Annotated in this window: 57 protein-coding genes (1 of these 57 cut by a window edge); 20 read left to right on the top strand and 37 right to left on the bottom strand. The window is 60.0% G+C overall.

Annotation, left to right across the window (positions count from 1 at the left end):
* Positions 1-216: 216 nt before the first annotated feature.
* The 5 genes from SOP97_RS14325 to SOP97_RS14305 all read right to left on the bottom strand — a co-directional run bounded on the left by SOP97_RS14325 (position 217) and on the right by SOP97_RS14305 (position 4,008).
* Complete coding sequence (locus SOP97_RS14325) at positions 217-1,128, bottom strand: SDR family oxidoreductase (RefSeq protein ID WP_322949742.1); 912 nt, start codon at positions 1,126-1,128, stop codon at positions 217-219.
* Positions 1,129-1,304: 176 nt separating this feature from the next.
* A complete protein-coding gene (locus SOP97_RS14320; protein WP_322949741.1) occupies positions 1,305-2,195 on the bottom strand; it encodes an alpha/beta fold hydrolase in 891 nt (296 codons plus the stop codon).
* Positions 2,192-2,974, bottom strand: a complete 783-nt coding sequence (locus tag SOP97_RS14315; RefSeq protein ID WP_322949739.1) for a class II aldolase/adducin family protein — start codon at positions 2,972-2,974, stop codon at positions 2,192-2,194. Before SOP97_RS14315 ends, SOP97_RS14320 begins: the two co-directional genes overlap by 4 nt.
* Positions 2,975-3,088: 114 nt before the next feature.
* Positions 3,089-3,556: a cupin domain-containing protein gene (locus SOP97_RS14310; RefSeq protein WP_322949737.1), complete on the bottom strand. Its 468-nt coding sequence runs from the start codon at positions 3,554-3,556 to the stop codon at positions 3,089-3,091.
* On the bottom strand, positions 3,556-4,008 hold the full coding sequence (locus tag SOP97_RS14305) for a flavodoxin (RefSeq protein WP_322949736.1): 453 nt from the start codon (positions 4,006-4,008) through the stop codon (positions 3,556-3,558). The genes SOP97_RS14310 and SOP97_RS14305 overlap by 1 nt, the downstream gene beginning before the upstream one ends.
* A gap of 112 nt (positions 4,009-4,120) precedes the next feature.
* Here SOP97_RS14305 and SOP97_RS14300 point away from each other — a divergent pair, with 112 nt between their 5' ends.
* The gene (locus SOP97_RS14300) at positions 4,121-4,582 is read left to right on the top strand and encodes a PAS domain-containing protein (protein WP_274088785.1); all 462 of its coding nucleotides are present in this window, start codon (positions 4,121-4,123) and stop codon (positions 4,580-4,582) included.
* A gap of 51 nt (positions 4,583-4,633) precedes the next feature.
* Positions 4,634-5,245, top strand: a complete 612-nt coding sequence (locus SOP97_RS14295; protein WP_322949735.1) for a hypothetical protein — start codon at positions 4,634-4,636, stop codon at positions 5,243-5,245.
* 146 nt (positions 5,246-5,391) lie between these two features.
* On the opposite strand, the gene SOP97_RS14290 is transcribed toward SOP97_RS14295, so the two are convergent.
* Both SOP97_RS14290 and SOP97_RS14285 read right to left on the bottom strand, forming a co-directional pair.
* Positions 5,392-7,170, bottom strand: a complete 1,779-nt coding sequence (locus SOP97_RS14290; protein ID WP_322949733.1) for an acyl-CoA dehydrogenase C-terminal domain-containing protein — start codon at positions 7,168-7,170, stop codon at positions 5,392-5,394.
* Between the two features lie 206 nt (positions 7,171-7,376).
* Entirely contained in the window at positions 7,377-8,330 is a 954-nt protein-coding gene (locus SOP97_RS14285) for a MerR family transcriptional regulator (protein WP_322949731.1), read from the bottom strand.
* Positions 8,331-8,418: 88 nt separating this feature from the next.
* Between SOP97_RS14285 and SOP97_RS14280 the strand changes: the two genes are divergently transcribed.
* A complete protein-coding gene (locus tag SOP97_RS14280) occupies positions 8,419-8,841 on the top strand; it encodes a thiol-disulfide oxidoreductase DCC family protein (RefSeq protein ID WP_411912069.1) in 423 nt (140 codons plus the stop codon).
* 5 nt (positions 8,842-8,846) lie between these two features.
* On the opposite strand, the gene SOP97_RS14275 is transcribed toward SOP97_RS14280, so the two are convergent.
* Positions 8,847-9,143, bottom strand: a complete 297-nt coding sequence (locus SOP97_RS14275) for a hypothetical protein (protein WP_322949728.1) — start codon at positions 9,141-9,143, stop codon at positions 8,847-8,849.
* 262 nt (positions 9,144-9,405) lie between these two features.
* On the opposite strand from SOP97_RS14275, the gene folM reads away from it, so the two are divergent.
* From folM to SOP97_RS14245, 6 genes are all read left to right on the top strand, one after another.
* Positions 9,406-10,116, top strand: coding sequence for a dihydromonapterin reductase (gene folM / locus SOP97_RS14270; RefSeq protein ID WP_322949726.1), 711 nt, complete (start codon positions 9,406-9,408; stop codon positions 10,114-10,116).
* A gap of 23 nt (positions 10,117-10,139) precedes the next feature.
* Positions 10,140-10,700, top strand: coding sequence for a GTP cyclohydrolase I FolE (folE, locus tag SOP97_RS14265; RefSeq protein ID WP_274088792.1), 561 nt, complete (start codon positions 10,140-10,142; stop codon positions 10,698-10,700).
* Entirely contained in the window at positions 10,700-11,071 is a 372-nt protein-coding gene (folX, locus tag SOP97_RS14260) for a dihydroneopterin triphosphate 2'-epimerase (protein WP_322949724.1), read from the top strand. The genes folE and folX overlap by 1 nt, the downstream gene beginning before the upstream one ends.
* 122 nt (positions 11,072-11,193) lie before the next feature.
* Positions 11,194-11,487, top strand: a complete 294-nt coding sequence (locus tag SOP97_RS14255; RefSeq protein ID WP_322949722.1) for a DUF1244 domain-containing protein — start codon at positions 11,194-11,196, stop codon at positions 11,485-11,487.
* Positions 11,484-11,828, top strand: coding sequence for a HopJ type III effector protein (locus tag SOP97_RS14250; protein WP_322949720.1), 345 nt, complete (start codon positions 11,484-11,486; stop codon positions 11,826-11,828). The genes SOP97_RS14255 and SOP97_RS14250 overlap by 4 nt, the downstream gene beginning before the upstream one ends.
* A gap of 247 nt (positions 11,829-12,075) precedes the next feature.
* Entirely contained in the window at positions 12,076-12,663 is a 588-nt protein-coding gene (locus SOP97_RS14245; RefSeq protein WP_322949718.1) for a putative glycolipid-binding domain-containing protein, read from the top strand.
* Positions 12,664-12,800: 137 nt separating this feature from the next.
* On the opposite strand, the gene trxB is transcribed toward SOP97_RS14245, so the two are convergent.
* Complete coding sequence (trxB, locus tag SOP97_RS14240) at positions 12,801-13,748, bottom strand: thioredoxin-disulfide reductase (RefSeq protein ID WP_274088797.1); 948 nt, start codon at positions 13,746-13,748, stop codon at positions 12,801-12,803.
* Between the two features lie 262 nt (positions 13,749-14,010).
* Between trxB and cysZ the strand changes: the two genes are divergently transcribed.
* On the top strand, positions 14,011-14,739 hold the full coding sequence (gene cysZ / locus SOP97_RS14235; RefSeq protein ID WP_322949716.1) for a sulfate transporter CysZ: 729 nt from the start codon (positions 14,011-14,013) through the stop codon (positions 14,737-14,739).
* Positions 14,740-14,763: 24 nt separating this feature from the next.
* Here cysZ and sfsA read toward each other — a convergent pair whose 3' ends face one another.
* Both sfsA and SOP97_RS14225 read right to left on the bottom strand, forming a co-directional pair.
* The gene (gene sfsA, locus SOP97_RS14230) at positions 14,764-15,471 is read right to left on the bottom strand and encodes a DNA/RNA nuclease SfsA (RefSeq protein WP_322949713.1); all 708 of its coding nucleotides are present in this window, start codon (positions 15,469-15,471) and stop codon (positions 14,764-14,766) included.
* Entirely contained in the window at positions 15,461-16,642 is a 1,182-nt protein-coding gene (locus tag SOP97_RS14225; RefSeq protein WP_274088800.1) for a pyridoxal phosphate-dependent aminotransferase, read from the bottom strand. The genes sfsA and SOP97_RS14225 overlap by 11 nt, the downstream gene beginning before the upstream one ends.
* A 195-nt stretch (positions 16,643-16,837) precedes the next feature.
* On the opposite strand from SOP97_RS14225, the gene dksA reads away from it, so the two are divergent.
* Positions 16,838-17,281 (top strand): RNA polymerase-binding protein DksA, encoded by a 444-nt coding sequence (gene dksA / locus SOP97_RS14220; protein ID WP_274088801.1) that lies wholly within the window; start codon positions 16,838-16,840, stop codon positions 17,279-17,281.
* A 60-nt stretch (positions 17,282-17,341) separates the two neighbouring features.
* Positions 17,342-18,229: a tRNA glutamyl-Q(34) synthetase GluQRS gene (gluQRS, locus tag SOP97_RS14215; RefSeq protein WP_322949711.1), complete on the top strand. Its 888-nt coding sequence runs from the start codon at positions 17,342-17,344 to the stop codon at positions 18,227-18,229.
* A gap of 10 nt (positions 18,230-18,239) precedes the next feature.
* Here gluQRS and SOP97_RS14210 read toward each other — a convergent pair whose 3' ends face one another.
* Positions 18,240-18,599: a winged helix-turn-helix domain-containing protein gene (locus SOP97_RS14210; protein ID WP_322949709.1), complete on the bottom strand. Its 360-nt coding sequence runs from the start codon at positions 18,597-18,599 to the stop codon at positions 18,240-18,242.
* A 16-nt stretch (positions 18,600-18,615) separates the two neighbouring features.
* Positions 18,616-20,268 (bottom strand): phosphoglucomutase (alpha-D-glucose-1,6-bisphosphate-dependent), encoded by a 1,653-nt coding sequence (gene pgm / locus SOP97_RS14205; protein WP_322949707.1) that lies wholly within the window; start codon positions 20,266-20,268, stop codon positions 18,616-18,618.
* Positions 20,269-20,392: 124 nt separating this feature from the next.
* Here pgm and SOP97_RS14200 point away from each other — a divergent pair, with 124 nt between their 5' ends.
* A complete protein-coding gene (locus tag SOP97_RS14200) occupies positions 20,393-20,926 on the top strand; it encodes a hypothetical protein (protein WP_322949706.1) in 534 nt (177 codons plus the stop codon).
* Between the two features lie 21 nt (positions 20,927-20,947).
* On the opposite strand, the gene SOP97_RS14195 is transcribed toward SOP97_RS14200, so the two are convergent.
* The 3 genes from SOP97_RS14195 to SOP97_RS14185 all read right to left on the bottom strand — a co-directional run bounded on the left by SOP97_RS14195 (position 20,948) and on the right by SOP97_RS14185 (position 22,998).
* Positions 20,948-21,181, bottom strand: coding sequence for a zf-HC2 domain-containing protein (locus SOP97_RS14195; RefSeq protein ID WP_322949704.1), 234 nt, complete (start codon positions 21,179-21,181; stop codon positions 20,948-20,950).
* Complete coding sequence (locus SOP97_RS14190; RefSeq protein WP_322949768.1) at positions 21,175-21,783, bottom strand: RNA polymerase sigma factor; 609 nt, start codon at positions 21,781-21,783, stop codon at positions 21,175-21,177. The genes SOP97_RS14195 and SOP97_RS14190 overlap by 7 nt, the downstream gene beginning before the upstream one ends.
* Positions 21,784-21,876: 93 nt before the next feature.
* Positions 21,877-22,998, bottom strand: coding sequence for a beta-ketoacyl-ACP synthase III (locus tag SOP97_RS14185; RefSeq protein WP_322949766.1), 1,122 nt, complete (start codon positions 22,996-22,998; stop codon positions 21,877-21,879).
* 335 nt (positions 22,999-23,333) lie between these two features.
* On the opposite strand from SOP97_RS14185, the gene SOP97_RS14180 reads away from it, so the two are divergent.
* Together SOP97_RS14180 and SOP97_RS14175 are read left to right on the top strand one after the other, a co-directional pair.
* Positions 23,334-23,945, top strand: coding sequence for a LysE family translocator (locus SOP97_RS14180; RefSeq protein ID WP_322949703.1), 612 nt, complete (start codon positions 23,334-23,336; stop codon positions 23,943-23,945).
* Between the two features lie 32 nt (positions 23,946-23,977).
* Positions 23,978-24,706, top strand: a complete 729-nt coding sequence (locus tag SOP97_RS14175; RefSeq protein WP_322949702.1) for a substrate-binding periplasmic protein — start codon at positions 23,978-23,980, stop codon at positions 24,704-24,706.
* A 101-nt stretch (positions 24,707-24,807) separates the two neighbouring features.
* Here the strand turns inward: SOP97_RS14175 and SOP97_RS14170 are convergent, their stop codons facing one another.
* Both SOP97_RS14170 and SOP97_RS14165 read right to left on the bottom strand, forming a co-directional pair.
* Positions 24,808-25,233 (bottom strand): 3-isopropylmalate dehydratase, encoded by a 426-nt coding sequence (locus tag SOP97_RS14170; protein ID WP_322949701.1) that lies wholly within the window; start codon positions 25,231-25,233, stop codon positions 24,808-24,810.
* A 108-nt stretch (positions 25,234-25,341) separates the two neighbouring features.
* The gene (locus SOP97_RS14165) at positions 25,342-25,779 is read right to left on the bottom strand and encodes an HIT family protein (protein WP_322949699.1); all 438 of its coding nucleotides are present in this window, start codon (positions 25,777-25,779) and stop codon (positions 25,342-25,344) included.
* Between the two features lie 132 nt (positions 25,780-25,911).
* Here SOP97_RS14165 and SOP97_RS14160 point away from each other — a divergent pair, with 132 nt between their 5' ends.
* On the top strand, positions 25,912-26,616 hold the full coding sequence (locus SOP97_RS14160; protein WP_322949697.1) for a glutathione S-transferase N-terminal domain-containing protein: 705 nt from the start codon (positions 25,912-25,914) through the stop codon (positions 26,614-26,616).
* An 80-nt stretch (positions 26,617-26,696) separates the two neighbouring features.
* Positions 26,697-28,406, top strand: coding sequence for an amidase (locus tag SOP97_RS14155; protein WP_322949695.1), 1,710 nt, complete (start codon positions 26,697-26,699; stop codon positions 28,404-28,406).
* Positions 28,407-28,563: 157 nt separating this feature from the next.
* Here the strand turns inward: SOP97_RS14155 and SOP97_RS14150 are convergent, their stop codons facing one another.
* The 17 genes from SOP97_RS14150 to SOP97_RS14070 all read right to left on the bottom strand — a co-directional run bounded on the left by SOP97_RS14150 (position 28,564) and on the right by SOP97_RS14070 (position 50,216).
* Positions 28,564-29,817, bottom strand: coding sequence for a ferredoxin reductase family protein (locus SOP97_RS14150; protein ID WP_322949693.1), 1,254 nt, complete (start codon positions 29,815-29,817; stop codon positions 28,564-28,566).
* A 271-nt stretch (positions 29,818-30,088) separates the two neighbouring features.
* Positions 30,089-30,889: a substrate-binding periplasmic protein gene (locus SOP97_RS14145; protein ID WP_322949692.1), complete on the bottom strand. Its 801-nt coding sequence runs from the start codon at positions 30,887-30,889 to the stop codon at positions 30,089-30,091.
* 93 nt (positions 30,890-30,982) lie between these two features.
* Positions 30,983-35,056 carry an ATP-dependent RNA helicase HrpA gene (gene hrpA, locus SOP97_RS14140; RefSeq protein ID WP_322949691.1) on the bottom strand — a complete coding sequence of 1,358 codons (4,074 nt, stop codon included), beginning with the start codon at positions 35,054-35,056 and terminating at the stop codon, positions 30,983-30,985.
* Between the two features lie 152 nt (positions 35,057-35,208).
* Complete coding sequence (locus SOP97_RS14135; protein WP_322949689.1) at positions 35,209-35,397, bottom strand: 4-oxalocrotonate tautomerase; 189 nt, start codon at positions 35,395-35,397, stop codon at positions 35,209-35,211.
* A 146-nt stretch (positions 35,398-35,543) separates the two neighbouring features.
* Positions 35,544-37,379 (bottom strand): GldG family protein, encoded by a 1,836-nt coding sequence (locus SOP97_RS14130; RefSeq protein WP_322949687.1) that lies wholly within the window; start codon positions 37,377-37,379, stop codon positions 35,544-35,546.
* 8 nt (positions 37,380-37,387) lie between these two features.
* The gene (locus SOP97_RS14125; RefSeq protein ID WP_322949685.1) at positions 37,388-38,122 is read right to left on the bottom strand and encodes an ABC transporter permease subunit; all 735 of its coding nucleotides are present in this window, start codon (positions 38,120-38,122) and stop codon (positions 37,388-37,390) included.
* A complete protein-coding gene (locus SOP97_RS14120; RefSeq protein ID WP_322949683.1) occupies positions 38,119-39,042 on the bottom strand; it encodes an ABC transporter ATP-binding protein in 924 nt (307 codons plus the stop codon). Before SOP97_RS14120 ends, SOP97_RS14125 begins: the two co-directional genes overlap by 4 nt.
* A gap of 190 nt (positions 39,043-39,232) precedes the next feature.
* Positions 39,233-40,402 carry an iron-containing alcohol dehydrogenase gene (locus SOP97_RS14115; protein WP_322949681.1) on the bottom strand — a complete coding sequence of 390 codons (1,170 nt, stop codon included), beginning with the start codon at positions 40,400-40,402 and terminating at the stop codon, positions 39,233-39,235.
* Between the two features lie 7 nt (positions 40,403-40,409).
* Positions 40,410-41,798, bottom strand: coding sequence for an aldehyde dehydrogenase family protein (locus SOP97_RS14110; RefSeq protein WP_322949679.1), 1,389 nt, complete (start codon positions 41,796-41,798; stop codon positions 40,410-40,412).
* A gap of 37 nt (positions 41,799-41,835) precedes the next feature.
* A complete protein-coding gene (locus SOP97_RS14105) occupies positions 41,836-43,209 on the bottom strand; it encodes a glutamine synthetase family protein (protein ID WP_322949677.1) in 1,374 nt (457 codons plus the stop codon).
* A 303-nt stretch (positions 43,210-43,512) separates the two neighbouring features.
* Entirely contained in the window at positions 43,513-44,562 is a 1,050-nt protein-coding gene (locus SOP97_RS14100; RefSeq protein WP_274088822.1) for a TRAP transporter substrate-binding protein, read from the bottom strand.
* Between the two features lie 213 nt (positions 44,563-44,775).
* Positions 44,776-46,101, bottom strand: a complete 1,326-nt coding sequence (locus SOP97_RS14095) for a TRAP transporter large permease (protein WP_322949675.1) — start codon at positions 46,099-46,101, stop codon at positions 44,776-44,778.
* On the bottom strand, positions 46,101-46,607 hold the full coding sequence (locus SOP97_RS14090; RefSeq protein ID WP_322949673.1) for a TRAP transporter small permease subunit: 507 nt from the start codon (positions 46,605-46,607) through the stop codon (positions 46,101-46,103). Before SOP97_RS14090 ends, SOP97_RS14095 begins: the two co-directional genes overlap by 1 nt.
* 167 nt (positions 46,608-46,774) lie before the next feature.
* Complete coding sequence (locus SOP97_RS14085; RefSeq protein ID WP_322949672.1) at positions 46,775-47,722, bottom strand: alpha/beta fold hydrolase; 948 nt, start codon at positions 47,720-47,722, stop codon at positions 46,775-46,777.
* Between the two features lie 175 nt (positions 47,723-47,897).
* A complete protein-coding gene (locus tag SOP97_RS14080; RefSeq protein WP_322949670.1) occupies positions 47,898-49,007 on the bottom strand; it encodes an NADH:flavin oxidoreductase in 1,110 nt (369 codons plus the stop codon).
* Positions 49,008-49,063: 56 nt separating this feature from the next.
* Entirely contained in the window at positions 49,064-49,657 is a 594-nt protein-coding gene (locus SOP97_RS14075; RefSeq protein WP_322949668.1) for a TetR/AcrR family transcriptional regulator, read from the bottom strand.
* A gap of 271 nt (positions 49,658-49,928) precedes the next feature.
* Positions 49,929-50,216 (bottom strand): PA4642 family protein, encoded by a 288-nt coding sequence (locus tag SOP97_RS14070; RefSeq protein ID WP_322949666.1) that lies wholly within the window; start codon positions 50,214-50,216, stop codon positions 49,929-49,931.
* 196 nt (positions 50,217-50,412) lie between these two features.
* On the opposite strand from SOP97_RS14070, the gene dauA reads away from it, so the two are divergent.
* The gene (gene dauA, locus SOP97_RS14065) at positions 50,413-52,155 is read left to right on the top strand and encodes a C4-dicarboxylic acid transporter DauA (RefSeq protein ID WP_322949665.1); all 1,743 of its coding nucleotides are present in this window, start codon (positions 50,413-50,415) and stop codon (positions 52,153-52,155) included.
* Between the two features lie 114 nt (positions 52,156-52,269).
* Here the strand turns inward: dauA and SOP97_RS14060 are convergent, their stop codons facing one another.
* Positions 52,270-52,827, bottom strand: coding sequence for a hypoxanthine-guanine phosphoribosyltransferase (locus SOP97_RS14060; RefSeq protein ID WP_274088831.1), 558 nt, complete (start codon positions 52,825-52,827; stop codon positions 52,270-52,272).
* Positions 52,828-53,086: 259 nt separating this feature from the next.
* On the opposite strand from SOP97_RS14060, the gene upp reads away from it, so the two are divergent.
* Positions 53,087-53,725 (top strand): uracil phosphoribosyltransferase, encoded by a 639-nt coding sequence (gene upp / locus SOP97_RS14055; protein WP_322949662.1) that lies wholly within the window; start codon positions 53,087-53,089, stop codon positions 53,723-53,725.
* Positions 53,726-53,728: 3 nt separating this feature from the next.
* Entirely contained in the window at positions 53,729-54,997 is a 1,269-nt protein-coding gene (locus tag SOP97_RS14050) for a uracil-xanthine permease family protein (RefSeq protein ID WP_274088833.1), read from the top strand.
* A gap of 308 nt (positions 54,998-55,305) precedes the next feature.
* Here SOP97_RS14050 and SOP97_RS14045 read toward each other — a convergent pair whose 3' ends face one another.
* Positions 55,306-55,479 carry the 3' end of a spinster family MFS transporter gene (locus SOP97_RS14045; protein ID WP_322949660.1) on the bottom strand. It continues 1,158 nt past the right edge of the window, so only the last 174 of its 1,332 coding nucleotides appear in the window; its start codon lies off the right edge, out of view; the stop codon is at positions 55,306-55,308.

The following is a 55,479-nucleotide window of genomic DNA, read 5'->3' as shown; positions in this document are numbered from 1 at the left end:
CAGACCGGGCCCGCAAAATGGCGACAGACCATGATTAGTCATCAAAACACTTAGGGATTAGTGCAAAGCTGTATTTGGCCGCTGCAGCCATCAAATCATCACAACCGCAATGACCCATTCACTAAAAAGCCAAGGCCGGATAAATGCCGGCCTTGGCTTTAAACCTTGCAACAGTGGAGTCAGGCTACTGGCCAATCCTCCAGCAACGCGGCTGACTCAGAGGGCGAACTTCTGCAGGTTGGCCATCATCTCTTTCATCGCTTCGATATTGTCTTTCGGGTGGGCGGCACCTTCGAAGTCGCAGATCTGCGCAAAGTTGGCCGCGACGTCTTCCGGGCTATAGCCTTCACGCGGGTCGAAACCGGCGCCCAGGCTGCGCTCCCAACGCACTTTACCCATCCAACCGCCGCCAACTTCGAACAGGCCGGAGGTTTCTTCACAGGCATTGCTCGCCAGGTACACCACCAGCGGGCTGACCAGCTCAGGCTTGAGCTGTTCGAACACCTGCGGTGGAATCAGCCCTTCGGTCATGCGCGTACCGCCGGTGGGGGCGATGGCGTTGACCAGGATATTGTTCTTGCGCCCTTCAATCGCCAGGGTGCGCGTCAGGCCGTACAAACCAAGTTTGGCCATGCCGTAGTTAGACTGGCCGAAGTTGCCGTAGATGCCTGAAGTGGAGGCCGTGAAAATCACCCGGCCATAGCCCTGCTCGCGCATGTGCGGCCAGGCCGCGCGGGTGACCTTGTAGGCGCCTTCAACGTGGACCTTGTAGACCAGGTCCCAGTCGGCGTCTTCCATCTTGTGAAAGGTTTTGTCGCGCAGAATGCCGGCGTTGTTGACCACCACATCGATACGACCGAAGGTGTCCAGTGCACACTGCACGATTTTCTCGCCGTCGGTCACCGAGTCATGGTTGGCTATGGCGGTGCCGCCAGCCGCGCGGATTTCCTCAACCACCTTGTCGGCCGCCGAGGCGTTAGCGCCTTCGCCGTGGGTGCTGCCGCCGAGATCGTTAACCACCACTTTGGCGCCGTGTTTGGCGAAGAGCAGCGCATGGGCGCGACCCAGGCCACCACCTGCACCGGTGACGATTACAACCTGGTCTTGAAAACGGATGGCGTCGCTCATGCAGCATTCCTCAGCAGATTAACAATGCTCCGAGTGTCTAGCAGGCGCGCGCTGGTCACAATAGACACGAGCCGCGCTGAATGGTGCGCGATAAAGCAGCGGGATAATCACGCCGGGCGGCGCTGACAGCGCCGCATAACAGCTTCAGGCACTGCCACAGCGCTCGCGCCGTTTGACTACCCCACTGCCAAGGCCTGGCGAAAGGCCAAATAGTGCTGCAAAACCTGCTCGGGGGCCTCGATTTGCGGATAATGGCCAATGCCAGCAAGCAGCACCGTGTCGGCATCGGCGATCAACGCCCGATAACGCGCGACCATATGTGCGCCGGAAATCGGATCCGCCGCACCATCAATCACCCGCAGCGCCACCCCGCCTTTTTGCATGGCCGACACCCAACGCTCACGGTGCACGCGGCGCTCGGGCATGTAGCGAATCAAGCGATGCATCACTGCTGGGCCATGGTTTTCGGCGATCAGGCTCCAAAAGTCATCCAACTCGCTTTCACTCGGTTGAGTCTGCGGGCCGAAGATGCGGGCAAAACTGGCTGCCAGCTTCTGGCGACTGAACAGCCGGCCGACCAGCGGACCGATGGGGCTGAGCAGCAGCTTCTGCACCAACACCGGCCGGTGCGTTTCTGGGAACAAGCCACCATTGAGAAACACGCAGCTGGCCAGCTTGAAGCGCTGCTCGTGATGCCGGGCCAGTAACTCCTGGGCCACGCTGTCGCCATAGTCATGGGCCAGTACGTGCACCGGGCCGGTGATGTGCAGATGCTCAAGCAGCGCCTGCTGCAGGTCAGCTTGCTGCAGCAGGCTGTAAGCATGCCCGCGCGGCTTGGCCGAGTCGCCAAAGCCGAGCATGTCGCAGGCAATCAGCCGATAACGCGCGGCCAATGGCGCCCACAGGTAATGCCAATCCCAACTGGCGGTGGGAAACCCATGGATCAACAGCAGCGGCTCGGCGTGTTCATCACCCGCCACCCAGTAGCGCATGGCATGCCCCTGGAAGTTGAAGCCCAAACCCTGGGCGCGCCACGCCGCTAAAGCAATACCGGGCAAGGCACTCATGCGTCGTAACCTGGCATCTGCTGATCGAGCTTGCGCAGCAACGCTGGCCAGGCCAGCGAACCACCCATGCCTTGCGCGCTTTTCATCACGCCCGCGACCATAGCCTTGGCGCCGTTAAGAATCTGCTGCGGGATATGAATCAGCTCAGCGCCGCCACTTTGCGCCATGACTTGAATCTCGCAGGCGCGCTGCAGGGTGAACATCATCAGAAAGGTATCGGCAATGCTATTGGAGGCCGTGAGCAACCCATGGTTAGGCAGGATCATAAAATTCTTGTCGCCCAAATCGGCCTGCAGGCGCGCCTTCTCATCGTGATTCAGCGCCACGCCCTCATAGCCGTGATAGGCCAGGCTGGACAATACAAACAGCGATTGCTGCGACAACGGCAATAAGCCCTGCTTTTGCGCTGACACGGCAATCCCGGCAGCCGTGTGGATATGCACCACACAAGCGACATCGTGGCGCACTTCATGCACCGCGCTGTGGATGGTGTAACCGGCGGGGTTTATATCGAACGGGCTGTCCATCAGCTTATTACCGGCAAGATCAATCTTTACCAGGCTGGAGGCCGTGATCTCATGGAACATCAGGCCGAAGGGGTTGATCAAAAACTCTTCGCTGCCGGGAATCTTCGCCGAGATGTGGGTAAAGATCAGGTCATCCCAGCCATGCAGGGCAATCAAGCGGTAACACGCAGCCAGGTCAACGCGGGTCTGCCACTCGGCGGCAGAGACTTGATCCTTGAGGCTTACAGCAGGCAGGGCGTGGGCGACGGTCATGGCAGATTCCTCGGCAATTCTTGTTAGAAGTGCCAAGCAGTCTAGCGAGCGTAACGGGAAAGATAAGTCGCCCTGGCGGCCAGCCTGCTGACCTTAGAGGTCAGCCGTAGGCGTTCAAACGCATTCAGGATGCAGTTGGCGCAGCAACGGCCAGTCGCGTTGCGCTTGTTCATCATCGCTGAGCAAGCTAAACCCGGCGAAATCAAACGCCGGCGCCACCGTGCAACCGACCAGGGTGAAATCACCCAGGCTGCGCGCACTTTGCCAGGCGTGTGCCACCACCGCGCGCTGCGGCAATTGCTCGGCAGCCACCGGCCCCAGGCGCTCACGGCGAATCGCATCAGGCTGCTCAGCAATCAGCAGCTCAAGCGGCGCGCCTTCGTAGTAATGCCACAGCTCGTCGGCATCTACCCGATGCCAGCGGCTGATCACGCCTGCGGGCAATAGAAAAACAATCGCACTGCTGCACAAACGACCATCGGCGGCCTGCTGCGATGACTCGAACAGCCGGCGGTAATAGCCGCCCTCCGGGTGAGCCTGCAATTGCAACGTCTCGATCAACGCTTGTGCGCGCGGGTGCATCAGCCTTGCAACGCTGCAATAAAGTCCGCCAGCCACGGCTCGGCGTCGGTTTCCGGGGTCACGCTTTCGCTGCTGTCCAGGCGCAGCATCGGCTGCACCTCACGAATACCCAGCTCGGCATACAGCTCACACACCAGTTCACCGCCGCCACAGAAGGTGTCGCCATAACTGGAGTCGCCCAGGGCAATCACCCCACCCGGCAAGCCACTCCAGGCCGGCAAATGATCACGGATGGCGTAATACAAGGGCTGTAAGTTATCGGGCAGCTCGCCCATGCCAGTGGTCGAAGTCACCGCAAGAAACGCCTCGGGCGCAAAGGCTTGAACATCGGCCAGGGTGGCGCGCGGGTTATGCCAGGCCGTAAAACCGGCGGCGTTTAACAGGCGCTCAGCGTGGCGAGCAACTTCCTCTGCGGTGCCGTACACCGAGCCAGAAAGAATGGCGATCTTCATGCATAACTCCGAAACATACAGAACCAAGTCGATAAGACGGGCATTATGCCGCAAGTAGACAGCCCGCCCGGATGTTTTAGAATGCAGCGGACATAGACTGGGAAATCGCCTCATGATCAACGCCAAACTCCTACAACTGGTGGTCAACGCCTCCAACGACGGCATCGTGGTTGCCGAACAGGAAGGTGACGACAACATCCTGATCTATGCCAACCCTGCCTTTGAAAAGCTCACCGGCTATGCCAGTGACGACATCCTCTACCAGGACTGCCGCTTCCTGCAGGCCGGTGACCGCAACCAGGCCGGCCTGGATGCCATCCGTGAAGCGGTTAAGACGCACCGCCCGTGCCGGCAGATCATTCGCAACTACCGCAAAGACGGCAGCGTGTTCTGGAATGAGCTGTCGATCACCCCGGTGGTCAACGATGCCGACCAGCTGACCTATTACATCGGCATCCAGAAAAACGTCACCGAGCAGGTTCAAGCGCAGGAGCGGGTCAAAGAGCTGGAAGCCGAAATGCTTACGTTGAAAGCGGAATTGGCCCGTTTGCAGGCGACGACCGGCAGTAACTAATTCGACCAGGCGCGGTCACAGCGTTATTGCAATTTGATGTAGACCGCGACCATGCAAGAACAAGCACTCCTGACCCAAGCTGAGCTGGCGTTTATCCGCCAGCTGAATCAGCCAGAGACTTCTGAGCAGCGCCGGCAACCGCGCATGCAGGCCGATATTGGCGAGCAGCTCAGCGAGCTGCTCGCACACTGCGCAGTCAATGAGCCAATGAGCCTGCATGCGCACATCGCCAACCAGCGTTTGACCTTTGACCTGCACCTCAGCCAAAACGGCAGGCGCGCGCCGCAACTGCAACTCAGCGCACCGCAGATTTTCGACGAAGGTGAAATCAACCGTGCGTGGCGCTCGCCGCTCCCCGAGCCGCTGCCGCTGCATACCCGCAGCGCGCAACCCAGCGATCTGTGGGTTCATCAGTTGTCGATGAGTGGCGCACTGATTGAGTACCGCGCACAACGCAAAGCGCCTCAGCGGTTTGATCTGATCTTGCCGGTGAATGACCTTCCTCCAATTGCCGTGAGCGGAGCCTTCGTACGCAAGACCGATGACGGCCTGCTGGCTTACCACCTGCACGCGATGGACCCACAGAGCGACGAGCACCTGCGTGAGTTCATCTACCGGCAACACATCCAGCAAGAGCAACAGTTAGGCGCAAGCTCAGCCTAAGCAATCAAACGCTGGGCACATAAGCGCCAGACAAAAAAAGACCCGCAAATAAGGCGGGTCTAAGTGCAGGAAGATCCTGCGGCAGGGATAAAAAATCCGATAGCCGAAAGGGCGGTACACGCTGGCTATCGGATTGCGCAGTCGTTTTAGGCGGCAAACTCCTCTTCGCTAAACACCATCAGCGTGGCTTTACCGGCCTTTACCTCAGCCAATAGGCTGTCGGTTTCAGTCAAGATGCGCGCCATAAAGAAGTCTGCAGATTTCAACTTGGCGCCGTAGAAAAGGGTCTCAGTGCTGCCCGCCGCCAGCTTGGCCTTGGCCACTGCGGCCATCCGCGCCCACATCCAGGCCAGGCTGGTCAGCGCAAACAGTCGCAGGTAAGGCGTCGCAGCAGCGCCCGCTTGCTCGGGGTCTTTCATCCCTTCGCTGGCAATCCACAATGTTGCCTGCTGCAGTTGCTTGAGTGCTGCGCCTACCGCAGCGGCATGCTCGCTATCGGCATTGGCCTTGAGCCAGCCTTCGACCAGGGCAAAGTAGTTACGCACGGCGCGACCACCACCCAAACCCAACTTGCGGCCGACTAGATCAAGCGCCTGGATACCGTTGGTACCTTCATAAATCAGGGTAATCCGGGCATCGCGAACCAATTGTTCAATGCCCCAGTCTTCGGTGTAACCGGAGCCACCGAGCACTTGCAGCCCCGCATTGGCACAGTTGAAGCCTTCTTCCGTGAGGAAAGACTTCACCACCGGAGTCAGCAGCTGCACCAGATCATCGGCCTGCTCACGCACGGCAGCGTCTTCATGGTCGTGGGCTACGTCTTCATGCAGGCCGGTGAAATACGCCAGTGCACGGCAACCTTCGATCATCACCTTCTGGCGCAGCAAGTTACGCCGCACATCGGGATGCACAATGATCGGGTCAGCCGGTTTGTCAGCCGCTTTCGGGCCTGACAATGAACGGCTCTGCAGGCGCTCTTTGGCAAAACCCAAGCTCACCTGATAGGCGCTCTCAGCAATGCCTAGCCCCTGCATTCCGACCATCAGGCGCGCGGAGTTCATCATGGTGAACATGCACTTCAGGCCCTTGTTGGCTTCGCCAATCAACCAGCCTTGCGCACCTTCAAAATTCATCACACAGGTCGCAGATCCCTTGATGCCCATTTTGTGTTCCAAACCGCCACAGAAGGCTGGGTTACGGCTGCCGTCTTCAAGGAACTTGGGTACCAGGAACAATGAAATGCCTTTGACGCTATCGGGTGCATCCGGCAGTTTGGCCAGCACCAGGTGCAGAATATTGTCGACCAGGTCGTGCTCGCCACCAGTGATCCAGATCTTGGTCCCAGTAATGGCATAACTACCGTCGGCCTGCGGTACTGCGCGAGTGCGAATCAGGCTGAGGTCGGTGCCGCACTGGGGTTCGGTCAGGCACATGGTGCCCGTCCACTCACCACTGATTAGTTTCGGCAAATAACGCTCTTGCAGCTCGCGAGCGCCGTGGGCGGTGAGTGCATTAATCGCGCCGTGAGTCAGGCCCGGGTACATGCCGAGAGACAAGTTGGCCGAACAGACCATCTCCTCAACCATCATATTCAGCACGCTTGGCAAACCTTGGCCGCCAAACTCAGGCGTACAGGCCAAGGCAGTCCAGCCGCCTTCAGCAAACTGCTTATACGCCTGACGAAAACCGTCGGGCGCTTTCACCGATTTGGTTTCCGGGTCGTAATGGCAACCCTGCTTATCGCCTGACCCGTTGAGCGGTGCCAGTACGTTCTCCGCTAGCTTGGCGGCTTCTTCTAAAATGGCGCCACCGAGGTCGTCTCCGAACTCGCGCTGACTAGGCAGCGACTGCAAGGTGGCATAAGCGTCGAGCACCTCGTCAAAAATGAAACGCATATCTCGAAGGGGTGCGCGGTATTGGGTCATGTTGCTGAGTCCTCAAGCTGTACAAGTGGATACAAGCTATACACAAACTAACAATGTATAGCTTTTGTACAGCCAAAATTCGCAAGCAGCAAGCTATTTCTTGTACAAGCTGTACAAGCAAGCAAAACCGAGCAGGAACCGAAGACATGCGAAAACCCCACTGCGCGGACGCAGCAAGGCCATTCAGAGGGCGTTACACAGCGGAATTAGGTATCCAGATGCCCGGCAAGAAACTGCTGCAAGCGGCGTTGCATCAAGCGGCCTTCGTTGCCCAAACAGGCAATAGGCGAACCGCTGAGGCTTTCTTCGGCCAGGTCGGCACCGTCGCCGGCCATCACCAGCGGGCAATTCAATGCCAGCGCCAGGCGCGTGAGCACTTTCGGCAAATCGTCACTGGGCGGTTGATTGGAGAACAGCACGAGCGCCTGAGGCTGCATTTTTTCACAGATCAGGGTCAGCTCTTCGAGTGGCTGACCCAGCCCCAGCACACTGACGGCAGTATCGGCGCTGCTGAGCAGCAGCCCAGCCACCAGCAGCTCCAACTCACGGCAATGCCCCGACAAGGCGGCTAGCAGCACGCGTTCTTCAACCTGGGTGCGCAACACCTGCAAACGCTGCAGCGTGCGGGCACGTAGAAAGGTGTCGAGGAACAACCACTCGCTGGTCTGGCCGTACTCGTCCTGACGCAGCAGCAGCTCTTGCCACAGCGGCATCAGGATGTCCTGAAACACCACCGGCAGCGGATAGCTGGAGAAAATCTGCCCGTACAGGCGATCCAGGCGCACCTCATCGAAAGCACTGATGGCGCGGCGCAGCTGAGCTTGCCATTCGCCCCACTCACTGGCGCTAACCTCTTCATAGATAGGCGAGCTGGCCGATTTGATCGAGCTGCTTTTAGCAAGAATCTTACCGACCTTGCTCACCGCCACGCCGCGCTCGATCCACGCCAGGATGCTGCGCACCGCCTCAATATCGGCTTGGGAATACAGGCGATGGCCACTGTCGGTACGGGTTGGCTGGATCAGCCCGTAGCGCCGCTCCCAGGCCCGCAGGGTAACCGGGTTAACACCGGTCAGGCGCGCCACCTCACGAATAGGAAACAACTCTTCCTGCTTGAGGGCACTCGAAACCAGGGACGAAGCACCAACGAGATCAGACATGGGCAGCTATCACAGAAAAATAGTGCGCGCATTGTAACTCAGCTCTTTAGCGCATACTTTGTACAAAACCTATACAAATGTTGAGAGTGTGAATATGCAACCGCATTGGCCGCTGACCCTTTACTACGACGGTGATTGCCCACTGTGCGCGCGCGAGATTCTACTGCTGCGCAAGCGCGCCAGCAGCGAGCGCCTGAGCCTGGTTGATATCAGCCGCGAGGACTTTCAGGCTGAAACCACCGGCTACTCCAAGGAAACACTGCAAAACCGCCTGCACGCGCGTTTTGCCGACGGCGAATGGGTCACTGGCCTGGATGCGACACTGTGGAGCTGGCGCGCCGCGGGCCTTGATCGCTGGGCCGCACCACTGACGTGGCCAGCGCTGCGACCCGTGCTGGAGCTGGGCTATCGACTGTTCTGCCGGTTACGCCCACACCTCACGTGGTTGCCTCATCCGGATGCCGGCCAGCGCTGCACAGACAATCAGTGCAACAGCAAAGACCCGCGCTGAGCCAGCTACTTCAGCGCTAGCCACAACCCTGGGTCGGCCTCAAGCAGCTTAGGCCTGCCAATAATCTCGTCATGGCTTTCTGGCTGCAGTAACCGCGCCTGGCGCACGCCACAGCGGCGCAGGCGCGCTTTCAACAGCGCCAGCTCAGGCCAGAGCGGCTGCCCTGGCGCATATTCCAAGACCTGCACATTGCCTGCGCGGAAAACAATACGCGCGCAGTAACCACAACAGCGCAGCGCCACGACCTCGACGCGACTGACTCGCCCGCACAACATAGAAATGCTTAACCGCCAGGGCTTCATGACGCCATACCTGTACAAGAAAACCTATCTTGTACACGATAAGGACAATTTATTTCAGCCTGTATTTGCGAAAAATAACGATGCAGCTCAATGAAATAGGCGAATGACCCGCTGCAGAGCGAGTACACCCACAGCACGCATGGTTGTACAAAGAGCCACGCTGGTATAACTTTGATTCCGGTTCAGTCGAGGCCGTGTCGTACTGGTCAGGTATCCCGGCACAGCATCGCTGAACCCACCTTAATTATTCTGCGAGTCGAGCATGAGCGTCAGCGCCGCCCCCATTCTGATTACCGGAGCCAGCCAGCGCATCGGTTTGTATTGCGCCGAACGCCTGCTCGATGACGGCCACCCGTTGATTGTCACTTACCGCAGTGAGCGTGCAGGTATAGAGCGCCTCAAGCAGCGGGGTGCCCTCGCACTGCCAGCAGACTTTGCCAGCGAAGCGGGCATCCTGGCGTTTATCGAGCGACTCAAACAGCACACCGACAGCCTGCGCGCCATTGTCTACAACGCCTCTGACTGGTTGGAGGAAACTCCGGGCGAGGAAGCAGCGGTATTTACCCAACAGTTCAACGTGCACATGCTCGCGCCCTATCTAATCAACCTGAACTGCCAGGCGCTGCTTGAAAACTCAACGCCCGCCGACATCATCCACATCAGCGATGACGTAGCCCGCAAAGGCAGCGCCAAGCGTCCTGCCTATTGCGCGAGCAAAGCCGGGCTGGACAGCCTGACCCTCTCCTTTGCCGCCCGCTTTGCGCCACAGATCAAGGTCAATGGCATTGCACCCGCGCTAATCATGTTCAACACAGACGATGACGATACGTACCGCAGCAAAACCTTAAAAAAATCGGCGTTGGGCATCGAGCCTGGGCCACTGGTGATTTACCAGAGCTTACGTTACCTGCTGGATAACCCTTACATCACAGGCACCACACTGACTGTCAACGGCGGCCGCCACCTTAAATGAGCCCGGTCGCGAGGACCTTTGCAATGACTCTAGATATGAACAATCACTACCGCGAAATCATCCTCGGCGTCGGTGAAAACCCAGAACGCGAAGGCCTGTTGGACACACCCAAGCGCGCCGCCAAAGCCATGCAGTACCTCTGCAACGGCTACCACAAGAGCCTGGAAGAAGTGGTCAACGGCGCGTTGTTCGAATCGGATAACGACGAGATGGTGATCGTCCGCGACATCGAACTGTACTCGCTGTGCGAACACCACATGCTGCCCTTTATTGGTAAGGCCCACGTGGCCTACATCCCCACCGGCAAGGTGTTGGGCTTGTCCAAGGTCGCACGCATCGTCGATATGTTCGCGCGCCGCCTGCAGATCCAGGAAAACCTCACCAAGCAGATTGCCGACGCGATCCAGCAAGTCACTAACGCCGCCGGCGTGGCCGTGGTGATCGAAGCCAAACACATGTGCATGATGATGCGCGGCGTGGAGAAACAGAATTCGGTGATGACCTCCTCAGTGATGCTGGGAGCCTTCCGTGAATCCTGCAACACTCGCCATGAATTCCTGCAACTGATCGGACGGGGTAAATAATGCCGAGACTGGAACCTGGAATGGCGCGTATTCGCGTCAAAGACCTGCGCCTGCGCACCTACATCGGCATCAAGGAAGAGGAGATCAACAACAAGCAGGATGTGTTGATTAACCTGACCATCCTCTACCCCGTTGCCGATGCGGTGCGTGATAACGATATTGATCATGCATTGAACTACCGCACCATCACCAAGGCGGTGATTCGCCACGTCGAAGAAAATCGCTTCGCCCTGCTGGAGCGCATGACCCAAGAGATTCTTGACCTGGTCATGGTTAACGACGCAGTGCGTTACGCCGAAGTGGAAGTGGACAAGCTGCACGCCCTACGTTTTGCCGAGTCGGTGTCGATCACCCTCGCCGGCCACCGCTAGCCCTGCGTTAACCATCGATTCGCATACACCCGGCGCCCCTGCGCCGGGGCCGTTGCCGCACGGCAGGCATCCTTTTATCATCCCCGCCACGCCTCCCCTGCCTGCTTACAGAGAGCATCCTCATGAACGATCAACAACGCCTCGAACTTGAAGCCGCCGCTTTTCGCAGCCTGGTGCAACATCTGCGCTCGCGCCCGGATGTACAGAATATCGACCTGATGAACCTCAGCGGTTTCTGCCGCAACTGCCTGTCCAAGTGGTTCAAAGCGGCAGCCGATGACACAGGCGTCGACCTCACCATGGATCAAGCACGCGAAGAGATTTACGGCATGCCGTATGCCGAGTGGAAGAGCCAATACCAGAAAGAAGCCAGCGCCGAACAACAGGCCGCATTTAGTAAAGGAAAAGAGGCATGAGCGCCCTAGACGATTTTCGCGCACAACTGCGCAGCGAACACTTCACCTTCGCGCAGACGCTGGCGTTTATTGCCGAGTACTACCAGTACCAGCCCAGCGCTTTCCGCAATGGTGCAGTCGACAATGCTGCCGGCCAGAACGAAGGTTCATGCAAGACCCTCGGCCTTGCCCTACTTGAAGGCCTGAGCCTGGAAGAAACCCTGCAGTGCTTTGGCGAGCACTACCGCAGCGTGCTGGCCACCCCGAGCGGCAACGACCACGGCAATATCCGCGCACTGATGGACACCGGCCTGGCCGGCGTACGCTTCGAGCAGCCATCGCTGCAACGCAACAGTTTGTAGTCACTCGCGCAAAAAATAGCCGGGAGCCATTTTTAACGTCGCGCAGCGACGGCCCGCAGGGTGACCGCCAGAGATGGCAGGCCATAGAACCTTGCATAACTGTCGGCAACGGCTGACAGACATCGCAGCTTGATCGCCCTATGCTGCGCGCCATTACTCGAACGAGAACACCAGGGAAGGTGCTCCGAGCAGCGTCATTGCCGTTCCTCCCCGGTTTCTCCAACCTGACACGGCTTGGAGTCGCTAGATGCAGCAATCCTTGGTATGGAAACCATGGCACAACCCCGGCGTGGAGAATCTGCGCCTGAATATCGATGAACACGGCATCAACGCCACCAGCCATCTGATGCAAAGCCTGCAAGGCCATAGCATCGCCGCGACCTACGTGATTAACTGCGACCCGCGCTGGCGCTTTCGCCGCCTCTGGCTAAAGGTCGACAACCACGGCCAGCGCAGCCTCAACCTGAAACGTGACATCCGCGGCAACTGGCTCCACAACGGCGAGCCGCGCCCTGACCTCAGCGCCTGCCGGCAGGTCATGCTCTCCGAATCGCCCTTTACCCACACCCCACTCCTGCAACGCTGCGCCCTGGAAACCGGACAAAGCGAACTGATGCAGGTGGCTTACGTCGACCTGTTGACCCTCAAAGTCGAGGCGCGCAGCCAGCGCTACCAGCGCCTGCGCGAAGAACGCGGGCAAACCCTCTACCGCAGCGAATTACAGGGCCGGAAAAGCCGCGAACTGACCGTCGATGAACACGCGCTGCTGGTCAAAGCCAGTGACCAGTTCCTGCGTTTGAGTTCAAGGGACCTCAAGCTGAACACCTGGGTCTGAGCGCCGAGCAAACAACAAAAAGCCTCGATTCAATCGAGGCTTTATTCATTCTCTAGCGGGGGCTTACAACGGTAGCGTGCGAAGGCCAGGCATTTTTAACGCCGCCTGGCCGCGCGCAGTCGCTGGTAAGCAGCCGCCTACTGGCCGTCGAGATAACGCTCCACATCCAGCGCCGCCATGCAACCGGCACCCGCCGAGGTAATCGCCTGACGGTAGACATGGTCGGCCACATCGCCGGCAGCAAACACACCCGCGACGCTGGTAGCAGTGGCGTTGCCCTCGCGACCACCGCTGACCACTAGATAGCCGTCTTTGAGCGCCAGCTGGCCTTCAAACAACGAGGTGTTCGGCGTATGGCCGATGGCGACGAACAGGCCGTCAACGCTCAGCTCATCGAAGCTGCCATCGTTGTTCTTCAGCCGCACGCCGGTCACGCCCATGGTGTTGCCGAGCACCTCGTCTACCTCGGCATTGAGCTTAAGCACGATCTTGCCTTCGGCCACCCGCGCCTGCAGCTTGTCCTGCAAAATCTTTTCCGCGCGGAAGGTTTCGCGGCGGTGCACCAAGGTCACCTTGCTGGCGATATTGGCCAGGTACAGCGCCTCTTCCACCGCTGTGTTGCCGCCACCGACCACCGCGACCTCACGGTTGCGGTAGAAGAAACCATCGCACGTGGCACAGGCCGAAACGCCCTTACCCATAAAGCTTTCTTCGCTGGGCAAGCCCAGATAACGGGCGCTGGCTCCGGTGGCGATGATCAACGCATCACAGCTGTAGGTGCCGCTGTCGCCGACCAGGGTGAACGGCTTACCGGCTAGGTCAACGGCATTGATATGGTCATAGACGATCTCCGTCTCGAAGCGCTCGGCATGCTCCTGCATGCGCTGCATCAATGCAGGCCCAGTCAGGCCGTGTACATCGCCTGGCCAGTTATCCACCTCGGTGGTGGTGGTCAGTTGGCCACCGGCCTGCATACCGGTAATTAGCAACGGTTTTAGATTGGCCCGTGCGGCATAGACCGCCGCGCTATAACCAGCAGGGCCGGAACCCAGAATAATCACGCGAGCATGACGATCAGCAGACATCAGCAACTCCTCCGGCAACGCCGGCAGCAATAAACCGGGGCTTCCAGAAAACCCGGGGAAGGCCATACGTTCGGAAGCCCCATAAAGGGATGACGGGCAGCCTATGCCCGGCCACGATCAGGCGGAAATATGCTTTACCAATGCGGGGCATAGACGCGCGCTATGGCGAGCCAAACAATCGTGAGCGCACATTGCATGCGCTTTCCCCTGACCAGCAAAGCCGGTAAGGTCGGCGCGACTTCACTCCCATGGAAACACACCCATGTCTGCCCCCGTACTCACTGGCCCGCAATACCTGAGCGAAGGCCTGAAACTGGTCTTAAGCCCTGGCTTGCGACTGTTCGTGTTATTGCCCCTGAGCATCAACCTGCTGCTGTTTACCGCGCTGATCGGCGTCGCGGTGCAGCAGTTTGGCGGCTGGGTCGATACCTTTATGCCGAGCCTGCCGAGCTGGCTGAGCTTTCTCGAATATGTGCTGTGGCCGTTGTTTGTGGTGTTGGTGCTGCTGATGGTGTTTTTCACCTTCACCATGCTAGCCAATATCATCGCCGCACCGTTTAACGGTTTTCTCGCGGAGAAGGTCGAAGTGGTGGTGCGTGGTCAGGATCAATTCCCGCCATTTAGCTGGGCTGAGCTGGCCGCGATGGTGCCGCGCACCCTAGGCCGCGAGATGCGCAAGCTGGGCTATTTTCTGCCTCGCGCCATTGCCCTGCTGATTCTGACCTTTATTCCGGTGGTCAATCTGATTGCCGCACCGCTGTGGTTACTGTTTGGCGTATGGATGATGGCCATCCAATACATCGACTACCCGGCGGACAACAACAAGATGAGCTGGCCAGACATGCTCGCCTGGCTGCGTGAGAAACGCTGGCAGAGCCTGGGGTTTGGCGGCATCACCTATGCCGCCTTGCTGGTGCCGGGGCTGAATATCCTGATGATGCCAGCGGCGGTAGCAGGGGCGACGGTGTTCTGGGTGCGTGAGCGCGGTTAACCCGCCCTCACCTAACGACGCGTTTTAGAGCCGCACCTCCAAGCGCTTAGTCAGGCGCACGCCCTGCGCACTGACCTCGGCGCCATAGGCCAGCACCTCAACACCCGCGCTGACCGCCTCGCGCAAGGCGGCGGCGTAGGCCGGGTCGATTTCCTCGGCGGGGCGCACGGCCTCTATATCCGTCAAGTTGACGCAATACAGCTGCACCGCGCGAGTACCCTCACGGGCCAGCGCGGCCAGTTCACGCAGGTGCTTGCTGCCACGCTCGGTGCGCGCATCGGGAAAGGCGGCAACACGGCTGTCGGCGAAGCCCAGGGTCACGCTCTTCACTTCGACAAACGCCGGCCCCGCTGGATAATCCAGGCGAAAGTCGATACGGCTGCGCTCCTGGCCATACGGCACTTCGCGCTTGAGCTGGGTAAAACCGTTTAACTCGGCAATCAGCCCGGCGCGCAACGCTTCTTCCACCAACGCATTGGCGCGCCCGGTGTTGATCACGGCGAGGCGACCGTGCGGCGTTTCGCCGATCTCCCAAGTGCCCGGCAACTTGCGTTTGGGATCATTGCTGCGGCTGAACCAGATGCGCGCACCTTCACTCATGCAATTGAGCATCGAGCCGGTATTGGCGCAGTGGATGGTCAGCAGCTCGCCGCTGGCGGTCTCAATATCAACCAAAAAGCGCTTGTAGCGGCGCAGTAAACGCCCCTCTTCTAACGGCGGCTCAAACTGCATGGGGTTTCCAGCTATTCAGGCCACGTTTGATGCGGTCCACCGCCTGCTGCAGGCGCGGCAAGTCCTGGGTATAGGCAAAACGCACGTGCTGCGCGGCCTGATAACGGCCAAAATCCAGGCCGGGGGTAAAGGCCACATGCTCGGTTTCTAGGAAGTGCTGGCAGAAGGCAAAGGCATCGCCGCCGAACGCGCTGATGTCTGCATATAAATAGAAAGCGCCCTCTGGCTCCACGGCGATTTTGAAACCCAGCTCACGCAGCGCCGGCAGGAGGAAATCGCGGCGGCGCTGAAATTCGTGGCGACGCTGTTCGAGTATTTCCAGAGTCTGCGGCTGGAAGCACGCCAATGCGGCGTGCTGGGCCATGCTTGGGGCGCTGATATAGAGGTTCTGCGCCAACTTCTCCAACTCAGGCACCGCGGCCGGTGGCGCCACCAGCCAGCCCAGCCGCCAGCCGGTCATGCCGAAGTACTTGGAGAAGCTGTTAAGTACAAAGGCCTCGTCGTCCACCTCCAGCACGCTGGCCGCCTCCACGCCATAAGTAAGGCCGTGGTATATCTCGTCCACCACCAAATGCCCGCCACGGGCTTTTAGCGCTTGGGACAAGCCGCCCAGCTCATCACGGCTGAGCAAGGTGCCAGTGGGGTTGGCCGGCGAGGCGACCAAGGCACCGACACTGCCCTGATCCCAGTAACGCTCAATCAAGTCAGGAGTCAGCTGATAACGCACCTCAGGGCCTACCGGCACCAGTTGCGCGGCGCCTTCAACCAAACGCAAAAAGTGTCGATTGCAGGGGTAGCCTGGGTCGGCCAACAGCCAGTGTTTACCGGGGTCGACCAGTAGGCTGGTGGCCAAGAGCAAGGCGCCCGAGCCACCCGGCGTGATCAGAATACGCTCGGGGTCGATGCTTAGGCGATAACGCTCGGCGTAAAAGCCGGAAATCGCCTCACGCAGGGCCGGCAAACCACGCGCCGCGGTGTAACGGGTATGCCCATTAGCCAACGCAGCCTGCCCAGCGGCGACAATCGGCGCGGCCGTGGTGAAGTCCGGCTCGCCGATTTCCAGGTGAATCACATCATGGCCGTCAGCCTGCAGCTGATTGGCCCGGGCCAGCAGCGCCATCACATGAAAAGGTTCTATGGCGCGGCTGCGCGCACTGTAGGACTGGGCCATTGGGCTGCCTTGATCTGAAATAAGACGCGGATTCTAAAGCATACCCGACACAGCTTCGACAACCGGGAGTAGCGCAGGCTGAGTTGTTCTGGTAAGTTCGCCCGCTTGCAGCCGCAGGGCCAGTTCTACTCGACGTAGAATCGGCAAGGGACACCGTCCTGCGCAGTGGATCAGAAGAGTGAGAGGCGGTCATCCATGCCCACCAAAGCAAAAGCAAAAAGCAGCCAACTGACTCGTGGTTTTGAGCCTTATAAAGAAACGAAAGGCGAAGAATATATGGGCGAGCCAATGCGCGCCCACTTCACCGGCATCCTCAATAAGTGGAAGCTGGAATTGATGCAGGAAGTTGATCGTACTGTGCACCACATGCAGGACGAAGCAGCCAACTTCCCCGATCCAGCGGATCGTGCCAGCCAGGAAGAAGAATTCAGCCTGGAACTGCGCGCCCGTGATCGCGAGCGCAAGCTGATCAAGAAGATCGACGAAACTCTGCAATTGATTGAAGACAACGACTACGGCTGGTGCGATTCCTGCGGCGTAGAAATCGGCATCCGCCGACTCGAAGCCCGCCCTACCGCCACCCTGTGCATTGACTGCAAGACGCTGGCGGAAATCAAAGAAAAACAGGTCGGTTCCTGATCTGACCCAGAGGGTGCTTCGGCACCCTCTGTTGTTTCTGCCTTTCTGTGACACCTGCGCATGAACACACCTGCCTACATTGGGCGTTTCGCCCCCACCCCCAGCGGTTACCTGCACTTCGGCTCTCTGGTCGCAGCCCTGGCGTCCTACCTCGACGCGCGCGCGGTAAACGGCCGCTGGCTGCTGCGCATGGAAGACCTCGACCCGCCCCGTGAAGTGGCCGGTGCCCAAGCGGCGATCCTGAAAGCGCTGGAAAGCTACGGTTTCGAGTGGGACGGCGAACTGGTACGCCAGAGTGAACGCCACAGCGAATACGCCGCCCTGGTCGATCGCCTGCTCAGCCAGGGCCTGGCCTACGCCTGCATCTGCTCGCGCAAGCAGCTGGAAGGCAGCCACGGCATCTACCCCGGCACCTGTCGCAATGCTGGCCATGGCTTTACGGATGCGGCGATCCGCCTGCGTGTACCGGAGCTGACTTACCACTTTATTGATCGGGTGCAGGGCGATTACCGCCAGCACTTGGGCCGTGAGGTCGGCGATTTTGTGATTCGTCGCCGCGATGGGCTGTTTGCCTACCAGTTAGCCGTGGTGCTGGATGACGCCTGGCAAGGCGTAACCGATATCGTCCGTGGCGCCGACCTGCTCGATTCCACCCCGCGCCAGCTGTACCTGCAAGAACTGCTGGGCTTCTCGCAACCGCGCTACCTGCACGTGCCGCTGATCACCCAGCCCGATGGCCACAAGCTAGGTAAATCCTACCGCTCACCTCCGCTGCCGGCCGACCAGGCCACCCCACTGCTGATCCGCGCCCTGCGCGCCCTCGGCCAAACATTGCCGGACGGCGCCAACTACGGCCACCCCGCAGAGCTGTTGCGCTGGGCCAGCCAGCACTGGGATGCCACTCGTATTCCGCGTCGCCTGACAATGGCTGAAGCGCAGCTGCGCTGAGCGCGTGGATTCAGCCCTCGGCAGCAGGCTCAGCCAATAGCTCAGCCAACTCCGCGCAACCACCCTGCACTGCCATAAGCGCCTGTGCGCACAAGGCGCGGTAGCGCTGCAACACCTGCTCACCCATCTCGGTCAACTGCGTGCCACCACCGTGCTTGCCGCCCGCCAGGGTGCTGACCAGCGGCTGGCGGAAGCTGCGGTTCATGGTCTCCACCAGCAGCCAGGCACGCCGATAGGACATGCCCAAGGCACGGGCCGCCGCGCTGATCGAGCCATGCAAAGCAATCGCCTCCAACAGCTCTGCCTTGCCAGGGCCGAGCGCGATGTCAGCGCCGTTGTGCAGGCGGATTTTCAGATCGAGGCGATACATAGGTACACCCTAAAATTTATGGCGTGACCAACGCGGCATCAACGATCTGCTGCGCTTCGCTGAAGATGCGCTGCAGGTGCGCTGCATCGCGAAAGCTCTCGGCGTAGATCTTGTAGATGTCTTCAGTGCCCGACGGCCGCGCGGCAAACCAGCCACCCTCGCTGACTACCTTGATGCCGCCAATCGCCGCGCCATTACCCGGCGCCTTGTCGAGCACCTGGGTAATCGCATCGCCGGCCAGCTCACGGCTGCTGATCTGCGCAGGCGAGAGCTTGCCCAGAGCCGTCTTCTGCGCGGGAGTTGCGGGCGCATCGACACGGTCGGCGTAGATGATGCCGAACTCATCACTCAGCCCCTGATACAGCTCGCCAGGGTCACGCCCGCTCACAGCGGTCATTTCTGCGGAAAGCAGCGCCAGGGCGATGCCATCCTTATCGGTGGTCCAGACACGGCCATCGCGGCGCAGGAAGGTCGCGCCGGCGCTTTCTTCACCACCAAAGCCCAGGGAGCCATCGAACAGGCCGCTGGCAAACCATTTAAAGCCCACCGGCACTTCCTGCAATGGGCGACCCAAGCGTGCAGCGACACGGTCGATCATTGCGCTGCTGACCAGGGTTTTGCCGACGGCCGCTTTGGCGCTCCACTGCGGGCGATGCTGGAACAGGTAATCGATCGCCACACTGAGAAAGTGGTTAGCCGGCAATAGGCCGACGCTCGGCGCCACAATGCCGTGACGGTCGTAATCGGTGTCACAGGCAAAGGCGATGTCATAGCCATTTTTCAGGCCAATCAGGCGCTGCATGGCATGACTGGAGGACGGGTCCATGCGGATCTGCCCGTCCCAGTCCAGGCTCATAAAGGCGAACTGTGGGTCGATGGTCTGACTGACCACATCCAGATTGATGCCGTACTGCTCGGCAATCCGCCCCCAGTAATGCACGCCAGCACCGCCCAGCGGATCGACACCCATGCGCAGACCAGCGGCGCGGATCGGCGCGAAATCGATGACAGTGCCCAGGTCATTCACATAACTGCCGAGGTAGTCGTACTCATGCACGCAAGCGGCCTGGCGCGCCTGCGCCAGCGGCATGCGCTTAACCTCACGCAAGCCGCCTTCAAGCAGGGCATTGGCGCGGTTCTGCACCCAGGTGGTGATGTCGCTGTCGGCGGGGCCGCCGTTAGTCGGGTTGTATTTGAAGCCGCCGCTGTCTGGCGGGTTGTGCGAGGGGGTGATGACGATGCCATCGGCCAGGCCTGCAGTGCGGCCCTGGTTGTGCACCAGAATAGCTTGGGAGATAGCTGGGGTTGGGGTGAACTCGCCGCCAGCGGAAATCATCGTCTGTACGCCATTGGCCGCCAGCACTTCAATCGCACTGTCCAGCGCCGGCTGCGACAGCGCGTGGGTATCGGCACCGATAAACAACGGCCCGCTGATGCCCTGGGCGCTACGGTAATCACAAATCGCCTGGCTGATCGCCAGCACATGCGCCTCATTGAAACTGTGCGCCAGCGAGCTGCCGCGATGCCCGGAGGTACCGAACGCGACCCGCTGGCTCGCCACAGAGGCGTCCGGCTGCAGGTCGTAATAAGCAGCCAGTAGCGCAGCAATATCAGTCAGTCGCTCAACGGGGGCCTGCTGCCCGGCCAATGGGTGGATACGCGCGCTCACAGAGGGCTCCTTGTGTTGTGGGTTCAGCCAAAGCGCACAAGCTTAACAGGCTGCCAAGGGCAAACGCAGCGCCCGGGTTTCAGGCTATGCTTGCCAACCTTTTTACCGCCCGAGGAATATCCGCATGAAAGCCCAGCTCGAAGAACTGATCAGCAAAATAAGCTCGGGCTGCATGTTGCCGGAAGAAATCAGCAAGATCGCCGACGAAGCGGCCCAGGCCTACGCCGACCCGCAGGCATTTCTCGCCGCCAACCCGGATATCAACTACGACGACAGCTTCCCGATTCCGCTGGGCGAATGGGTGGTCATCGGTAGCCTGCCGGAAACCGTGCTGTTCCAGGCAGATACTTATGAGGCGCTGTTCCAGCAAATCGTCGAGTCGTTCGGCCCACAGGTTAGCTTTGTGCTCAAGCCCAAGCAGCTGGCCAAGGTCGAGCCGCTGAAAGCGCTGAATCGCATTCAGGTACAACTCGCAAGCCTGTCGCCGGAAACTCAGGGTTATGTGCTAGTGGATCTCAGCGAGCCGCTGGATGAAGCCCTGCAAGCCGTACTGGTGTACAGCAGCGACCTGGCGCGGGTGATGGAGCTGGCAGTGGAAGTCGGCATCTACGCCGCCCCGGCTTACGAGGCCCTGAAAGCCGCACAGAACCAGGAGTAAGCGGGCTCGCCGGCAACCCACTCAGCGCTGCTGGCGGCGTAACTCGGCAAGTTTGTCGGCTATTTCATCAAGCTCAGCGTGCTGCCCACGCGGTAACTGGCGCAGCACCGCCTGACTCAAACGCATTTGCTTGATAAACCGCCGGCAGTTCACGCACATGGCCAAGTGCATGCGCATCGACCAGCGCTGACGGACGCCCAACTGGCCATCGATATAGTCGCTGGAATGGGCCACCAAGTCCTTGCAGCTCAACATTGCCCAGTCTCCTCAAAATGCTCCAAGGTGGCGAAGACCTTGAGTCGCGCGCGGTGCAGCAGCACCCGCACATTGGAGAGCGAGACCTGCAAAAGATTACAAATCTCCTCCAGCGCAAGCCCTTCGCGCTCACGCAGCTGCAGCACGCTGCTTTGCAGCTCGGACAGGCTGGCGAGGGTTTTCTCCAGGCATTCACGCAACTCATCTTCGCTCAGCAGCGCCTCTGGAGAGTCGTGATGCCAGGCATGCGGCGCCAACAACCAGTGGCCATCTGCGCGGAAGCGTTCATCGCCAACGCTGCCGTGCGGCGAGGGAATATCGTCGAGCAATACTTCGCGGCGATTACCTTTCAGACGAGTTTTCGCGGTGTTGGCGGTGATGGTCAGCAGCCAGGTTTTCAGGCTCGAACGTGCCTGAAAACCATCAAGGCTGCGCACCACGGCTAACCAGGCGTCCTGCACCACTTCATCGGCATTGCGGCTGCCGACAATGGCAAAGGCCACCGCGCGCATCGCCCCCTGGTAAGTAGCAACCAGCTCGCGATAAGCCTTCTGCTCGCCTGCACGCAGGCGGGGCAGTAGGTCAGCGTCATTTACCGGCATCGTCACAATCGCCTCAAGGCCAGCTCGGACGCTGAGCAGCCGCGCCTGCTTGCAACGCAGCATCGCCAAGCGCAGCAGGCATTAAAGTGATGCTCAGCGCTTACGCAGGATCACGCTACCAATCGAATAGCCCGCACCAAACGAGCTGAGTAAACCCAGCGCACCGCTCGGCAGGTCTTCCTGGTGTTTGTGCAGGGCGATTACCGAGCCGGCCGAACTGGTGTTGGCGTAGGTGTCGAGAATCACCGGCGCCTCACCAGGCTCAGCGTCACGGCCGAGCAGCTTGCGCGCGATCAGCAGGTTCATATTGAGGTTGGCCTGGTGCAGCCAGAAACGCTTCACATCGCCCACATTCAGCTTGTTCTCGGCCAGGTGCGCGGCAATCAGCTCGGCAACCATCGGGCAGACATCCTTGAACACCTTGCGGCCTTCCTGGACGAACAGCTTGTCACGCGCGCCAACGCCCTCTTCCGCACAGCGGTTGAGGAAGCCGAAGTTGTTGCGGATATTGTTGCTGAACTGGGTGATCAGCTTGGTGCCGACGATATCGAACTGGTAGTTCGAGGTGGCTTGATCAGCACGCTCGATGATTACCGCCGTGGCGGCGTCACCGAAGATAAAGTGGCTGTCGCGGTCGCGGAAGTTCAGGTGGCCGGTGCAGATTTCCGGGTTGACCATCAAAATCGCGCGGGCCTGGCCCAGTTGCACGCTGTTAGCGGCCGCCTGGATGCCGAAGGTGGCCGAGGAACACGCCACGTTCATGTCGTAACCGAAGCCCTGGATGCCCAGCGCGGCCTGCACTTCAATCGCCACGGCTGGATAAGCGCGTTGCAGGTTGGAACACGCGACTATCACCCCGTCGATATCGGCGGCGGCCTTGCCGGCACGGGCCATGGCATCTTTAGCAGCGCCTACGGCCATTTCGCAAAGAATGCCCCACTCGTTGTTGCTGCGCTCAGGGAGACGCGGGGCCATGCGCTCAGGGTCAAGAATCCCAGCTTTATCCATGACAAAGCGACTCTTGATACCAGAGGCTTTCTCGATAAAACCGCTGCTCGACTCACTCAGCGCTTCAACCTCACCGCTGGCGATAGCCGCCGCATTGTCGGCATTGAACTGCTGCACATAGGCATTGAACGACTCAACCAACTCATCGTTGGAAATACTGTTTGCCGGGGTATAGAGGCCGGTACCGCTGATCACGACGTTATGCACAGTCATTCCTCATGTTCTTCGCCGCAGGCAGCGGCCAGTTATCCAATAGGCCCAAGGCGCACGCCACGGGCAAAAAACGGCTGACAGGCACAGCAAACTCAGTCCATGAAACGGCCTGTTACTTATGACGGAGTTTGCCACAGCCATGGGCCCTTCGTCCGCTCAGTACGTCAGGGTAAATGCGACATCCTGCCGGCTATTGAGGCAAAGAGGCTCACAACGTAGCGCAAGACACATCCCAACAGCGCCCCAGTCGCTTGACTAGTGGGTCACGACATGAAAGAACAGGGCCTCGCAGGTGCTGTCCTGCCCCCTCCTGCCCTGGACACAGTTTTATGGCCCTACATACCTGGCTTTTATTTGTGACTGCAGTATTTGGCCTGGCGCTGACTCCAGGGCCAAACGGCCTGCTCGCGCTCAGCCATGGGGCCTTATATGGCCACCGCAAAACCCTGTTTACCGTCAGCGGTGGAGTGCTCGGTTTTACCCTGTTGATGGCTTTGTCGATGCTCGGCATCGGCACCTTGCTGCAAGCCTCGGCGCAGGCGCTGAGCATTCTCAAATGGCTGGGCGGTGCTTATTTGATCTGGCTCGGCATACAGCTCTGGCGCGCGCCGCCGCTGCATCTGGCCATGGCGGATAAGGCCACCAATAGCAGCGGCTTTAAGTTGTTTCGCCAGGGGCTGTTGTCCGCGCTGTCCAACCCCAAGGTGATCCTGTTTTTTGGCGCTTTTTTGCCGCAGTTCCTCGACCCGCGTGCGGACCTCTGGCTGCAGTTCGCCATCATGGCCATGACCTTTGCCGTGGTCGAAGGCAGCGTCGAATACCTGCTGGCGCGCATGGCCCATCGCGTTCGGCCGTGGTTACAACGCAGCGGCAAAGGTTTTAATCGCTGCTGTGGAGGCCTTTTTGCCCTCATGGGGGCGGCCCTCCCCATGACCCGCTGAGCCACTCACTTCGACCAGAAGGATCTGTGCTGGTGTTTAAATTGCTGCTGACACTGCTATTGCCCACGCTGAGTGCCGTGACATCGGCCAGTGAACGCGCAATACGGTTTTCTATCATCGACAGCTGGGGCATGCCGATGGTGCGCATTGAGCAGGGCCAGGCCGTCGAAGGCTTTCTGGTTGACCTGCAACAGCGCATGGCCGCCAAGATCGGACGCAAGGCCGACATGCTGGTGATGCCGAGCCTACGTATAGGGTACGCAATGGCCAGCGGCGAGATTGATGTGCGCTGCTATGTCAGCCCGAACTGGATCAATGCAGATCACTATCGTTTTATCTGGAGCCTGCCCTTTATGACTCAGCGCGACCTGCTGCTGGGTAACCGCGCCGAACAACTGCAACCCGAAGCGCTGCACGGTGAGCGTTTGGGCACTGTCCTTGGTTTCACCTATCCGCGCCTGGATCCGCTGTTCAACAGCGGGCAGATCCAACGTGAAGACTCCCGCACCCAGGATCAGGTGCTGCACAAACTGAGCGCCGGACGCTACCGCTACGCCATCAGCAATGAGCTGTCGCTAAGCTGGTTCAACCGTCATCAACCACCGGGGCAAAAACTCTACGCACTCAGCGAAGTCGCCGCCGACCCGGTTTCCTGCATGGTTCGCGACGCACCTGATGTGCCCACCATGGCCTTGCTACGCGCCATGGTGCAGATGAAACAGGCGGGGGAATTCGATGCGCTGCTTGCCCGCTATCGCTGAGTGATGCAGCAAGAGCAACGGGGCGTACGCTAACAGTAAGGCCGACTGACATGGCCGATGCTCACAGGCACCGGCCATTCAGAGAGGGGACTGATCGAGGTTTACTCGGTTACCGGCAAGATATCGAAGCCCTTGCGATTATCGCTGACGATGCGGAAATCCTGTTGCGAGCCGGGTTGCACCTTCACCGCCAGTTCGCGGCGCAGGCGGCCCTTGCCGCACAGGGTGTCGTCCATCTCGTCGATGCCAATGCTCAGCACCCGCGTACCGCTTGGTACCAGGAAGCGCACTTGCTCACCTACGCCGATGCGCGCCGCCACCGTGCGGTCCACCAGCACCGCAACATAGCAACCACTGCCCATGCCGCCAAAATCACGGTTGACCCGCAACTCTCCGCCCTGTCCCAGCGTCGCTTGATAGCCGAGCAAACGCTCTGCGGGCACAGGCTTGATATCTTCTGGCGCGGGCTTCCAGGACGAACATCCGGCCAACAGCAACAGCGGTAAAACGGCACCAATCAATCGCATGGGAGCCCTCCATGGGCGCGGGGAAGAAACACCGCCAGCAACAGCTGGCGGTTTGAGTATTGCCGCAGGCACAGTCAGCCTCAAGTTATACAGGCGCACATCGCAGCATCAACTGGCGAGCCGCTTGAGCAAGCGCGCCTGCAAGGCCGCCAATGCTTCTGGCTCGGCCTTACCGGCAGCATGCATAGCCAGTGCCTCACCCTCGTAGCGCGGCACGATGTGCACATGAATGTGAAACACCGTTTGCCCCGCCGGTGCGCCATTGAACTGCGCCACTTGCACCCCGGCTGGCTCCAGCTCGTTCACCAGCACGCTGGTGAGTTGCTGCACCACTGCCATAACCTTGCTCAAGCTGGCGGCATCGACATCCAGAATATTGCGCGCCGCCGAGCGCTTAGGGATGACCAGCGTATGCCCGTAGGACTGCGGAAACACATCGAGAAAGGCCAGCACATCTTCGTCTTCATACAGCTTGTAGCACGGGGCTTCGCCACGGATGATCTGAGCAAAGATGTTCTGGCTGTCGTATTCGCCGTGCAGGCTCATCATGTTCTCCATTACGCAGGGTTGAAATAACCCCAACCATACCGACTTCTGCGCACAGAGAAAAACCAGCTACCTGACCAAACAGCCAATCACCGCTATCCTGCGCCTTTGACCCGCCAATACGGAGCGCCCATGTCAGCCTTATCCACCTACCCGATCACGCAGAAATGGCCCGCCCAGCATCCCGAGCGCTTACAACTTTATTCGCTGCCCACCCCCAACGGGGTCAAGGCTTCAATCATGCTGGAAGAGATTGGCCTGCCCTATGAAGCGCACCTGGTCAGCTTTGACAGCGATGACCAGCTCAGCAGCGAATTCCTCTCGCTCAACCCCAACAATAAAATCCCCGCCATCCTCGACCCCAATGGTCCAGGCGGCCAACCACTGGCGCTGTTCGAGTCAGGGGCCATCCTGATCTACCTGGCAGAAAAAACCGGCCAGCTGCTGGCCCAAGACCCCGCCACGCGTTATGAAACCCTGCAATGGCTGATGTGGCAGATGGGCGGCATCGGCCCGATGTTTGGTCAGTTGGGCTTCTTCCATAAATTCGCCGGCAAGGATTACCCGGACAAACGCCCGCGCGACCGTTATGTCGCCGAATCCCAGCGCTTGCTCGGCGTGCTGGATAAACGCCTGCAAGGTCGCGCCTGGATCATGGGGGATGCTTACAGCATCGCCGACATCGCCACCTTCCCCTGGGTGCGCAACCTGGTGGGCTTCTACGAGGCGGGCGAGCTGGTGGAGTTCGAGCGGTTCGGCAATGTACAGCGCGTGCTGCATGCATTCGTCGAGCGCCCAGCGGTGGTTATAGGGCTGACGACACCTGCTCGCGGCTGACTTACAGCACCCGCGCCCCCACACAGCGCTACGAGAGTTTCTATGAATAACCACCTTCAACAGCCAGCAGCGGTGACAGCATGATTGAGGTAACCGAAGTTTCCATTGCCGAGCTGCGCGCCGCACTCGAAACCGGCCAGACCACGGCGGTCGAATTGGTGCAGGCCTATCTTGCGCGCATCGCCGCCTACGACGGCGCCGACACACCGACCCAGCTCAACGCAGTGGTGGTGCACAACCCCGAAGCGCTGCAGGAGGCCCAAGCCTCGGACGCACGCCGCGCCCGTGGTGAGTGCCTCGGCCCACTCGACGGCATTCCGTACACGGCCAAGGACAGCTACCTGGTCAAAGGCCTCACTGCGGCCTCCGGCAGCCCAGCCTTCAAGGATTTGATCGCCTATCGCGATGCCTTCACCATCGAACGCCTGCGCGGCGCCGGGGCCATTTGCCTGGGCAAGACCAATATGCCGCCTATGGCCAACGGCGGCATGCAGCGCGGCGTCTATGGCCGTGCCGAAAGCCCGTATAACGCCGACTACCTCACTGCGCCTTTCGCCTCCGGTTCGTCTAACGGTGCTGGCACCGCCACCGCCGCCAGCTTTGCCGCCTTCGGCCTAGCCGAAGAAACCTGGTCGAGCGGCCGTGGCCCGGCGTCCAACAATGGTTTGTGTGCCTACACGCCCTCGCGCGGGGTCATCTCGGTGCGCGGTAACTGGCCACTGACGCCGACCATGGACGTAGTCGTACCGTTCGCCCGCACCATGGCCGACCTACTCGAAGTGCTCGACGTCATAGTCGCAGATGATAGCGATACGCGCGGCGACCTCTGGCGCCTGCAACCCTGGGTATCGATTCCGTCGGCATCCTCGGTGCGCCCAGCAAGCTATGTGCAACTGGCCGCCAAGGCCGATGCCTTGGCCGGTAAACGCTTCGGCGTGCCGCGCATGTTTATCAATAAAGATGAAGAGGCCGGCACCAGCGACAACCCCGGCATCGGTGGGCCGACGGGCCAACGCATCCACACCCGCCCGACGGTGATTGCCCTGTGGGAGCAAGCACGCCAGGTCCTGGAAGCGGCCGGGGCGCACGTTATCGAGGTGGACTTCCCGCTGGTGTCTAATTGCGAAGGCGATCGCCCGGGTGCGCCGACCGTGTACAACCGCGGCATCGTCACCCCGGAGTTCCTGCATGACGAACTGTGGGAACTCTCGGGCTGGGCGTTTGACGACTTCCTGCGCGCCAACGGCGACCCCAAACTCAATCGCCTGGCGGATGTCGATGGCCCGCAGATCTTCCCCCACGACCCCGGCACCCTGCCCAACCGCGAAGGCGACCTGGCCGCCGGCATGGATGAATACGTGCGCATGGCCGAACGTGGCATCACCCCGTGGAACGAAATCAGCACCCTGCCCGACGGCCTGCGCGGCCTGGAAAAAACCCGCAAGCTCGACCTGGAGGACTGGATGGCGCAACTCGGTCTCGACGCCGTACTGTTCCCCACCGTGGCCGACGTCGGCCCGGCGGACGCCGATATAAACCCCGAGTCTGCCGACATCGCCTGGAGCAATGGCGTCTGGGTCGCCAACGGCAATCTGGCGATCCGCCACTTGGGCGTGCCCACCGTCACCGTGCCGATGGGCGTGATGGCCGACATCGGCATGCCCGTCGGCCTGACCTTCGCCGGCCGCGCCTACGACGACTCGGCCCTGCTGCGCTTTGCGTGTGCATTCGAGTCAACCGGCTCGAAACGCCTGGTACCACCGCGTACCCCGCCACTAACGCGCGACTGAAACAAAAACGGGACTGACGCATAAAGCGCCAGTCCCGTTTTTTTATATCCAAGCAGCTCGCCGCCAAACCCGCTTTTGCCCCTGCTCGCTGCATAAGGCCTGGGGGGCCGAAGGCTGCTCTGTCAATGACGCTCGCTCTGACGCTCAGGATGCCGGTTTAGCGGAATACAAATAGCTCATTGTGCAGGTTACTCAGCGGAATCTGGTTGGCACGCATCAGGTCACTCACTTTGGCCAACAACTCTTTGGGGCCACAGAAGCTGACATGCACCTTATCTGGCGCACCTCTCGCGACTGCCTGGCGCAGAGTGTCTGCCAACGTTTCAAGACCGCCTGAGTTACCAACGCACTGCACACCGCGTTGCGCACTCATGGTTTGCAGCGTCTCAAACGGCGGGAAGGCTCGCGAGGGATTAAAGCAATAAACCAAGGTGACTTTGTCGAAGTCCTTTGCATCCGGGTCTTGCAGCCAGGAGATGAAGGGTGAAATACCAACACCGGCGCCGACCCATATCTCCTGCTCAGCCTGAGCGGGACGCTTAAAGCGCCCGTAAGGTGCGTATATATCGGCGCGCATGCCCACTTCTGCGCACTCACACAGTTTTTTCGTGTAATCCCCCAGCCCTCTGATCACGAACTCAATTTGCCCGTTCGCTGCATTGGCGCTGGCTATTGTGAAGGGGTGCGGCTCACGCAGGCCTTTTTGCTGCATTGCCAGAAAAGCAAACTGACCCGCTTTGAAGTCAAAACGCTTGTTAACCGGCTCCAGCGTCAAATGCAGGGCACCCTTGTCTCGGGAGACAGCCGCCACCCGATACTCGCCAGCGCGCGCAACAAAGGGGTAAAGCACTAACTTGTAGAAAGCCGCCACGACACCGGCCCCGCAGCACAGCACCAGCCAGATACCCGAAGGGCTGTCCAGGGTGATCGGCGATTTGAAGCTAAGCCAGTGCAAGATCACGATCAGAAACAAGGGGCCGGACAGCTTATGCCACAGACGCCACTGGCTATAAGGGATGTTGCGGTTCAACGCGAGCAGCACAATAAGGCCCAGCGCGATGTAGCTCAATTGCCGTACGAGGCGCGTCCAGTATTTGGATAACTCCAAGATAGGGACACTGTTCCACTCGTCCAGATTTGCCTTGAAGACAAAATGATACGAGGCAAAAACCAGTGCCCAGACGCCCAGCCATTTATGCGTTTCGTAGACCCTGTCCAAGCCACCAAACATGCTCTCGACAACTTTCCAGCGGCTGGCGAGCAGACAAGAAACAGCCATATAGACCAACGCCGCAGTGCCAAGCAGCATGCTCAACGTCGCCGAGGTAAACCAGGTACTGCTTGGTATTTCAAGCAGTAACGTCAGTGCAGTGATCAGCAAGAGACCCACAATGCAGTGCCACGTTTTCAACCTTAACTCTCCCTTTTATTGCGCAGTCCGCCTACCGCTATAAACGGCTAACTCACGAACAGCTTGAGTAATCCCCAAGTTTACTAGGTGACTCCGTAACGAAAATGATCCAAGTCATCATGCTCTGGCAACGTTGGGCATAGCCCGCAACAGGCCAGCGCAGCATTGACGACGCGCGGGCTGTTCTCAGCACATCGGCGGTTTAAATAACTAGAACGCAGTTCACGCGCGGATTAACCGCGCGACCACAGCACGCAATACGCCGCCGCGCTTACGGCATGACATAGCGCTGCACTATCTGCTGATAACGACCATCTGCGACAAACTCACTCAAGACATCGACATACAACTGCACAAAGGCTGGATCGTTTGTGCGCTTGCTGAACGCCACTTCCGCAGCATCGCTGGAGACCACGATGGCCGTGGGTTTTATCTGCGCGTCAAAACCCAGCTGATGAATCTCATAACGCCCGGTATTTTCATCGGCAATCACGCCATCAATCCGGCCTTTACTGACCATTCGCCAGAGACTGGTGCGATTGGTCGCAGTCGACACCCGCGCGGCAAATGCGGGGTCGCTCATCAACGTCAGGTAATCCGTGCCATAGGACACGTTGGTCTGTGCACCTAACCGGAAGGCGGTGTGCTGCAAGTCGAGTAACCGCTCGCTCGGCCACTGACCCCATGTAGACGTACGGGCAAACAAAATATTGCGCGAAGGCGGCAGAACCGTGCCGGAGAAGTAGGCATAGCGCTCACGCTCGGGCCGGCGAAAAGCACCGTGGAGAATATCCACTCGGCCCAGCTCCAGCTCTTTAAGCGCCCGCGCCCAAGGCAGCTTGCGTAACTTGGTCTGACAACCTAAGCGAGCCAGCACCGCGCGGTTGAGATCAATGGCAATACCGACCACGCCGCCGTCAGCCGTTTGCATGCTAAAGGGTGGATCATCGTCCCAGCGCAGGGTTTTCTCACAGGCTGCCGTCGCCAGGCCGGGCAGGCAGACCAGGAGCAAGAGGACAAACAGTGGGCGGTAACGCGGGGATGGCGAACGGTTTAAATCGACTGCTATCAAGATCGTCTCTCATGCAGGGCTCGATAGGGTCGCCAGAGTCTAGCAGCCTTCTACCGAGCCCAAGCAAACCCGCCGATTATCCACGTTGCTCACTTAGCTCTCGACGCTGCTCCATTGCTTGCTCAGGCGTTTGTCGGATACCGGCAACTTGGTACCCAGTTGCTGGGCAAACAGCGACACGCGGTACTCCTCCAGCAACCAGCGATACAGCACCAGCTGCGGGTCGCGCTTGCCTTCCTGGCTGTGCTTGGCCAGCCGCGCCTGGTACTGCTCCCAGTAGCCTGCCAGCTCACCACTCCACACGCGGTCACGTTGCACTTGGCCAGCGATCTTGTCCAAGCGCTGCTCGATAGCCTTGAGGTAACGCGGCACCTCCTTGAGCCACTGCGCCGGAGTTTCGCGGACAAAGCCGGGGTAGACCAGGTTGCTCAGCTGCAGCTTGATATCGTTGAGCGCCATGGCCTGGGCCAGGTCGATCTTGCCCTTAAAGCGCTTCTGCAGGCCGTGCCAGAGTTTGAGTATCTCCAGAGTGAGTTTGGCCAGCCGCTCTGCATGGCTGGTCCAGTCGCCACGCTTGCGCTCGGCCAGCGCCGCCAGGCCAGCGCCATCACGCGGCAAGGGCTCGCTGCCTTCGAGGATGCAACTGTCGAGGCTGGCCAGCAGGATGTCTTCGACCAGGGCATCGATGCGGCCCATGTCACGGTAGAGCAGCGCCAGCTCGGTCAAGCCCGGCAGCTTGCCACGCAGGAACTTGGCTTGTTCACTCAGTTGCTGCAGCAACAAACGCTGCAGCGCTCGGCGATGCTGAAACTCAGCTTCGGCCAGGGTTGGGAAGCGCCCTTCCTTGACTACGCCCGCCTCTTCCACCAGCGCCGGATAAACCGTCATGGACAGGCCAGCGATCTGCTGCTGGGTCTTGGCGGCCACTTCACTGAAGGCTTTGGCCTCCACCGGCTGCGCGCTTTTGGCGGCTTTCGGCAAGGCCAGGCCAGCCTGCGTCGCCGCACTGAAGCGCGCCGTCAGCTCGGCCAGATCGCGGCCTTCGCCCAGGGGTTTGCCCTGATTGTCGACCACCTCGATATTCATGCGCAGATGGCCTTCCAGCTGCGCCGCCGACTCGGCCCAGGCCTCTTCACTGACCCGCGTGCCGGTCATGCGCGTCAACTCACGGCCCAGCGCCTCAGGCAGGCTGCCGTCAGCAAAGCTGATTTTGCTCAGCGCCGCGCCGACAAAGTCCGGCACCGGTACAAAATTCTTGCGTAGCGCCTTGGGCAGGCCACGCACCAGGGCCATGCACTTGGCCTCCAGCAGGCCCGGCACCAGCCATTCCAGACGTTCCGGCGGCAATTGCGGCAGCAACGGCGCAGGGACGCGCAGGGTTACACCATCGCGCGGGTGATTGGGCTCGAAGTGGTAAGTCAGCGGCAGGGTCAGCTCGCCCAGGCGCAAGGTATCCGGGTACTGCGCGGCGGTGATTTCCTTAGCGTCGCGGGCGAGCACATCTTCTTCACGCATGATCAGCAGTTGCGGATTCTTCGCGCTTTCGCTTTTGTACCAACTGTCGAAGGTCGCGGTCTGGTAGATGTTGGCCGGCAGACGCGCCTCGTAATAGGCGTAGAGCGTTTCCTCATCGGCGAGGATGTCACGCCTACGCGCCTTGGCTTCCAGCTCGTCGAGTTTTTCCAGCAGCTGGCGGTTGGCGGTCAGGCACTTGGCGCGCGAATTGATCTCACCGCCCACCAGCCCTTCGCGGATAAACAACTCACGCGACACCACGGGGTCAATCGGGCCGAAATGCACGGCACGGCGCCCCACCACAATCAGGCCATAGAGGCTGATCTGTTCATAGGCCACAACCTGGCCGCGCTTCTTCTCCCAGTGCGGTTCCAGGTGGTTCTTCTTGATCAGGTGCGTAGCCAGCGGCTCGATCCAATCCGGCTCGATTTTGGCCACCATGCGCGCAAATAGCTTGGTGGTTTCCACCAACTCACTGGCCATTAACCAGCTGGGTTTCTTACGGCCAATCACCGAAGACGGATGCACCCAGAAGCGCCGCTGGCGGGCACCAAGGTAGTCGCCGTCTTCGGTTTTCTGGCCGATCTGGCTAAGCAAGCCGGCGAGAATGGCCTTGTGCACAGCGGCGTAGCTTTTGCTGCGCTGGGCGGCCTGGTCTTTTTCGGCCAGCTCTTTTTCCTTTTGCACCGCCGAGAGCTGACGGTCTTTTGTAGGATGGTGTAGAGCGGAGCGATACCCATCATCTGGCCCGGCATGGGGATCGCTGCGCTCCACCCATCCTACGGAACCACCGCCCTTGGGCTTGGCTGACAACTGCAAATCACGGGTAATCAGCACCAACTGACGGTGGGAATCGCGCCACTCACGCAGACGTAAATAGTTGAGAAAGTTCTTCCGGCACCAGCTGCGCAGCGCGCTTGAGCCCAGCGCTTGGCGCTGTTCCTCGAAACCGCGCCAGAGGTTGATCAGCGCGGCAAAGTCGGAATCGACATCCTTCCACTGCGCATGGGCCTGGTCGGCGGCCTGCTGGCGGTCCGATGGACGCTCACGGACATCCTGCACCGACAACGCACTGGCGATAATCAGGATTTCTTCCAGGCTGCCTTGCTTGGCCCCTTCCAGCACCATGCGCCCCAAACGTGGGTCCACCGGCAAGCGCGCCAATTGGCGACCCAGCGGGGTGAGCTGGCCCTCGCGGTTAACCGCCGAGAGTTCCTGCAACAGGTTGAAGCCGTCGCTGATGGCCTTGCCATCCGGCGGCTCGATAAACGGGAAGGCCTCGATCTCGCCGAGGCGCAGGTGCAGCATCTGCAAAATTACCGCCGCCAGGTTGGTGCGCAGAATCTCCGGGTCGGTAAAGGCCGGCCGACCGATGAAGTCTTCCTCGCTGTACAAGCGAATACAGATACCCGGCTCAACCCGCCCGCAACGGCCCTTGCGCTGGTTGGCGCTGGCCTGGCTGATGGCCTCGATGGGCAAACGCTGGACCTTGGCGCGATAGCTATAGCGGCTGATGCGCGCGGTGCCGCTGTCGATTACATAACGAATGCCTGGCACAGTCAGCGAGGTTTCCGCGACGTTGGTGGCCAGGACGATCTTGCGAGCGCCCATGGGCGCGAAAATCTTTTGCTGCTCGGCTGGGGTGAGGCGTGCATACAGCGGCAGTACTTCGGTCATACGCAGGTTGGCTTTGCGCAGCACCTCGGCGGCGTCGCGAATCTCGCGTTCACCGGGCAGGAACACCAGTACATCGCCGGGGCGTTTGCCCTCGGCTTTCTCGAAAGCGCTGATTTCATCGAGGGTGGCGAGAATCGCCTGATCAACCGAGAGGTCTTCTTCAACCCGGTTGCCCTCCTCGTCCTGCTCAGCGGCCAGCGGCCGGTACCAGGTGTCCACCGGGAAGGTGCGCCCGGATACCTCGACAATCGGCGCACCGCCGAAATGCTCGGAGAAGCGCTGCAGGTCGATGGTCGCCGAGGTGATGATCAGCTTCAGGTCCGGCCGGCGAACCAGCAGGGTTTTCAGAAAGCCCAGCAGAAAGTCGATGTTCAGGCTGCGTTCGTGGGCTTCGTCGACGATGATGGTGTCGTATTTTTCCAGATAGCGGTCGTGCTGGGTTTCCGCCAGCAGGATGCCATCTGTCATTAATTTGATCAGACTGCGCTCGTTGCTCTGGTCCTCGAAGCGCACCTGATAACCGACCAACTCGCCCAGCGGCGTGCCGATTTCTTCCGCCACCCGTGTGGCCACGCTGCGCGCCGCCAAACGTCGCGGCTGGGTGTGGCCGATCAAACCATGCACACCACGGCCCAGCTCCAGGCAGATTTTCGGCAGCTGCGTGGTCTTGCCCGAGCCGGTTTCCCCGGCGATCACCACCACCTGATGCGCGGCAATGGCGGCCTTGATCTCGTCGCGCTTGGCGGCAATCGGCAGGGCATCGTCGTAACGCATCGGCGGTACGCTCAACCGGCGCGCCTCAACCTTGGCGCGGGACGCCTCGAAGCGCGACAGCCACTGCGCCAGCTTGGCCTCGTCCACCGGGCTCTGCTTACGCAACTCGTGCAACTGGCGGCGCAGGCGATGACGATCGCCGAGCAGGGTCTGATCGAGGTTTTTTAGCAGTTGGTCAACGGCGGGCGTGGCATCGGTCATCAGATAATCGCGGGGGGGAGGTCAAGGGGAAGAGGTCGGCGATTGTCGCATTTTTGGCCGCAAGAAAACGACCGAGGGTGTTGGGCCGATCCGTAGGTTGGGTTAGTCGCGTAGCGGCGTAACCCAACGCCAAGGCAGATGGCGAGCGCTGGTTAGTCGCGTTCAGACCAGAGCACGCCGCCGGTGGCCCAATCGCTTCTCTTCACTTCCTCGAAGATCACATCAACCGCACCGGCATCGCAGCCGAGCACGCGGGTCGAGGCTTCGGTCAGGGCTTTGGCGTATTCGCGCTTGGTTTCGTTGGAACGACCTTCAAATATTTTGACCACGATGGTAGGCATCTAATAATCCTCAAAACAGGGGAAACAGGACTGCTTAGATCGGTCACGGCGATCCGCTTGGCGCAGTTGCGCACGGGCATTATCTGACCGGCAGAACAGAAAAACAAAGGGCCGCTCAGAGCGGCCCTTTGCAGGTGCAGACAAAATCAGCCGTGACGGCGTCGACGCCACAGCCACAGCGCCATTACAGCCAGGGTGAGCAACAGCGGTACCAGGGCAATATTGAGGAACTTGAGCGTGCCGCCCAAGGCTTCAATATCGGCGTTGAGTTGGTAGCGCACGTTGCGCAGTTCCTTACGGATGGCCAACTTCTGCTGCACAAACTGCTGCACCGCCGCCTGCTGCTCGGGCGTTAGCTCCATGACTTTGCTCGGATCATCGCTCTGCTGCAGCTGCGCCAGCTTTTGCTCGGTATCCGCCAGCTGCGCCTGCAGAGCTTGTTCCTTCTCGCGGAACTTGACCTCGGCCTCACGCTGGATCGCGTCTACCACCTCGAACGGCCGAGTGAAGCGACCACGCGAACGCACGCTGATCAGCGCTTCGGAGCCAGCCAGGTTGTCCAGGGCGTTGATCGCGAAACCGGCGTTGTCGGCCCACGGCTGCGGAATGCGCTGGCCGAAGAAGTCCTGCACCTGCACCCACATGCGGTCGGTGAGCATGTCGGTGTCGGCCACGACGATCACGTTGATCGTGTCGGCCTGCTTGAGGCCATCTTTCTGCCCTTCGATACCCTCAGGGAAGGCCGACTGCGCCGGACCACTGATGCGCGCGGCCAGGGTGTAGCGCTCGCCGGTCGGCTCAAGCTCACGGATCAACTGTTCGGGGTTGCTCAGCATGCCGAAGCGCTTGGCATCAAAGGGCATGGCGTACTGCGAGCTGCGGATCAGCGGAGTGAAGGTGGTTTTCGCGCCTTCCAGCGGCTCCAAGATGCCCGCCGTGGCCACCGTGATGGTTTCCAGCGAGGCGGTGCTGATGTCGTCCTTATCCAGGACGTTCTTCGGCAAACTCAGCCAAGCCGCATGGCGCACCGGCCGTTGGCCCTGCCCCATGCTGACCGACATCGCGTAAGAGCCATCTCCGAGCACCTGGTCCGGTACCATGCGCAAGCCCCAGGCTTTGAACAGCTCAGGCAGATCAGAGGCCTTGTCGATGACCATCTCACCCGGCATCTCGGCCTGAGTATCGGCCTCGCTGAACGGGTCCACAAAGGTCAGCAGTTTGCCGCCGCGCAGGACGAACTGGTCGATGGCATACAGCGTCTGCTCAGGCAGCTGCTTGGGATGGATCAGCAGCAGCACCGAGACCTTCTCAGGAATCAGGTCGACGTCACGCTTAAGGCTTTCGATCTGGAACAGCTGACGAATCTCCTCAATCAGCATCCAGGCCGGCGTTGGCTGACGCGCAGCCATATCGAAGCCACCATTGACCTGCAGGCCAGACAGCACACCCACCACCGGACGCTCGGGCTTGGCTAGGCTTTGCACCAGGCGGCTGAGTTCGTATTCAAGGAACTCCTCCTGATCCAAGGCGAAGAACGGGATCACCTGCACCTGGCCCTCGGCATTCTTGCCAGCCAGGCCGAAGTAGATCGAGTCGCCACCCTGCTGCAGCGGAATGCCCTGCAGGCCGAATTCGGCGGCTTTGTCTTCGTCCTCGGAGAACGGTGCGGGATCAATGATGTTCAGCTTGATTTTGTCACCGGCCTCACGCTGATAGGCCTTGAGCATTTCCTCAACGCGCTTGGCGTAGGTGCGCAGCGCCGGCAGGTCCTTGGTGGCGGTGTCGGAGTAGAAGAAGTTCAGCTCCACCGGCTCGTCCAGCTCGGCCAGAATCTGCTCAGTACCGCTTGAGAGGGTGTAGAGCTTCTGCTCAGTCAAATCCAGGCGTAAGCCGCTGAGGCTAAAACTGGAGAACAGGTTAAACGCGAGAAACGCCAGGGCAATGAGTACAAGCCCGGCGCTGGAAACCATCAGCTTTTTCATGGGTGTCCTCAATCCGCTTTCTTCAAATCGATAACCACCGCGGTCGCCGCCAACCAGGCGGCAATCAGGGTGAGGAAATACAGCAGGTCGCGCAGATCAATCACGCCCTTGCTGATCGCATCGAAACGGCTCAGGAAGCTCAGTGACGCAACCGCGTCAATAAGCCACTGCGGTGCCCAGGCACTGAAGCCATCGAGCACCATGGGGAAGCCACTGACAATAAACAGGAAGCACACACTGACCGTCAGAATGAAGGCAATCACCTGATTCTTCGCCAGCGCCGACATGCACGAGCCAATCGCCAGATAAGCCCCCGCCAGCAGCCAACTGCCGATATAACCGGTAATGATCGCGCCGTTATCCGGCTCACCGAGGTAGTTGACGGTGATGATCATCGGGAAGGTCAGCAGCAGCGCCAAACCGGCAAAAACCCAGGCGGCGAGGAACTTGCCGGTAACCGCATCAAAACGGGTAATCGGCAGGGTCATCAGCAGCTCGATGGTGCCGCTCTTGCGCTCCTCGGCCCACAGGCGCATGGCAATCGCCGGCACCAGAAACAGGTATAGCCACGGATGGAAATTGAAGAACGGCGACAAGTTGGCCTGGCCGCTCTCGAAGAAACCGCCAAGGTAGAAAGTGAACACCCCGGACAGCACCAGGAAAATCAGAATAAACACGTAAGCCAACGGCGTGGCGAAGTAGCTCGCCAGCTCGCGTTTGAAGATCACCGACAACTGACTCATACCACCTCCCCACGGGTCAGGCTGCGGAACACTTCGTCCAGCCGACCGCGTTCGACATTCAACTCACGCACCTTCCAGCCACGCTCGGCGATCAGCGCATTGACCTGCGCGAAGATCACCTCACCCGGCTTGGCGAGGATGCTCAGGCTGTGCTCCAGGGCGTTCTCCTCCACCCCGGCAACGCCCGGCAACGCGGCCAGGGCAGCCTGATCGAGTGGTTCTTCGGCGACCAAGGTGACCGCCTGGTGGTAGCGCGAGCGGCTTTCCAGCTCCAGCGGCGTGCCATCGGCCAGCAACTTGCCATGGGCAATTACCACCGCGCGGGTGCACACGGCGGAGACTTCTTCGAGGATGTGGGTGGAGATGATCACGATTTTGTCGTGCGCCAAGCTCTGGATCAGCTTGCGCACCTGATGCTTCTGGTTAGGGTCGAGGCCATCGGTGGGCTCATCGAGAATCAGCACCTTGGGGTCATGCAGAATCGCCTGAGCCAGGCCGACGCGGCGTTTGAAACCCTTGGACAGGGTTTCGATGCTCTGCTCCAACACGGCCTCAAGCTCGACCTGAGCCACGGCCTTGGCGACCCGCTCACGCTTCGCGGCACCTTTGAAGCCGCGCACCTCAGCGATAAATTCAAGGAAGCTACGCACCGTCATATCGCCGTAGCACGGCGCGCCTTCAGGCAGATAACCGATCTGCTGCTGGGCCTTGAGGGTGTCTTTCTGGATATCAAACCCGAGGATGCTGGCACTGCCGGACGTCGGCGCGAGAAAGCCGGTGAGCATCTTCATGGTGGTGGATTTACCGGCGCCGTTAGGGCCGAGAAAACCGAGGACTTCGCCAGGCTGGACGCTGAAAGACAGGTCATCGACGGCGGTATGTTGCGCAAAACGCTTGGTTAGTTTTTTTATTTCGATCATGGCCTCTCACCATTGCGGTAACAGGCCCTGCTTGCAGCCGCTGCTGACGCAAGCCGGGCGCTTAAGTGCCGGCGGACTATAAGGAGTCACACGCGGACAGCGCAAGCGAAGAACCGGCGGGTCATGTATCTGTTCGCTACGACGCTCCAAGGCCAGCCAACAGCATGGCCGGCCTTAGCAAAGTATCGCGCTAGAGCTTGCCGTTGAGGGCGCGGGTGAATAACTGGCTGTATTGCGCAGCTGTGAAGGCAATCGGGTTGGTGCCGGCGGATGGGTCAACCTCGGCCATTTTCCCCACCTGCTCGATACGCGTGTCATCAATACCAATCTCGCCTAGGCTGTGCGCAATACCCACCTGTTCACGCAGCGCCAGCACCCACTCCAGTACAGCGTTGAAGCCAGGCTTGGGCAGATTTAGGTAGCGCGCCATTTTCTCCATCTGCGGTTCGATGCGCTCGCGGTTGGCCACCAACACATAAGGCATCAGCACCGCGTTGAGCAGGCCGTGGTGTGCGTCGTACAGCGCGCCGAGTGGATGGGCCAGGGCATGCATGGCACCGAGGCCGCGCTGGAATGCGGTCGCGCCCATGCTGGAGGCCACCAACATCTGCAAACGCGCTTCTACATCCGAGCCTTGCGCGACGGCACGTGGTAGGTACTGCTGCACCAGGCGCATGCCTTCCAGGGCGATACCTTCGGCCATGGGGTGAAACAGCGGTGAGCAAAAGGCTTCCAGGTTATGCGACAGCGCATCCATACCGGTGGCGGCGGTGATTTTGGCCGGCAGGCCGAGGGTCAATTCTGGGTCGAGGATTACCAGCGCCGGGAGCATGCGTGCGTGAAAGATGATGCGTTTGATATGCGCCGCATCGTCAGTGATCACCGAGGAGCGGCCGACCTCCGAACCAGTGCCGGCCGTGGTTGGCACCGCCACCACCGGGGCCATGCCCGCGACATTGACGCGCTCGCAGTTGTCGCCGATGTCCTCGAAATCCCACAGCGGCCGATTCTGTCCGACCATCAGGGCGATGGCCTTGCCCGCATCCAGCGCCGAGCCACCGCCAAAGGCGATCACGCCGTCATGCCCACCGGCTTTAAATGCGGCAACTCCATCCATCACGTTCTGCCCAGTGGGGTTGCCTTTGATACCGCTAAATAACCCAGCCTTGAGACCATCATCACGGCAGTGCAGCAACGCCCGGTCGATCATCGGCAATGCAGCCAGGCCAGGGTCAGTGACCAGCAGCGGCGCGCTCATGCCCAGCTGCCGGCAAGCCGTCGGCAGTTCACTGATGCGGCCCACACCGACGCGTACCGAGGTCGGGTAGTTCCAATTCATACGGTAGTGATTCAGGTCCATACGCGCCTCACAGCTGGGTCTTGAAGTGGAAGGATTTCGGCCGGGTCACATGCTCGAAACCCACACTGGATAAGGTGCAACCACGCCCGGAGTGCTTCACCCCGGTCCAGGCCAATGCCGGGTCAAGGTAGTCGCAGCGATTGAGGAACACCGTGCCAGCCTCCACCCGGTCGGCCAAGGCCATAGCAGCATCGACGTCACGGCTGAAGATCGCGGCAGTCAGGCCGAACTCGCTGTCGTTCATCAGCGCCAGGGCTTCTTCATCATTTTTGACTTTCTGGATGCCTACTACCGGGCCGAAGGATTCTTCGGTCATCACCCGCATGCCGTGGTGTACGTTGGTCAGTACCTGCGGCGCGAGGTATTGAGAGCCGGGGTGGTCCTGGGCGAAATCGGCTGGCACCAGATGCGCCACAGCCCCCTGCTCAATGGCATCGTGAATCTGCCCACGGACGAAGTCCGCCGCCTCGGCACGTACCAGTGGACCGAGGGTGGTGTCCGGGTCATCGGAGCGGCCGAGTTTGTACTGTTTGACCAGCGCCACCGCCTGCTCGACGAAGGCGTCATAGAGCGCTTCGTGTACATAGATGCGTTCGATGCCGCAGCAGGATTGCCCGGAGTTGAAGAACGCCCCGTCTATTGTGGTTTCCACCGCATGGGCCAGGTCGGCATCGGCACGGACATAGGCGGGATCTTTACCGCCCAATTCCAGGCCAATACTAAGGAAGCGCCCCACCGCCACACGCTCGACCATGGTGCCGCCCGGCACCGAACCGGTGAATGCGACGTGAGCGATAGTCGGCGCCTGGATCAGCGCCTCGGTCTCGCCGTGGCTGAGGTGCAGGTACTGGAATACACCGTCCGGCAAACCGGCCTCGATAAAGGCCTCCACCATTCGCTCACTGCACAGCGGGGTTTGCGCAGAATGTTTAAGCAACACCGCATTACCCGCCAGCAGCGCCGGCATCACCGCGTTCACGGCCGTCAGATAGGGGTAATTCCATGGGGCGATCACCAGCGCCACACCCAGGGGTTCACGGCGAATAAAGCGGATGAAGCCGGTTTTTTCCGGAACATGAATATCGGCCAGGGCCTGCTCAGCGATGTCGGCCATATAGCTGGCGCGCTCAACAAAGCCGCGCACCTCGCCGGCGGCATAACGAATCGGCCGCCCCATCATCCAGCACAACTCTTTTGCCAGCTGGTCTTCCTTGGCCGCGAAGGCAGAAATGGCCTTACGGCCGATAGCGATACGCTGCGCCAGCGGGGTATTTTTCCAGACCTTTTGCGCCAGCTCGGCCTTGACCAGCGCCGCCTGGATCTCGGGATTGGACGCCAGATGGCGCTCGACATACACCGAGCCATCGATTGGGGAAATGCACTGCAACTTACTCATTGAATACTCCGTAGCCCGATCCACATCGGTGTGCGACCTAAATGATTTCGAAGTAGCGATCCAGCTCCCAATCGCTGACATGCCGACGGTATTCGCGCTCTTCCCACTCACGGCTGGCGGCGAAGTGCTCGACGAACTCATCGCCAAACAGCTCGCGAGCCGCTGTTGAGCCTTTTAAGCGCTGCGCGGCATCCCAAAGGGTACGCGGCAGGGCCAGCTCTTCCGGGTGTTTCACGGCATAGGCATTGCCCACCACAGGCTCAGTCGGTTCCCACTCCTGCATCACGCCATATAACCCTGAGCCAAGCGCAACCGAGAGGGCTAGATAAGGATTGCCATCAGCAGCGCCCAAGCGGTACTCCTGCCGCTGGGATTTATCAGTGCCGGGAATCACCCGTAATGCAGCGGTACGATTTTCCACGCCCCACGTAGCGTCCGTGGGCGCCCAAAAACCTGGGATCATGCGGCGGTAGCTGTTCAGCGTCGGCGCCACCATGCAGAGAAATTCCGGCATCAAACGCTGCTGGCCGGCAAGGAAGTGGCGCTGAATCTTGCTCATGTTGTGCGCCTGGCTGGGGTCGTAAAACGCCGACTTGCCGCTGGCCAGATCACGCAGGGACACATGGATATGCCCACTCTGCCCCGGGTACTTGCCCGACCACTTGGCCATAAAGGTGGCCATTAGTCCGTTTCGCTGGGCCAGCACCTTCATAAAGGTTTTGAACAGCGCACCTTTGTCCGCCGCATCCTCAGCGCGGTCATAGGCAATAGCTGCCTCCAGTACGCCGGGGCCGGTTTCGGTGTGCAGGCCTTCGATGGGAAAGTCCATGCGTTCAGCCATTTCAAGAATTTCGTGGTAAAGCTCGGCATGCACCGAGTTGCGGATCATCGAGTAGCCGAACCAGTCCGGGGTAAAGGGCTTGAGGTCACGAAAACCCTTGGCACGGGCGGATTCAGGGGTTTCGTCGAACATGAAAAATTCATATTCCAGCGCGGCAAAGGCATCAAAGCCCATGGTTTTGCAGCGCTCCACCACACGGCGCAAGGTGCCGCGCGGGCAGACCTTTTCTGCTGCCTCGGCAAACTCGCAAATAAACAGCAGCATGCCGTTCTCAAACGGTAAGTCGCGGCAGGTATGCGGCAGTACCCGCACGGGCGCATCCGGGTAGCCGGTGTGCCAGCCGGTGTACTGCACGTTGTCGTAGAGTTGGTCTTTTACATCCCAGCCCAGCACCACATCACAGAAGGCAAAGCCGCTGTCGAGTGCCGAAAAGAATTTGCTGCGGCTGAGGTATTTGCCGCGCATCACCCCATCGTTATCAAACACCCCAACCTTGATATGACTGAGGCCACGCTCCTCGATAATGCGCCTGGCATCATCGGCGGTTTTTACGTCTCGCGGATTGAGCATAAATGCACCTGTTTCTTGTTGTTATGGCTGACCATCCGGTGTCAGTCCTACAGGCAACAACAGAGCCTCAAGCGCACCCCCAAAAAACCGCACAATGCGCTCCGACTACCACCCAACGCCTGTTAGAACAGCCGGCAAAAGCCACATGAGTGTGGTACAGGATTGTCGAGTTGGCAGGCGGTTACGGGAAATAACTGCAGCACGCGGCTGCCGCTACAGCGCAGGTGAGGAAGCAGCGCCCTGCACACAGCAAAACGCCCGCTCCTTGAGGGGCGGGCGTGGTTTGCAGGCGGGTCGATGCGATCAGCGATACGGCGCGCCAGCCTTGGCCATCAGCGCGTTGTACTTCTTGAAGATCTCCACCACCCGAGCGCAGCGTGGGCTGGTTTTGGCGATTTCATCCCAGAACTTCAGCGCCTCGGCTTCCACGGTTGCCCATTCCTCGGCAGCAATGGACGTCAGCTCCAGCTTGCCGCCCTCAACCCGCAGCTGCGCCTCGCCCCCCCAGTACCAGTGCTGGCGGTAGTAGTTGGAGCTGTCCATGCACAGTTTGAACAGGGTTTTCAGGTGTTCGGGCACCTCTGCCCAGCGATCTGAGTTGGCGAAGTAGGAGCCGCACCAGGCACCGGAAATGTTGTTGGTGAGGAAGTACTTGGTCACGTTGGCCCAACCGACGGTGTAGTCCTCGGTGATACCGGACCAGGCAATACCGTCCAGCTCACCGGTTTGCATGGCCACTTCAACATCTTCCCAAGGCAAGGTGACCGGAATGACGCCGAAGCGGGAGAGGAATTTGCCTGCCGTAGGGAAGGTGAAGATGCGTTTGCCTTTGAGATGCTCAAGCTTGGTAATCGGCTCCACGGTGGCAAAGTGGCAAGGGTCCCAGGCGCCGGCTCCGAGCCAGGTAACGCCTTTAACCTCGCCGTAGGCCTCTGCCCAGATTTCATTGAGGCCGTATTTTTCGAACAGTACCGGCACGTCCAGGCTGTAACGGGTGGCAAATGGGAAATAGCCGCCGAACACTGAAATGTCCACCGGTGCGGCGATGGAGTCGTCATCGCTCTGCACCGCATCGATGGTGCCCTTCTGCATGGCGCGGAACAGCTCGCCGGTGGGCACCAACTGATCGGCGTAATACAGCTGAATTTCCATCTCGCCATTGGCGGCCTTGTTGAAGGCATCGATCGACGGCTTGATCACATGTTCACCCAGCGCGGGGCCAGCGTAGGTTTGCAGGCGCCAGATGATTTTCTTCGGCTCCGCCGCATAAATATGCGAGGAACCCAGTGCCGTTGCACCCGCTGCCCCGGTGGCCACCGCGGCGGTTTTCAGAAAACTGCGTCTCGTACTCATGCTGTTATCTCCACAATTATCGATTCAGATGGCATACAACCGCACTGCTTGCCCTCATGGGCCGGGCAGCGTTTTCAGAGGGGTAACCTGTACCCGACGTTTGCACAAAGCCCTTGAGGATTGCGTACGGCATCGCTACCCGTGCACGTCACGGCAATCCTCAGAGGCTTCTATGGGTACAACTGCGCTGACCGACTCCTGAAATTCATGGGTTCAACGGGCGTAATGCCACTGCGGCAACCACAGGGCGATTTGCGGAAAGACCATCACCAGCACCAGCGCCAGCACCATGATCAGCACGAATGGCGTGACCGATACGTAGATATCGCGCAACGACACCTCAGGCGGTGCCATGGCGCGCATTAGGAATAAGTTGTAGCCGAAAGGCGGGGTCATGTAGGCGATTTGGCAAGTAATGGTGTAGAGCACGCCGTACCAGACCAGGTCAAAACCCAGCGCCCCGACCAGCGGGATATACAGCGGAGCGACGATCACCAGCATGGCGGTGTCATCGAGGAACATACCCATCAGGATGAACGACAGCTGCATCAGAATCAGCACCTGCCAGGGCCCCAGCCCCAGGCTTTCGAGGAAGAACGCTTCAATCGCCTTGACCGCACCCAGGCCGTCGAACACCGCGCCAAAACACAGGGCAGCAAGGATGATCCACATAAACATGCAGCTGATGCCGAGGGTCTTGCGCAGGGTTTCTTCCATCACGCTGCGAGTTAGCCGGCCCTTGACCAAGGCGGTGAAGGTGGCGGCGGCAGCGCCCACTGCCGAACTTTCCACCAGGCTGGTGATGCCCATGAGAAACAGCCCGGTCATGCAGAAAAAGATAAACAGCGGCGCGATGCCAGCCTTGAGCAGCAACAGCTTTTCCTTCCAGCTGATCTGCTCGCGTTCTTCTTCGGACAACGCCGGCCCCAGCTCAGGCTGCAAGCGGCAGCGAATGATGATGTACAGGACAAACAACCCCGCCATCAGCAGACCTGGGAACACACCCGCCAGCCACAGTTGACCCACCGGCTGACGGGCGATCATGCCGTACAGCACCAGCACGACGCTGGGCGGAATCAGGATGCCCAGCGAGCTGCCGGCCTGAATCACCCCGGTGACCATGATCTTGTCGTAGCCCCGGCGCAGCAGCTCGGGCAGAGCAATACTCGCACCTATGGCCATGCCGGCCACGCTCAGGCCATTCATCGCCGAGACCGCCACCATCAAGCCGATGGTGCCCACTGCCAGCCCGCCATTGAGTGGCCCCATCCACACATGGAACATCTTGTAGAGGTCTTCGGCCAGCCCCGATTCAGAGAGCATGTAACCCATAAACACGAACAGCGGCAGGGTCAGCAGCGGGTACCACTTCATCAGTTTCATGGCCGCGCTAAAGGCCATTTCCGAACCGCCATCGCCCCACAGCAGCAAAGCGGCCACCACCGCGACAAAACCAATCGCGCCAAATACGCGCTTACCGGTGAGCAGCAGCAACATCATCGAGGAGAACATCAGCAGGGCTATCAGCTCGTAATCCATTACAGCGGTTCCCCCCGCGCGGCAGCGATGTCCTTGAACAGCGTGGCAATGGCCTGCAGCAGCATCAGGGCGATGCCGATGCACATGATGATCTTGATTGGGGCCATGGGTGGCGACCAGGCGGAGTAACTGGTTTCGCTGTACTCCAGGGCGTACTGGGTCGAGGAAATACCGCCGTAGAGCAGGAACACCAAATAGAAAATCAGAAAGCCGATGGTGATCGCATCCATCACGGCGCGAGCACGTGGCGACCAGCGGCTGTAGAACAGGTCCATGCGTACATGAGCGTCTAGCTGCATGGAATAGGCGCCGCCGAGCAGGAAGTAGGCGACCATCAGAAATTGCGCGGACTCCAACGTCCAGGCGGCCGGCATAAAGAAGGTCTTGCTGATTGAGGAGTACAACAGCACACCTAGAATGGCGAAAATCAGGTACATGGCGAAACGCCCAACGACTCGATTAAGCGCTTCTACTGCGTTCACAAACAGCCTGATTGGCGTGGGCATTGCGCTACCTGCCGAATAATTGTTATGCCGAGAGCCTAGACCATGATTGGCCAAAGCCAACTTGTGCTAACAGCGATAGCACAAAGCACGCCAGCGGCCTACCTGAGGTAATTTTCTTATTAATATCAGTGCTTTATGCCAAGCATTAAGCCGCTTAACCTGATTCGCTAGCGCTCTAGAAAGTCCATCAGCACCTTCACGGTGCGCTCGGGATCCTCTTCTTGGGGCACGTGCCCCAGCTCATCAAACAGCACCAAGCGGCTGCCTTTGATATCGCGCTTGAAGCGCTCGGCGTTGACCACTGGAATCAACTCATCACGGCCGCCCCAGATAATCAGGGTCGGCGTGTTGATCTCGCTAATACGGCTGTAATTGCGCCCGCCTTCGGCCTGAATAAAGCGCTGACGCAGGGCGCCGCGATTACCGGCGCGCAAGGCCAATTCGTAATAGCGATCAATCAGCGCATCCGTGACTTTATTCGGGTCGCCATAAACGTTGCGCACACTGGCCTCAATCACCGGCCGGGGCAGCAGATTGGCCATCAAGGGCGCCAGTTCGGGGATCTGCGCCAGACGAAAAGCAATGGGCACAGAGGTGGCATTGCGTGGATAACCAGCGGCATCCACCAGTACCAGACGCTCGACCCGCTGCGGGTAATCGAGGGCAAACTGCCAAGCCAGCTGGCCGCCAAAGCTGTTGCCCGCCAGCACCGCACGCGGCACCTGTAACTGGTCCAGCACGTGGGCAAGGAACTGGCTGTAATGCTCAATTCGGTAATCGTTATCGGGGAACGGTCCGGTCAAACCAAAGCCGGGTAGGTCCAGGCTGATAACCCGGCGTTTGTCCTGCAACGCCGCCACCCACCCCTCCCAAGTGTGCAGACTGGCCGAGGTGCCATGCAGCAGCACAATCGGTGCGGGGTCATCGCGCGGGCCTTGATCACGCAGGTGCACCAGCATGCCGTCGATGGCCACGAACTGCGAAGGCGGCAAGGCCCAGCGTGGTTTGAGGTCAGCCACCGCGCGATCCGGTGCCCAGTTCCAGGCAACCGCAGCGGTCAGTGCAATTAACGTCAGCAACACAACACTGCAGAGAACCGTGGCAAAACGCTTCATGGAGAGTCCTTGTGGTTAAAACAGAGCAAAGCCAATAGTAGTCAATGCCGGGCGCCCTGCCCGCGCAGCGAAAAGAGGCCAGCGCCGCCGCTTTTCGCGGACGAAAAAAAGCCCCGATGTGCCGGGGCTTGAGGCGTGATGCGCCGTTTTGCGACGCACACGAAACCAGCGAAGGTTAGACCAGGCTCATCAGGGCATCACGGCTGAACGGCAGAATGTCCTGCTCGCGACCATCGCGTACTTTTACCGCCCAGTCTGGGTCAACCAGCAGTGCGCGGCCTACGGCTACCAGGTCGAACTCCTGCTTGTTCAGACGCTCCAGCAGGTTTTCCAAGCTGGCCGGCTGGGCCACCTTGTCGGTGTTGACCATAAACTGCAGGAACTCGCCGTCCAGGCCGACGCTGCCGACGGTGATGGTTGGCTTGCCAGTCAGCTGGCGCGTCCAGCCGGCCAGGTTCAGCTCGGAGCCGTCGAATTCCGGCTCCCAGAAGCGCCGCGTCGAGCAGTGGAAAATATCCACGCCGGCATCCGACAGCGGCTTGAGGAAAGCCCCCAGCTCTTCCGGTGTCTGCACCAGACGTGCGCTGTAATCCTGCTGCTTCCACTGCGAGAAACGGAAGATGATCGGATAGTCCGGGCCCACGGCGGCGCGTACGGCCTGGATCAGTTCGATGGCAAAGCGCGAACGCTGGGCCAGGTCGCCACCGTATTGGTCGGTGCGTTTGTTGGTGCCTTCCCAGAAGAACTGGTCAACCAGATAACCGTGCGCACCGTGGATTTCCACGCCGTCCATGCCGATGCTTTGGGCATCTTTGGCGGCCTGGGCGAACGCGGCGATCACTTCGTTGATGTCGTCCTGGGTCATGCCGTGAACCACGACAGTACCGTCTTTGATTTTTTCGCTCGGGCCATAGCCTGGGACGCTAGCGTCTGGCTCGGTGCCCAGCTTGCGCACATTACCCACGTGCCACAGTTGCGGAACGATCTTGCCGCCTTCGGCGTGCACCGCCTCAACCACTTTCTGCCAGCCGGCCAGGGCGTCTTCACCGTAGAAACGCGGCACGTTCGGGTAACCGTTGGCGGCTTTGTGGCCCACTGTGGTGCCTTCGGTGACGATCAGGCCAACGCCCGCAGCAGCGCGGCGGCGGTAATACTCGATGACTTTGCTGTTGGGTACGCCACCCGGCGAGAAAGAACGGGTCATCGGCGCCATGACCACACGGGTCGGCAGCTCCAGGTTGCCCAGGGTGAAAGGTTGGAACAGCGCTTTAACGGGATCGCTCATCAGTATTCCTCTGGCCGGGCAGGTGACCGGTCGTCTAGTTCAAGGTGTTTTAAAAATCAGGCCCGCAGCAACAGCTGCAGACGCTGGATAAAGTCATTGAGTGCTTGGGTGTTGTTCGCCACTTTGAGCCGGGTCAAAGCGCCTTGCCAGGCATTGGCGATAAAGCTCGCCAGGTTGCGGCAATCCTCATGGGCAGGCAGTTCACCGGCAGCCTGCGCCTGCTCAAGGCAGCGCTGCAGGGTGTCTGCCGAGGACTGCAGAATCGCATCGACCTGCAGGCCCAGCGCGGGTGACAGCTCGGCCATCTCGAAGCTCAGGCTGCCGATAAAGCAGTGATATTCCAGGCGTTCCTGACGGGCGAAGTGCTCCACCAGCTCGGCGTAATAACCGATGATGCGCTCGCGCGGGTTCAATGCAGGATTGGCCAGCGCTTCGGCATAACGCGCCAGACGCGGCTGATAGACCTGCTGCAAGGCCTGCAGGGCAAAGTCTTCCTTGCTGGCGAAGTAGTGGTAGAAGGAGCCTTTGGGCACCCCAGCTGCCTGCACGATTTCCTGCACGCCGGCACCGTGATAACCACGACGGGTCATCACCTCGGCACCTTTGGCGAGGATCAGGTCACGCTTGTCGAGTCGGATGCTAGTGTTCATGCCGGCAAGAATATGACCGGTCGTCTCGCCCCGCCCAGCACTATTGATTTACGTGATTATCAGCAAGAAGCAGCGCGGGTTTTAGAAACAACAAAGCCGCGAACAAGTCGCGGCCCAGTCGAGAGAGATATAGAACCTGTTCAATGTCTCGCGAGCTAGAGCCATGCAAGGCAAAAGCAGGTGAGGAAGCGGAGTTTACGACTGTAAATGAGCATTCCGAACCTGCTTTTAACGCAGCAGGGCCGACGCGCAGCAGACGTTGAGCTGGTTCTTAGCCGCGAGCGGCTTTGATCACGTCAACATAGGGTTCGGCAAAGCGTTGATCTTGAATCAGCGCGATAAAGTCATTGCCCTGGGCGTCTTTAGCATTCAGGTCGTAGCCCGACTCAACGAAGAACCCAACAAACCGCTCGAAGTCATCAATACGCAGGCCGCGGTAGGCCTTGACCAGCTTGTGCAGCGACGGCGGCGTGGCATCAGCCGGTTCCACGCTGAGGAACAGCTTGATCGGCTCGTCACCAATCTCTTCGCCAATCACCTGTTTCTTGTCTTTACGCATCACTCACTCCAGCTAACCAGGCCACACGGGGCCGGCAGTGTACCCCCGGGGCGGGCAATGGCTCAACGCATGCAACTCAGCCGTTTTGCCTAACACGCGCCTCGATCAGGCAATAGCCGACTTAGGTCAACACAGCACGCTGCGCCCGGCTTCTATACTGCGCCAAGCCTCCTAAACCAAACAAGAAGGAGTCACTATGTCGCTGCCTTTACCGCCGCTGTTCTCTGCCTGGCGCCAGACCTTGCGCGCCGGCTACAGCTGGAAACACCTGCGCAGCGACCTGAGCGCCGGTGTAACCGTCGGTATCATCGCCATTCCGCTGGCCATGGCCCTGGCGATTGCCGTCGGCGTGGCGCCGCAACACGGCCTGTATACGGTGCTGGTGGCCGGCACGCTGACGGCCCTGTTTGGCGGTTCGCGCTTCAACGTTTCCGGGCCGACCGCCGCCTTTGTAGTGATTCTGCTACCGATCACCCAGCAATTCGGCCTCGCCGGCCTGCTGCTGTGCACCCTGATGGCCGGGGTAATCCTGATTGCTCTGGGGCTGATGCGCGCCGGACGTTTGATCGAATTTATCCCCTACCCGGTGACGCTGGGGTTTACCGCTGGCATCGGCATCGTCATCGCCACCCTGCAGATCAAAGACCTGCTGGGCCTGCGCCTGGCCGGCGAGCCGCACAACTACATCGAACAACTCAACGGGCTGCTACATGCCCTGCCCAGCCTGCAAGTGGGTGACTGCCTGGTGGCGCTGGTATGCCTGGCGGTACTGCTGACGTGGACACGCTGGGTGCCAAAAATACCCGGGCATCTGGTGGCGCTGACTGTTGGCGCACTGCTCGGCCTGCTACTGGAAAGCCTGCAGATACCGGTGGCAACCCTTGGCGAACGCTTCAGCTACAGCCTCGATGGCATCCAACACCCTGGCATTCCGCCGTTTCTGCCAAGCTTTGTCTGGCCCTGGCAGTTGCCCGGTGCCGATGGCCAGCCGCTGACGGTGAGCTTCGAGCTGTTCCGCCAACTGCTGGCACCGGCCTTTGCCATCGCCATGCTCGGAGCCATCGAATCGCTGCTCTGTGCAGTGGTCGCCGACGGCATGACCGGCAGCAAACACGACCCCAATGGTGAGCTGATCGGCCAGGGCATCGGCAACCTGGTCGCGCCGCTGTTCGGCGGCATCACCGCCACCGCCGCGATTGCCCGCAGCGCCGCCAACGTCCGCGCCGGGGCTTACTCTCCGTTGGCCGCCATCGCCCACGCCGGCGTGGTGCTGATCGCTATTCTGTTTCTCGCCCCTTTGTTCAGCTACCTGCCGATGGCGGCACTGGCGGCCTTGCTGCTGATAGTGGCGTGGAACATGAGCGAGCCACGTCATGTACGGCACACCCTGCGCATCGCCCCGCGCAGTGACGTGCTGGTGTTGCTGACCTGCCTGATACTTACCGTGCTGTTCGATATGGTGCTGGCCGTGGGTGTCGGCCTGCTGCTGGCGGCCGGGCTGTTTATCAAGCGCATGAGCGACCTGACCGATACTGAAGCGCTGCCCAAGCACTTTCATCAGGCGCTTAATGACCTGCCCGAACATGTGCTGGCCTACGCCATTCGCGGCCCGCTGTTCTTCGGCGCTGCAGAGAAAGCCCTAAGCGTACTCAGGCGCTTTACCCCAGGAGTGAGGGTCGTGATCGTCGATATCAGCGCTGTGCCGCTGCTGGACATGACCGCCCTGGCGGCGCTGGAGAATGTACTGCGCGACTACCGCGAGCAGCATGTAGGCCTAGTACTGAGCGGGCCGACACCGCAGGTGCGCCTGCAATTACGCCGCGCGGGAATCGTGCGCGTTGAGGGGCAGCTGGCCTATGTGCGCGATCTACTGCAAGCCCGAGAAAAGGCCCTGCGCTGGCTGGCGCCACAGGCTGATGAGGAATCAACGGAAGAGTAGCCCGGATGCAATCCGGGGAAATCAGCAACGTAGGGTGGATAACGCGCAGCTTATCCGCCATGGACCTTGTTGGTAGAAAACGCTTCGCGGTTTTCCACCCTACAGTGGCCGTGCTTAAAGACCTTTAACCGCGTAGATACCCGGCGCATTGCGCCAGTAGCCTTTGTAATCCATGCCGTAACCAAACACATAGCGATCCAAGCAGGACAGACCGACGTAATCAGCCTTGAGATCAGGGCGGGCCTTACGGTCGTGGGCCTTGTCTACCAGCACAGCGATGCGCACGTTCTTGGCGCCGGCATGACGGCAAAAGTCGATGATGGCACCGAGGGTGTGCCCTTCATCGAGGATGTCATCGATGATCAGCACCTCACGGTCTATAAAGGAGATTTCCGGTTTGGCCTTCCAGAACAACTCACCGCCGCTGGTTTCATTGCGGTAGCGGGTGGCGTGCAGGTAGGACAACTCCAGCGGGAAGTTGAGCTTGGGCAGCAGTTTGCCGGAGAAGATCAGGCCGCCGTTCATCACGCAGAACACCACGGGATTGCTGTCGGCCATCTCACTGTTGATGACTGCTGCCATGGCGTCGATAGCCACCTCGACCTCGGCATTGCTGTGCAGACAATCGGCTTCGGCCATGACTTGGCGGATATGCGCGAGATCGACGGACATGCTGTTTCCTCTTGGGAGCGGGGACGTTCAGACCAAAAAGCTGATCGATGCGTCAAAATAAAAGCCGGCAAAGGTACGCATCTGCACCGCACAGAGCAAGTGCGGCCAGACCAACTGCGGTAATTGTCTGCAAGCACAGCTAATCATCGACACATTAGCCGCTATTTAGCGACATTAGGCCATCTTGGCGCAGCACGAGGCAGCGCCAATGCATTAATCTAAGCGCGAATTTTGCCCGTCCTGCCGGAGACCCCTGCCCATGCCCATCCTTGAGATCCGCCACCCGCTGATCCGTCACAAACTCGGCCTGATGCGCCGCGCCGATATCAGCACGAAGAACTTCCGCGAACTGGCCCAGGAAGTCGGCGCACTGCTGACCTACGAGGCGACCAAGGATCTGCCCCTGGAGAGCTACGAGATCGAGGGCTGGTGTGGCACCGTGCAGGTGGAAAAAATCTCCGGCAAGAAAATCACCGTGGTGCCGATCCTGCGCGCTGGCATTGGCATGCTCGAAGGCGTGCTCAGCCTGATTCCCGGCGCCAAGGTCAGCGCCGTGGGCGTGGCGCGCAATGAAGAAACCCTGCAGGCGCACACCTACCTGGAAAAGCTGGTGCCGGAAATCGACGAGCGCCTGGCCATGATCATCGACCCGATGCTCGCCACGGGTAGCTCGATGGTGGCGACCATCGAGCTGCTGAAAAAAGCTGGCTGCAAGGAAATCCGCGCCATGGTGCTGGTCGCTGCACCGGAAGGCATCAAGGCCGTCAACGACGCGCACCCGGACGTGACGATTTATACCGCGTCCATCGACCAGTGCCTGAACGAGCATGGCTACATCATTCCTGGCCTCGGTGATGCGGGCGACAAGATCTTCGGCACCAAGCAGAAGGACGCCTAATTCATGAGCGATGAATACAACGACCCACTCTGGCGCCAGGGCATTTCTGGCGCACAGATGTTGTTCGTGGCCTTCGGCGCACTGGTGCTGATGCCGCTGATCACCGGCATGGACCCTAACGTCGCCCTGTTCACTGCGGGCATCGGCACCCTGTTGTTCCAGCTGGTGACCGGTCGCCAGGTGCCCGTCTTCCTGGCCTCCAGCTTTGCCTTTATTGCGCCGATTCTCGCCGCCAAAGGCGAGTTCGGTTTACCGGCCGTACTCGGTGGCATCGTCGCCTCCGGCTTGGTGTATATCCTGCTCAGCGCCGTGGTACGGATCAGGGGCGCGGGTTTTATCGACCGCCTGCTGCCACCCGTGGTGATTGCCCCGGTGATCATTTCCATCGGCCTGGCGCTGTCGCCTGTGGCGGTGAATATGGCCATGGGCAAGGCCGGTGATGGCAGTGCGCAACTGATTCCGTATGAAATCGCCATGCTGATTTCGATGTCAGCGCTGATCACCACCGTGCTGGTCGCTGCGATGGGCAGGGGCCTGCTGCGCCTGGTGCCGATTCTCGCGGGGATTATCGCCGGCTGCGTGGTCGCGGCCTTGTGTGGGGTGATCGACACCAGCCAAGTCGCTGCAGCACCTTGGTTGGCCCTGCCGGCCTTCGTCGCCCCGGAGCTGCACTGGGGGGCGATTCTGTACATCGTGCCAGTCGCTCTGGCGCCCGCCATTGAGCACATTGGCGGGGTCATCGCGATTGGCAGCGTCACCGGCAAAAACTTTATCAAGAAGCCAGGCCTGCACCGCACCTTGCTTGGCGACGGCCTGGCCACCTCGGCAGCTGGCTTGCTCGGCGGCCCGCCCAACACCACCTATGCGGAAGTCACCGGCGCGGTGATGCTGACCAAGAACTACAACCCGAAGATCATGACCTGGGCCGCCTGCTTTGCCATCGGCCTGGCCTTTGTCGGCAAATTCGGCACCGCCCTGCAGAGCATTCCCGTACCGGTGATGGGTGGCATCCTCTGCCTGCTGTTTGGCTCCATCGCGGTGGTCGGTTTGAACACCCTGATCCGCCATCAGGTCGACCTGTCCGAGGCGCGCAACCTGATCATCGTCTCGATCACCCTGGTGTTCGGCATTGGCGGCATGGTCATGGGTAACAGCGACTTCGCCTTGTCTGGCATCTCGCTGTGCGCCATTACGGCACTGCTGCTCAACCTGCTGCTGCCCGGCGGCGAAGGCTGGCGCAGCAAAACCGTGCTGGAAGAGCCCGACCTGTAAATCGCATCCACTAAAAAGCCCCGCTTCTGCGGGGCTTTTTTATGCAACTAACTATCTAGAGCTTGTTTACGATCTCGCGAGCTAGAGCAATGCAAGGCGCTACGCCAGTAACAGCCTTCGGCTGGTCTAACCGGCGAGGAAGCGGACTGGGCTCGCACGCGAGTGTACTTTTGTACATGAGCATTACTCGCTTCACTCGCCCTTCGGGTCGCGCTAAAGCGCGTTGCCGCAAGCGGCTTCCGACCGGGCGGGGGCACCAGCCGGTTTTTAACGCAGCAGGGCCGACGCGCAGCAGATCGTAACAGGCTCTAAGCAGGATTGGCCGACCAGCCCTGCAAGCGCACCAAACTTTCGCGGTAGGGCTTGAGGCCCATGCTCAACAGCACAATGGAGCTGAACACCGCAAAAGCGGTAACGATCAGCAGCGAGTAACGCAGGGCGTTGTCATCGGCAAATACATAGTCGGTGACCAACGCCACCGC

It is taken from the genome of Pseudomonas spirodelae (genome assembly GCF_034653255.1).
Taxonomy (GTDB): domain Bacteria; phylum Pseudomonadota; class Gammaproteobacteria; order Pseudomonadales; family Pseudomonadaceae; genus Aquipseudomonas; species Aquipseudomonas spirodelae.
Note: the sequence above shows the minus strand (reverse complement) of the source record. Positions and strands in the feature narration are given on the sequence as shown.

Bases quoted from the DNA above. Each gene is read 5' to 3' on its own strand.
- SOP97_RS14255 (WP_322949722.1), top strand. From the start codon at position 11,194: ATGAACGATCAACAACGCCTCGAACTTGAAGCCGCCGCTTTTCGCAGC.
- SOP97_RS14315 (WP_322949739.1), bottom strand. From the start codon at position 2,974: ATGACCGTCGCCCACGCCCTGCCTGCTGTAAGCCTCAAGGATCAAGTC.
- SOP97_RS14190 (WP_322949768.1), bottom strand. From the start codon at position 21,783: ATGCCGGTAAATGACGCTGACCTACTGCCCCGCCTGCGTGCAGGCGAG.
- SOP97_RS14180 (WP_322949703.1), top strand. From the start codon at position 23,334: ATGGCCCTACATACCTGGCTTTTATTTGTGACTGCAGTATTTGGCCTG.
- SOP97_RS14120 (WP_322949683.1), bottom strand. From the start codon at position 39,042: ATGATCGAAATAAAAAAACTAACCAAGCGTTTTGCGCAACATACCGCC.
- SOP97_RS14070 (WP_322949666.1), bottom strand. From the start codon at position 50,216: ATGCGTAAAGACAAGAAACAGGTGATTGGCGAAGAGATTGGTGACGAG.
- dksA (WP_274088801.1), top strand. From the start codon at position 16,838: ATGCCCACCAAAGCAAAAGCAAAAAGCAGCCAACTGACTCGTGGTTTT.
- cysZ (WP_322949716.1), top strand. From the start codon at position 14,011: ATGTCTGCCCCCGTACTCACTGGCCCGCAATACCTGAGCGAAGGCCTG.
- SOP97_RS14170 (WP_322949701.1), bottom strand. From the start codon at position 25,233: ATGCGATTGATTGGTGCCGTTTTACCGCTGTTGCTGTTGGCCGGATGT.
- SOP97_RS14125 (WP_322949685.1), bottom strand. From the start codon at position 38,122: ATGAGTCAGTTGTCGGTGATCTTCAAACGCGAGCTGGCGAGCTACTTC.
- SOP97_RS14275 (WP_322949728.1), bottom strand. From the start codon at position 9,143: ATGAAGCCCTGGCGGTTAAGCATTTCTATGTTGTGCGGGCGAGTCAGT.
- SOP97_RS14285 (WP_322949731.1), bottom strand. From the start codon at position 8,330: ATGTCTGATCTCGTTGGTGCTTCGTCCCTGGTTTCGAGTGCCCTCAAG.
- gluQRS (WP_322949711.1), top strand. From the start codon at position 17,342: ATGAACACACCTGCCTACATTGGGCGTTTCGCCCCCACCCCCAGCGGT.
- upp (WP_322949662.1), top strand. From the start codon at position 53,087: ATGCCCATCCTTGAGATCCGCCACCCGCTGATCCGTCACAAACTCGGC.
- SOP97_RS14090 (WP_322949673.1), bottom strand. From the start codon at position 46,607: ATGCCCACGCCAATCAGGCTGTTTGTGAACGCAGTAGAAGCGCTTAAT.
- SOP97_RS14100 (WP_274088822.1), bottom strand. From the start codon at position 44,562: ATGAGTACGAGACGCAGTTTTCTGAAAACCGCCGCGGTGGCCACCGGG.
- SOP97_RS14290 (WP_322949733.1), bottom strand. From the start codon at position 7,170: ATGACCCAATACCGCGCACCCCTTCGAGATATGCGTTTCATTTTTGAC.
- SOP97_RS14165 (WP_322949699.1), bottom strand. From the start codon at position 25,779: ATGAGCCTGCACGGCGAATACGACAGCCAGAACATCTTTGCTCAGATC.
- sfsA (WP_322949713.1), bottom strand. From the start codon at position 15,471: ATGCAGTTTGAGCCGCCGTTAGAAGAGGGGCGTTTACTGCGCCGCTAC.
- SOP97_RS14135 (WP_322949689.1), bottom strand. From the start codon at position 35,397: ATGCCTACCATCGTGGTCAAAATATTTGAAGGTCGTTCCAACGAAACC.
- SOP97_RS14115 (WP_322949681.1), bottom strand. From the start codon at position 40,402: ATGGACCTGAATCACTACCGTATGAATTGGAACTACCCGACCTCGGTA.
- trxB (WP_274088797.1), bottom strand. From the start codon at position 13,748: ATGTCTGCTGATCGTCATGCTCGCGTGATTATTCTGGGTTCCGGCCCT.
- folM (WP_322949726.1), top strand. From the start codon at position 9,406: ATGAGCGTCAGCGCCGCCCCCATTCTGATTACCGGAGCCAGCCAGCGC.
- dauA (WP_322949665.1), top strand. From the start codon at position 50,413: ATGTCGCTGCCTTTACCGCCGCTGTTCTCTGCCTGGCGCCAGACCTTG.
- SOP97_RS14325 (WP_322949742.1), bottom strand. From the start codon at position 1,128: ATGAGCGACGCCATCCGTTTTCAAGACCAGGTTGTAATCGTCACCGGT.
- SOP97_RS14200 (WP_322949706.1), top strand. From the start codon at position 20,393: ATGAAAGCCCAGCTCGAAGAACTGATCAGCAAAATAAGCTCGGGCTGC.
- SOP97_RS14225 (WP_274088800.1), bottom strand. From the start codon at position 16,642: ATGGCCCAGTCCTACAGTGCGCGCAGCCGCGCCATAGAACCTTTTCAT.
- SOP97_RS14250 (WP_322949720.1), top strand. From the start codon at position 11,484: ATGAGCGCCCTAGACGATTTTCGCGCACAACTGCGCAGCGAACACTTC.
- SOP97_RS14110 (WP_322949679.1), bottom strand. From the start codon at position 41,798: ATGAGTAAGTTGCAGTGCATTTCCCCAATCGATGGCTCGGTGTATGTC.
- SOP97_RS14245 (WP_322949718.1), top strand. From the start codon at position 12,076: ATGCAGCAATCCTTGGTATGGAAACCATGGCACAACCCCGGCGTGGAG.
- SOP97_RS14060 (WP_274088831.1), bottom strand. From the start codon at position 52,827: ATGTCCGTCGATCTCGCGCATATCCGCCAAGTCATGGCCGAAGCCGAT.
- SOP97_RS14300 (WP_274088785.1), top strand. From the start codon at position 4,121: ATGATCAACGCCAAACTCCTACAACTGGTGGTCAACGCCTCCAACGAC.
- SOP97_RS14075 (WP_322949668.1), bottom strand. From the start codon at position 49,657: ATGAACACTAGCATCCGACTCGACAAGCGTGACCTGATCCTCGCCAAA.
- SOP97_RS14295 (WP_322949735.1), top strand. From the start codon at position 4,634: ATGCAAGAACAAGCACTCCTGACCCAAGCTGAGCTGGCGTTTATCCGC.
- SOP97_RS14320 (WP_322949741.1), bottom strand. From the start codon at position 2,195: ATGAGTGCCTTGCCCGGTATTGCTTTAGCGGCGTGGCGCGCCCAGGGT.
- SOP97_RS14310 (WP_322949737.1), bottom strand. From the start codon at position 3,556: ATGCACCCGCGCGCACAAGCGTTGATCGAGACGTTGCAATTGCAGGCT.
- SOP97_RS14305 (WP_322949736.1), bottom strand. From the start codon at position 4,008: ATGAAGATCGCCATTCTTTCTGGCTCGGTGTACGGCACCGCAGAGGAA.
- SOP97_RS14105 (WP_322949677.1), bottom strand. From the start codon at position 43,209: ATGCTCAATCCGCGAGACGTAAAAACCGCCGATGATGCCAGGCGCATT.
- folE (WP_274088792.1), top strand. From the start codon at position 10,140: ATGACTCTAGATATGAACAATCACTACCGCGAAATCATCCTCGGCGTC.
- SOP97_RS14095 (WP_322949675.1), bottom strand. From the start codon at position 46,101: ATGGATTACGAGCTGATAGCCCTGCTGATGTTCTCCTCGATGATGTTG.
- hrpA (WP_322949691.1), bottom strand. From the start codon at position 35,056: ATGACCGATGCCACGCCCGCCGTTGACCAACTGCTAAAAAACCTCGAT.
- folX (WP_322949724.1), top strand. From the start codon at position 10,700: ATGCCGAGACTGGAACCTGGAATGGCGCGTATTCGCGTCAAAGACCTG.
- SOP97_RS14160 (WP_322949697.1), top strand. From the start codon at position 25,912: ATGTCAGCCTTATCCACCTACCCGATCACGCAGAAATGGCCCGCCCAG.
- SOP97_RS14130 (WP_322949687.1), bottom strand. From the start codon at position 37,379: ATGAAAAAGCTGATGGTTTCCAGCGCCGGGCTTGTACTCATTGCCCTG.
- SOP97_RS14155 (WP_322949695.1), top strand. From the start codon at position 26,697: ATGATTGAGGTAACCGAAGTTTCCATTGCCGAGCTGCGCGCCGCACTC.
- SOP97_RS14210 (WP_322949709.1), bottom strand. From the start codon at position 18,599: ATGTATCGCCTCGATCTGAAAATCCGCCTGCACAACGGCGCTGACATC.
- SOP97_RS14050 (WP_274088833.1), top strand. From the start codon at position 53,729: ATGAGCGATGAATACAACGACCCACTCTGGCGCCAGGGCATTTCTGGC.
- SOP97_RS14085 (WP_322949672.1), bottom strand. From the start codon at position 47,722: ATGAAGCGTTTTGCCACGGTTCTCTGCAGTGTTGTGTTGCTGACGTTA.
- SOP97_RS14080 (WP_322949670.1), bottom strand. From the start codon at position 49,007: ATGAGCGATCCCGTTAAAGCGCTGTTCCAACCTTTCACCCTGGGCAAC.
- SOP97_RS14195 (WP_322949704.1), bottom strand. From the start codon at position 21,181: ATGTTGAGCTGCAAGGACTTGGTGGCCCATTCCAGCGACTATATCGAT.